Source organism: Nocardia pseudovaccinii NBRC 100343 (assembly GCF_001613225.1).
In the GTDB taxonomy this organism is placed as follows: domain Bacteria; phylum Actinomycetota; class Actinomycetes; order Mycobacteriales; family Mycobacteriaceae; genus Nocardia; species Nocardia pseudovaccinii.
Genome location: NZ_BDBY01000293.1, coordinates 1 through 56,066, shown reverse-complemented (window position 1 = coordinate 56,066; position 56,066 = coordinate 1). Strand labels below are relative to the sequence as shown.

Here is a 56,066-nt window from a genome sequence, read left to right as displayed (position 1 = left end):
ACCGGCTACGCGACCGGGCCCCATCAGAGCGGGTTCGCATCCTCGCGATCGAGCAGCACAAGCAGCGAGTGCGGGTCGACATCGAGTTCCTCGACGGAGAGAAGAGCGGAACCCGGGAGAACATCCCAGGCAATCGACTTCGGGGGCCATGGTGCGGCGTCGAGCAATTCGACTGGACGATGTCCAACTGGGAACGCCTGCAAGACGAGTACGACCTCACCCAGGCAGAAGAGTATGCGATCGACCAGGTCTTCGACCTTCTCGTCCCCGAAGAAGTCGCGACCTGCGATCTCCGCCCAGCTAAGTACGCGGTAGAAATCTACAGCCGTGAGAAGTTCGAGGAACTGCTGGGCACACCACTCGCCGAAATCACCTCCACTGCAGCATCATTCGACCTCGACGCTGCCACGATCTTCTCCGCAGTCGGCGCTCTCATGGCGGCCGAACTTATCTGCCATCACAACCCAATGCCAGTCCTGGACTGGGTGATGGAAGAAGAGAAACAGCAACGAGAAAGCTGCAAGCGCGGCCGAAGCTACCAGGCACACGACGGCTCCGGCGAGCGAACATCGGACCCTGAGTGGGAATACCAGTGGTACCTCCGACACGACCGCCCTGTGCACGAACTGCTCCGCCAATGGTGCGGCCATCGAGCGGTCACGCTCCAAGAACGGCTGGTCGCGGCCGAAGCAGAAGTACGCCGACTCGATGTCCTCGTTGCCCGTCTGATCGATATCGTCAAGGAGCACAACGGCATGCTGGCCGATGTCCTGGAACGACAACACGAAGAAGAACGCATCCGTCCCGAAACAGCCCGCCCCATCGTGGACCGGCCACTCAACCTGTCCGAGATCCCGGTCCGCTACATCAAGGTCCCCCGCCGACGCTGGTGGTAAGCGCGTCGCGCATCACGCAGCCGAATGTCGGGGGTAGCCCGAGGTTTTGACCCAGCCCCTCTTCGCCGACCGAGTCGATGATGTGCTGGGCGATTGGTCGTATTGACGCGATCGTGACATCGATTCGGAAACTCTCGGCGCCGAAAGCGCGTGATCGTGCCGTACTCAATACAAAGGATGCGGCTCGTCGCTATCGTTGAAGTGGGAAACCGAGGACGCCCTGTGCGTCGTCGCAGCTTGTGTGCAAGGGGGGCTGTGGTGTCAGCAGGAACGTCGTCGGGCTTGTTGGACAAGGTGCGAGCGCAATCGGTGTTCAAGCACCAGATCCTCGACAGTTACATCACGCCTTTCGTGAGGATGACGGGGAGTCGACCACAGGCCGGAATCCGTGTTGGGGAACAGAACCGAGTTGTCCTGCTTGACGGTTTTGCTGGCCGTGGTCGGTACCCAGACGGCAAGCCCGCCTCGGCTGAGTACATGCTCCTGGCTGCGCAGAAGGCGAAGAGCGCGCTGTCGGTTGAAGTCGTTCTCGTTGAGAAGTATCGGCCGTCGTACGAAAACCTCACGCAGGTAACTGCTGAGTACCGTGCCCGGGGAGTGCTCGCTGACGCCCACCATGGACAGGTCGAGCAACATCTCGACGATGTGGTGAATCGGGCGACCGGCGTGCCGTTGTTCCTATTCCTTGACCCCTGTGGCCGCAACGTCCCTTTTGAGGTGTTGGTTCAGGCGCTGAGAAAGCGTCGGTCCAAGTGGCCACCGACCGAGGTGCTTTTGAATATCAGCGCTGATCTGACCCGTCGAGCCGCAGGTGTTGCTGTGAAAGAAGAGCTGAGCAGTCATGCAGTGCTCGGACATGTCGACACGATGTGCGGCGGGGATTGGTGGCGTCAGCGGGCAATGGAAGCGCGTGTTGCCTCCGGGGAGGAGTCCTGGGAGGCGGCCGCTGAAGCAGTCGTTCAGGGATACGCCACACTGCTTGGTACGACAGCTCAAATGCATTCGGTTGTCGTTCCAGTTCGGCGACAACAGCATCATCAGCCGATCTACCACTTGGTGTTTCTGACCAGGAGTGATTACGGGCTGTGGGTCTTCGGCGATGCTGTGGCTACAGCACGGCAGAAATGGCTCGAAGTCCTTGGGCCGTCTGACTCGGAGCGAGCCGAGATGCTCTTCGATGTCGGTGTCGACTACCAGATCAGAACCGAGCAGGAGGCCGGACTGCAGGCGATCAAGGCAAATCTTCTTAAGCTGGCCGATCATCACAACCGTGCGCAGTTGGTCCAACATACGACGGAAGTGTTCGGAGCCTATTACGGTGTGGCGCAGGAGAAGCTGGTTCGTAGAGCTGCACGCGAACTCGACAAGCAGGGGCTGATCACCCTTGACGCGACCGCGAACCAGTTGCGCAACTGGGTGATCGGACCTAGGCAACAACCGTAGACACGGCTGGCATACTGTCCCAGAGTCGGCCGTCGAGTTCTCGGCCCATCGCTTTCGGTGTCCGCCCGCCCCACTGCTTGAAGAAGAACGGCACGTCGGCCTCGTCGCAGGCGTCGCGAATGCCGCGCACCCACTCCGGATCCATCGAGCGGTGACCCACGCCGGATTCGCCGCCGGCGATCACCCACCCGATGCCGTCGAGCACCAAACCATCAAGTGAGCCGAGCAGAGGCTCGCACGACAGGAACCGCACGGCCGCGGGCACACTCCGTAGATGATCGACTCGGTCCAGATAGTCGGCGCTCTCGACCGAGACTCCCATCCAGAGGTTGCCGGGCCACTCCAATTGCTCGGCAAGGCGTTTCAACCGCAGCGATCGTTTGGTGAGTACCTGGTAGGTGTGCTGAGGCGTCTCCCTCATTACGTCGAATACGTCCCGGATGAAGCCGATCGGTACCTTCGCGTGGAACAGGTCGGACATACTGTTGACGAAAACCACGCGCGGGCTACGCCAGCGCAGCGGAATATCAAGCGCTGCTGGGTGGATCGTGACTCCGAACCCTGGTCCGGAAGTGCGAGGATCGCCATCGTTCTGATATTTCTCCGCGCCCATCGACTTCAGTCGCTTCGCCAGAGTCATCGCGTAGCAGTGGTCACACCCGAGTGAGACGCGATCGCACCCGGTGACTGGGTTCCATGTCGCCTCGGTCCATTCGATACTCGACTTGTCCGCCATGACACCTCCCCTCTCGATTGGTCTTGACAGTACCTTCGTAACGACGCTGTGTAGTGGTTGCCCGCGATCTCGAAGCGCGACAACGACACCTGACGCCTGTGACCCCCAACGAGGTCCAGACAAATTACCCACCAGTCCGCATCATTCGAAATTACGTTCGATTGCCGACAGTAGTCCACCATGGCCCATTTACACTGATGGATAGCGGTTTTCCGATTGCGGTTGACAGAATCTCATCCCGTCGAGAAGTCGCGATCGGCCGAAGTAAACTCGCCAGGGCCCTGACGGTCCGCGCCAGGACTGCTACCGGAACACCGTTGAGCAGCTGAAGTTGATCAGCCTTCGCGCCATAGAGATTCCTCCGTGCAAGTGGCGGAATGACGAGACGCCATCATAGACCGATCGACACTGGCTACACCGCCGGTGACCGATGCGCTTGGCCTGGCAGCGAGACCCAAGACTGTAGCCCGCCCAGCCCTGCAGGACTTTTTGGGTGATATCAATCGACCCCGGGTGATTCGATCTTGAACTCGTCCGGGTAGAGCCGCAGAGGGCTCGGCGGGTGTTCTTCCGATATCGGCAGCAGCGGGTAGTCCGATGGGCGAAATTGTCGGGGGCGGTAACTCCCGCCGAAGACGATCATGACTGATCCGCCTACACCGTTCTGTCCTCGTGTCGGGTTGGCGCGTCGACCTGCATTGAGCAGTTCGTGGATGTCCCGTCCGTCGTTCCCCACAGTGATCGTGCCATCATGAAAGAACTGCACGAAGGTGCCATTGTCAGCGCAGACGGTTGCAGCTAGCTCATGCGCGAGTGCGGGATTGGTCACGATCTCGAAGTCAGGGCGTTGCTGGCCCCGGGTTGCCCCTGGCACATCGAGCTGTTCACCAATTCTGATTCGAACCATTTCGCCGAGCGCGGTAGATCGTTCCCGGTGCCCGACTGTCCATAGATGCGTTGTCGACCAGATCTTGACGCGGCCGTCGTGGAACAGAGACACCCGGTCCCCGTGAGCGTTGCCGATCAGATGCTTCTCGTTGTTACTGGACACCATTGCCGCCACGGAAGAGTTCGGCTGTTTCGGCGGGCCAAAAATGTTGTGGGCCTGGCCAAGCCTGGCAGATCATCTCGGTGAGGTGCGCAGACCGTTTGAAGATGTCGTCTTCGGTCCAAGCATCTCGATGGGCATCGAGCAGTTCCTTGTTCAGGACCAGAACACTGAACTTGCTCAGAAGCGAATGCTTACCCATGCCCGCCTCTTTGCCAGTTGGAGCCACTTGCATTGCCTGCTCGTCGGTCCATGGGCGGTGCGACAGCGACCCGTTGAGCTTCTGGGTGACCAAAGTGAGGTTGCCGAGAGTGTTGACCAACCGGTCGCGAGCACCTGCGGCCTTGTCATCTAGGGGTGGTCGGCCATCCCAGAACTTGCGCCAGGCTTTTGGCATCACGTGTTCGATCTGCAACGCATTGTCGACGCTGATTCTTTCGTGACGTTCTGTGCGGAGCAGATGTTCGACGCCTTCGAGGACGACCCGCAGCCTTGCTTGTCGGATATTGCCGTACATGCGAAGACCGGGCAGTACTTCCCGAAGCTCCTCGTCGGTTGGCCAGCGCCTAGTCTCCGCCGTCTGCGCTGAAAGGTAGCGCGACACTATGTTGCCAACTTCTTGGGGCGGAACTCCCTCGACGATGCCGAGCGTGGAGACCATCAGGCGGTTAACGTCGCTGCTGGTGTAGCGAAGAAGGGTCCGGCGAATCACCCAGCTCTCCAACGCAGTGAGCGCCAGCTCGACTTGGTCGTCGGGAATACGGTGATTGTCGGAGAGCAACCACATCAGAAGTGGCGTGGTGGCGGCGAGTTCGAACTCTTGGATGACCCGCCGATAGAACTGGCCGGCCGCGGTCGAGGTCGGCATCTCGGCCAACGATCGAAACTGCTCTGCATCACGCTGCAGCTGAGTGAGCAGTTCCTCGGCATACTCGACGGTGGCCATCTGGGTATCGACGTACTCGGTGAAGCGACGGAACGTCTCATCGACCAAGATCTCGTCGCGAGTCCGCATCGTCAACCAATATTGCAAGAACACGTCAATCCGCGAACGCAGGTGCCGCCCCTGCGCAATCTCTTCACGCCACCAGTCGTCATCGAACTCCAGCCAGAACCGGTCCGGCCACGTGTTGACATCGGCGTGCAACTGCTCGCCCCGTTGGAAGATCCAGTTCTTGATCAGGTCAGCTTTGAGCAGCGGGGTGCCACGATCGTTGAGCGTCTCGAAGATCAGCTGATCGTCATCATGGCCAGATAGGTTTATCGCTACCACGAGAAGACGAAATTGCAGGACATCCGTGAGTGCCTGTACCCGCTCGGACTGCGTCCCCACCAGGCCTCGGTCATGGTCATCGCGCACGCCCGTGATCCAGATGTGGATCTCGTTGCTGAAGAAGCGATGCGCTTCGACGACACGGTGATCGTCATATCCGCCGACGTCCGCACCGGACATGACCGCGGAGAAAGCATCACGATCCGAGCGGGACGGGCGCAGCTTGAATTGCTCGGGCTTGTTGCGAAACCTCTTGGCGGAGTTGACAGTCAACTCCGCCAGTGCCTCACCCTCGTCCTCGTACCCCAGATCCGCCAGCACCTTCTGCGCCGCATCAAGTAGCACCTGCAGCGTCGTCGTTCGCTGCTGGCCGTCGATCACCGAATGCCGTGTTACATCACCGGTGCTGGCGGGCTTCGACTTGAAGACGATCGCGCCGAGGAAGTGCCCGCTAATCGCGTCCAAGGCGTCCTGGTCATCACCTACGGCCAAGACCTTGTCGACTACGCGAATCACGTCCTGCCACAACGGTGCCCACTGATCATCCTCCGACCACACGTAAGGTCGCTGAAAGACTGGTATCTCGTAGTGAACCGCACTGTCGAACAACGCTTTCGGTGCCAGCGCATCCGCTTTCATTAGGCCGAACTCCTCATCCCAACCATGGCCACCGGGGTGCCGCCCAGCATAGGACGATGATCGGGCACCTTGGGGGACATCGTGTGGAGATGTACACGCGGTTATCGAACAAGTACTCTGACCGGCGACCGAACGCTATTGAACTGGTCGACTGGCTGAACCGCCACGGGCTAAGGGCTAAGTCGTGCTGTTCGGAAGTTCGCCCCGTTTGTCGCGCCCGCGGTAGGTGCTGATGCGGAGTTGCACTGTGACCGCGGTAACCCGGATCTGACTGTCCTACCCACCCATTACTGTATGCGTGACGGCTCACGGGGAGCCGTGACCTGACGCGAAGGATACGGATGGCGGCGAACCGGCTGACCCTGACCTGGATGAATCAGGCCAAGACGCTACTGTCGGACGGCAAAGGCGGTTACGAGTGGGTTGAGCGCGATGACCCCCGAGTCACCGAGGTCCGCTTGCTCGACTTGGCACACACCGCAGGCAACGCCAAAGGCACTCCAGCCGACAACCTGCTAATTCTTGGCGACGCCTATGATGCCCTCCGCGCACTGAACCGTATCCCTGAGTATTCGGCGCAGTACAGAGGCAAGGTCAAACTCGTCTACATCGATCCGCCCTTCAATACTGGCCAGGCGTTCGAGCAATATGACGACAACTTTGAGCACTCGGTCTGGTTGACCATGTTCCGCGACCGAATCCGAGAGCTTGCCCGATTGATGGCCGATGATGGGATCATTTGGGTACACCTGGACGACACCGAGGTACACCGTGCCCGACAAGTACTCGATGGCGAGTTTGGGATCAATTCATACCTTGGCACGGTGATCTGGCAAAAGGCAGACAGCCCACGCAGCGATCTTCCGAACTTCTCCAGCGATCACGATACGCTCTTGGTCTACGGCAAAACGCCCAGAGCAAGACTCAACCGGTCGGAGCGCGACGAAGCGCTGAACTCGATCTACAAGTCGCCGGACGGGGATCCCAAGCCTTGGTTCGACGGCGACCCGACCGCTCCTTCGGCACATCGCAACCAAACCTGGGTCTACGCCGTTCAGTCCCCGATCACCGGCGATCTGATGTATCCCGCCAAAGGCCGGTGCTGGGCGACGAAGCAAGAGTCCGTACTTGCCGCGATGTCGGAATGGGCACCTTACGAGTTGCGGGTCCTCGACGATGACGCCAAGCGTGCAGAGATCTGTGGAGTGCCTGTTGAGGATCTCCGCAAGGGGATTCCGGCACTGATGCTCGCTGTTCCTCTCGATGAAGCCCGGCAATACGCCGAAGAGCGAAAGCAAGCCGGCATCTGGCCGGAGTACATCCTGCGGTCTCGGGGAACTCTGGGCAGAAAGCGCCCGCAACCGGACACCGGCTCGAATACCCGAACTATGTGGTTCAACACCGAGGTCGGGCACAACCGAGAAGCTAAGGCGGAGATCAAGGCTCTGTTTCCCGGCACTACTGCGTTCGCGACGCCGAAGCCTGAACGGTTTCTGAAGAAGATTATCGAAGTCTCGACTCAACCCAACGACATCGTGGTCGACTGTTTCGCTGGGTCCGGTACAACGGCGGCAGTTGCGCATAAGCTTGGACGCCGATGGGTCACAATCGAGGCTGTCGACGCAACGGTCAAAGATTTCACTAACCCCAGACTCACACAGGTTGTCGAAGGGGAGCAAGGCGGTGTCTCGATAGTCAAGTCGCGACAGGCGCCTTTCGACCTACCCGCTGGTGTGACCTTGTCCGCCCTTGATGATGCGCGGAAAGTGGTTCAGAAGCTTCTCGACTCCGACGGCTTGGACGTCGACCGAGACCTCGTGACTGAGCTCCTTACACAGATGCGCACCACGCCTGTCAAGCAACAAATTTGGTCCGGCGGTGGAGGCTTCAGCGCTCTGTCCGTTGCACCGCCCTGCCTACAGGTCGAGAGTGGATTCGCATTTCTGAGGGACGTGGACTCCGTGACGTTCAGCCGGTACGTCGCTGCACAACTCGGTTATACACTGACAGGCCGTCGAGGATTGACCGCAGTAAAGGGGCGTGACGCGCTTGTCGTAATCGCAGGCATGGTTGACGACGAGATCATCCACCACAGCATCACATTGCTCGACGAGAGCGAGACAGTGACACTCGCGGGCACTGCTGTGCATCCGGCGTCAGTAACCACTCTGGCTTCTCTACGACCCGGATCCAGGGTAATGAAGGTTCCCGACGCCCTCATCAAGCGATCGAAGGTGGTCCGATGACTTGGATCGACTATGACCGACAGCTCGTCGAGGCGATCGCTGCCCGTCTGGATCTGCGGGATCCGAACCGCCGCGCCCTGCACGCGGTGGCGGACAAGATCGCTTCAGGTGACGGGGCGGAATGGATTTGTGACCTCGCAACCGGCGTCGGCAAGACGTATCTCGCAGCTGGGTTTCTGGAGTACCTGGCCGATAGGGGGGTCCGCGACGTCGCCATCGTAGTTCCCCTGGACGCGATCTATGAGAAGACTATTGCCAACTTCACTCCCGGCGCTCAGAAGTACATCCCCGGAGCCGACTGGGAACCCACGATAATCACCGTCGAGAACTATCGGACCTCGGGCGAAGCTCGCGATGACCCTAACCGTCTGAAGCTCTACATTTTCAAGATCCAGACCTTGCTGAAGCCCAACGACGAAATTCGACGTCGAGTACACGGCGTCAACGAGGACACCGGCGACAGCCTGTACGAGTACCTCCAGAACGTTGATGACCTTGTCGTGATCGCTGACGAGCACCACGTCTACTCCGGCGATGCCGAAAAGTACGGCGCGGCCATTCGTAATCTCGGCGCCCGCGCAGTCATCGGCCTGACCGCCACCCCGAACCAGCGTGATGTGACCGCTGACAAGGTCATCTTCCAGTACTCGCTCGCCGAGGCAATCGCCGACGAACTCGTCAAAATTCCCGTTGTTGTCTACCGCGGCGACGGTATCAAGGACGAACGGTCTCAACTCGCCGATGCCTGTCACCTGCGCGATGTGAAGGAGACCGCCTGGCGCGCCTACGCCCATGCCGCGGGAAGCTCGACCGTGGTGCCGGTGCTATTCATCGTCTGCCAAACCGTCGCCGATGCGGAACGCACCGCGGACACCCTCGCCACTCACTTCCTTCCGGGAGAAGGCCAAGTGCTCCTGGTCACAGGCGGATCCAGCGACAAAGCGTTGCGTGCCTTGCAGGCTGTCGAAGCCCCTGATTCACCCGTACGCGCGGTGGTCAGCGTGAATAAACTGAAAGAAGGGTGGGACGTCCGCAATATCGGTGTTATTATCGGTCTCCGCGCCCTCGCCTCCGAAACACTAACCGAGCAGGTTCTAGGGCGCGGTCTGCGGCTACCGTTCGGCAGACGCGTGGGAATCGAGGCCGTCGACACGGTCGATATCGTCGCCCACGATTCCTATCGTGATTTGCTCGCCAACAAGAAAGCCCTGCTCGAACAGGTTCTTCAGGAACGAACCGAGGCCGCCCTCGAACTGACCTCTACGCCGTCGGCCACATCGGGCGGTAGTCAGACGTCCACAGCCACCAACTCCGAGGGTGCGGGGATCCCTAGCCAACCCAGCCTCACCTTTGTCTTCGGTGGAGATGATCAGAGTGGGGATCACCTTACAGACCCGTCGTTACTCCTGAAGGTGCAGGAGTACGACGAGGTCATCGATGAGCACCGATCCGCTGCCGCGGCCACGATCAAGTACGTTGCGCCTGTCCCTGATGCACCGCGAATTCGATTCCCTCGCCTAGAACGTCAGGCAGTACCGAGCCGGTTCAGTCTGAAACTCATTACCGAGCAGCAGGCAAAGACATTGGGGAGCAAATACCTCACGGACGAGTCTGTATACATGACACGGGTTGCCCTCGACGCCCAGCGAGGTATTGACGGCGATGTCGTAGTAGGCACACGGTTCCTTGAGGAGGAGAAGGCGTACCTGGAGACAGTCCCGGTTTCCTCCGTGAAGTCTCAGCTTGAGAGCCGGGTTCTTGCGCTGAGTGTTGTGGAGTCGACCGTCACGGAATACGCAGCGGCTGGTGAGGTTATCAGCTGGTTCCTGGAGGGAGCCGGTGTCGCCGACAACGGTGAGGCGACCTGGAGCACTAAACGGTCCACGCTCGCCACTCGTGCCCTAGAAGCAGCGATTATCAAGTCGTACGAGCTCCGCGCCACATCTCCGACATGGGAGTTCAACGTAATCGAGGTGCCTGTTCTGCCGCCCACCCGCATCATGCCTTCACCGATCCACTCCCGCTGGGAGAGTTTCGTCAAGGGCCTCTGGTACGGGGATTGGGTCCACTCAATCGAGCCAGTCGCATCGTTCGATGCGAAATCCACTGAATGGGCCCTCGCCAACATCTTGGAGTCGTCGTCTCAGATCAAGTGGTGGCTCCGCATCTATACCAACGGGCCGATCTGGATCGAATATGACGGCGGGAAATACTTCGCCGACTTCATCGCTGTCGACTCGAATGGCGATCATTGGCTCATCGAGGGTAAGGCCGACGATGACGCAAGTGACCCCGACGTTGTCATGAAGCGGAGGGCCGCAGAAGCCTGGGTTGAGAAGGTGAACTCGGCAGGAGTCTACGGGGACTGGCACTATCTGTTCGCAACTGAGACCGTCATCGCCAACGCTAAAGGCCGCTGGCTTGATCTCACGAAGGAGGCGCGAGCACAACCGGCTCTTCCGACGTAGCAAGGCTTTAATCCTCGATCCACCGACGGGTTTCGACTCCTTGGCAATTCGGAACTGCACGATGCAGCTGCTGACTGATTCCGGTGCGGCTCAGTCATGGACGGATGACTTTCTACTGCTCGCGGACGATCGGGCCTCTGAACCAGCAGTATGGCAAGTGGGTCCCTGGATAGTTGAGGTAGAGGTAGTAGGTGGCGCGGGTATGGGTGTCGATGACATCGGTGTAGTCCGGCCCGATTAGGTACTCAACTGCGTCGGCGCTGATCGTGGTGGCGTGCCATGTGGTGAGTATTTCGTCGTCGGTGTCGTAGACGTCGATCCAAGAAGTCGTCCCATCGGGCAGCACGTTGTCGGTGTTCTCGAAGCGTTGAGTAAATGCGGCCGCTCGGGTGAGGACGAGGGTGTATCGGTTGGGTCGGTGTCCGAGGTAGTTGGGCACACGCGCTCCTATCCGAGGAGGAACCAGGGCCACCAGTGGTTGGTGCCGCAGTTGGCTGCGCTGACGAATAGTGGTGGTGCGGGATAGCCGCCGCCGTTGCCTGCTCCGTCGGTGCCGCGGCTCCAGTAGTAGGGGTGTCCGGGCTGTGTTCCCCAGGGCTGGTTGATGACCCAGCGGGCGACGGTGGCGAGTTTGTAGCCGCTGAGGCCGATGTAGTTGGCGAGGAATCCGACGCCGTAGATGTCGCCTTGGTGGGCGTTGATGGTGGGGATGTCGAAGCGGTATTGGGTGGAGGCGGCGTTGAGGACGGTTTTGATGTCGCCGCTGTCCCAGATCAGCGTCAGGTCACCGTTGTTCTGATCGAGGCTGTAGATGGCGACGAAGGCGGAGTTGACGAACGACCATCCGGCCGGGCCGATGATGAGTCCGACTTGCCGGTATTCGCGGTCGCGGATGGCGCGGATCATGCCGATTTCGATTGCGCCGGTGGCGGGTTGGTAGAACGGCGGTTCGGACAGGACGCCGTTGCCGTCGGGTTGTCGGGCGAGCAGGGCGAGGGGGAAGGTGGTGTCGTCGGTGGCGGTGAGATTGGCCCACAGTGGGATATCGGTCGGAATCTCGTCATAGGTGGGTCGCTGTTGGATGGGCTGGCGGACCTCGCGGCGATGAACATCCTGTGCGCCGGTGAACGCGCCGATGACGCCGGAGCGGATGGCGGCTTTGGCGTCTTCGGGTGATTGGTCTTGAAACCTGCGAAACGCCCCGAGGTTCCAGGAACCATCGGGGGTCGACTTGTCCGGAGTCGTCACCGGCCGCTACAGCTCGTCCTCGAGCCACGCCGGAATCGCCGGAGTATCCGGTGGTTCCACAGCGGGCACATGCTGACGTAGCTGTGAGGTGAGCTCGTCGCTGTGGCGCAGCAACTGCCGGATCAACCGCAGCGCGTCACGGAAACGCTCACCGTCGCTGCGGGATTGGCGTTCGAGCTCGGTGACGCGGGCGCGCAGTTTGCGGACCTCCCCGGCCTGGCGGGCAGTTACGGCGCCGATCACGGTGGCGACCGCGACGCCGAAAGCTTGGATGAGGTCTGCGTTGAGCCATCCCATCGGCTACTGCTTGCGGTGACGCCCGGTGGACGGGTCGGTGTCGAGGTGTTCGAGGACGGTCTGGATCTTGTCCTGGATTTGCCCGAGCACGGTGGTGACGGTGTCGATCTTGTCGTGTGCGGCCGCGACCGAGTCGACGATCGACTTGCCGTCGAGCTGGGGCCATCCGGTGGGGTCCAGGTCGGGGCCGGGTTGGCGGCGGGAGTCGGGTCCGGCAAGTTGGTCGACGACCCAGGATGCGTGTAGGTCGATGCTGGCCAATAGTTCGGCGACGGTGACTTCGTTGCCGTCCTTGTTGGTGATCATGTCGGTGAGCTGCATATCGAGTTCCTTCCAGAACAGGCGGGCGAGTTGGTCTCGCCCGCCGCGGATCGCGTTGACGTCGATGAGTTGGCCGCCGATAGAAGCGGTGGCCGAGAACTGGAGGATGGCGATGTCTTTGCCGCCCATCGGTTTCCATCCGGGGTGGTCGTGGCCGGGGTAGAGCTGGGCGGGGGTGCCGGTGCCGTTGACGTAGGAGGAGTTCCAGATCGGCACAGGCAATTCGATGAGGTCGGGTGAGCCCATGTGGTCGCGCCAGTACCAGCGCGGCAAATAGATCGGCAGCAGCTGGAAGCCTCGCGCGGTCAGGGCATCGACGCGGGCGAGGAGGTCTTCGATACTGGGTGCGCCTTTGAGGTCTTCGTAGTCGATCTGGATCGGCACGTCGGTATCGCCGAGGTAGGCAAGGGCCGCGTCGGCTTCGAGGGCGGGGGCAGTGTCGAGGCGGCAGTAGATGTAGCCGCCCCAGAACTGGAAGTGGGTGGCCATCTGTTCGCGGGCGCGGGGCCACAACGGATCCAGCCAGGTCCCTTCGCAGATTTTGTGGGTGGCGAAGCTCATGCCCTCGGCGGCCGCGACCGCGAAGTCGAATGTGTTCTGGTGGTTGCTGACATCGATGCCGAATTCCGTCATTGCCTCTCCTATTTCGCTGATGGATGTGCCGCGCCGGAGGGCGACGGCAGGATCGAGGGCCACAGGGCCAGATGAACGGCACGCGGCAGGCATCCGAATTCCGCTTGTCCGCAGGATTTTTCGATGCCTTGTCAGGTGTGCTGGTAGCGCGACAGGATCGCTGGGCGGGCTTTGCCGAAGTGGCGTTCGATGGCCAGCACCCGGTCGCGTTCGTCGGGGTCGGCGCGGCGCAGGTAGGCCATGACGGCTTTGACGCTGCGGCGGGTCGGATCGAACAGTGGCGGTGGATCGTTGGACGCCGATGCCTCGTCGGACACTGCCGTGGTGACCGGCAGCATCGGTGCGGGCGGCCCGTCGGGGACGGTGCCGGTCAAACCGAGTGCGGCCGCCAACTGCTGGCGTTGGCGCAGCGGGAGCTCAGCCACGAACTGGCGGACATCGAAGACATCTTCGGGCTCGGGGTCGTTGATGTCGGCCCAGGTGCCGGGCGAGGCCAGCCAGTGCGGGTCACCGGCACGTGGCGGCCGGTATTTGATGATCGGATCTTCGACCGGGCGAGCGCCGCAGTCCCATAACCGGCGTGAGACCTGCCGCAGGTGCTGGATCGGCAGTAGCAGCGGCGCGCCTTTCAATCCGGGGAGTCCGACGAGCATCCAGAGAAAGGCTTCTTCGGGGTCGGAGGGGTCGCAGTTGCCCCGGGTAGGGAACTGTCCGTCGGAAGACACCGGTACATCACCCGACCTCGGTTCGTGCGGTGCGTGGGCCCCTGCGATTCGATGGGGGCTATCGATCCCCGCGCCATTGCGCCGCGCTTGTTCGACACCGCGAGAGCCGGGCTCACCCCTGCTAGGAATTCTCTGTAGCCGATTACCGGCGTCGTCCTGATGCTTTTGGCATGCAAGCGGCGCGATCGTGCTGCCAGTCCGCCAGCCCCGCCGATCATCGCGAACTACTATCGGTGCCTTCGGATCAGGGAGGGAGTTTCGGTGATTGGTCGCGAAGCGTTGCGCGGAATCGTTCTCGAAGAGGTGCTGGCGCGGTTGCTACAGGACAACGGCTACAAGCTCCTTGTGTCCGAGCAGCAGGATCCCGATGCGCTCAAGCAGGCCAAGCACGGATTGCTCGTGCGTGGGCGCGGCGGCGAGCATCAAGCCGACGTCATCGGCGAGTTCGACCTACCTGTACCGTTCTGCCTTCCACTGCGTCTGTTCGTCGAAGCCAAGTTCACCAAACAGAAGGTCGGAATAGCGGTGGTGCGCAACGCCCACGGCACCATCCACGACGTCAACGAGCAGTACTCGCCCTTCTCCTCGGGCGTGCATTCGGTGCCGATCCGGCGGTACCAGTACCGCTACACCTTGTTCTCGGCCAGCGGATTCGCTCCGGAGGCGCAGCGATATGCGCTGGCCCAACAGATCTCGCTCGTCGATCTGTCGGGTTCTGGCTTCGCTGATCTTCTTAAGCTAGTCAGCGATATCGCGGACGCGACACGTGATCTCGCGCTTACGCGCGAGATCACCCGCTTGCCAGTTGGGCAGGTGCGCGCAGCCCTCCGGCGCGCATTGGGCACATGGACCGGAGGATTCGACACACCCGCTGAGAGCGACGAGACAGACGCACAGGACGAGTGGAGCCCAGACATGGGTGTCTCGTCCTACATGACTGTGGGTCGTATGCCTGGGAAACGAAGTTCGCAGGTGCTGCCGCACGACCAGCTCATGACGATCGCGAGTGACCTGCACAGCAACCGGCTCGGTAACTTGATCGTCGGGTTTCCCTCCGCGCCCTTCATCCTGGTTTTGCGGATCGAGTCCAGGGCAGAATTCTGGACCTATCTCGACCGGCACCCTGGCTCAGAGATTACCGTGGACATCAAGTTCGCCCATCGTGGAAAACACGACGGCGACTGGGTCATCGTCCCCCGTGATGGGCCGCCGCAGTTCCGCCTCGTTTTCGCGCTGCCGGAACTGCTCGCTGACTGGCTGCTCAACAGCGACGGCCCCGCAGCACCGCGGGTGCGCGACATCAAGCGAGGCATGCTGTCCTCGATCGTCGTCTTCCAAGGCAACCGACTCCTGCGCCTGCTGTACCAGCCGCAGGACCGCCGGTGAGTCCGACATGTTGGCGGACAAGGCGCAGCTTTGGTGTGCATCCCGCAACGTGGCCAACCGGTTGTGTCACCCGTCTGGACGACGGCGACGAGGTTCTCTGGCGGCCAGCAGGCCGGACGGCCATATCTGAACGCACAATGGATGATGCTGTCAGGCAAGCACTCCCAGTTCGTGTACGCCGGAGACGAGGTCGGAGACCATGTCGAGGGTGCGTTGGCCGCGGTCTTTGTTGCTGGTGGGGTCGCCGATGATGGGTCGCCATTCGGGGAATTGGTCGCGGTCCCAGGCGAGGGTGAGTTCGCGGACGCGGTCGATGCGGATGGTGTAGGTGTCGTCGCCGGGTGCGGTGGCGCCGATGCGGTCGCCGAGGAACCAGTGTCCGGTTTCGCCGATGACGTAGGGTGCGCCGTCGCGGACGGTGATCTCGTGGGTGAACCAGGATCGGGTGTCGTGGAAGCCCTTGCGTAGGGCCATCATCGCGGCGATCGTGTAGGCGCGACCGGGTGAGTCGGCCATGTACTCGAAGAATCGGGACCAGCCTGAGTTATGTTCTCGTGCCGCGGATTTGACTGCGTGCCAGGCGAGCAGTGTTCCTTGGTAGAGGGGGCGGAGCATGGCGTCGGTGGCTCCACCGACGGGTGGGACGCCGATCATGGCGGCGACGAGGTCGCCGGCCATTTGGACTCCGGCGGAGATGGTTTCGTCGACAGTGTTTGGGTTGTGGGTGCCCCACCCCAACCGTGGGGTGGGGCACCCACAACCCCCGGCATCGAGGACCCTCCGGTCACGACCTGCACTGCGGTGGAAGCAGTCTCGGTGAATTTGGAGGTTTCGATGCCGGTGTCGGGGCCGTCGAAGTAGACCGCGAACGGTGTGGTGACGTGGGTGCGGCGCTGTCCGGGGATCAGGTAGTCGGCGGGGGTAACCGGGTCGGTGATGGGTTCTTCGATGCTGTCGATGAAGTCTTCGCTGAACCGGGCGACGGTGCGCGCGAGGCCGTCGAAGGGGTTGCCGCCGTTGCTGGTGTCGCTGCAGTAGCCGGAGGTGTTCACGATGTCGATGACGAGCACCCCGTGGCGCAGCTGTGGTGCGCCGGGCCAGGGTGGTGGGTCGCCTTCGAGCCAGCGGCGGCACCGTACCGAGAGTTCGGCGTCTTCGAGGATGTCGCGGGCCATGTCGTGCCAGTACTTGAACCGTGAATGCGGTGTCGCCCACAGTGTTCCGGCGGCGAGGTCTTCGGCGAAGCTGGTCGGGGCGACGACCACCGACCACTGCGACATGTCCAGCCCGACCGCCCCCAGCCAGGAGGCTGGATCTAGGGGATCGTCGGGTAGCTGCCACCCGTGTTGCTGCACCTGCTCACGCAAGACGTTGAGGAACAGTGGGAGTTTCAATGCCCAGCGTGCTGGACCGGGGACTGGTCCGAAGGATCTGGGGATCTGTACTGAGGCGTCGAAGAAGGGGTTTGCCCAGATCAGGTAGTGCTTGAGGTGCTGGAAGTCGTGGACGAAACGTAGTGTCAGGACTTGGGTGCCGTCGGCGCGTCGTTCGATGGAGTGGTCGTGCAGGCGTCCGGACCAGCGGGCACCGGTCTTGTCGCAGGTGATGTGGATGTTGCGGCCTTCACCGGCTTCGACGCGGGCGCGGGTGCGCCATACCCATTTCGCTAGGGGGTCATCGAGTGGGAGTTCGAGCAGCGCGGTGCCGGTGTCGTTGTCGATCCAGGTGAACTCGGCGCGGTACTCCGAGCACACGACCCCGGCCAGGCGCCAGTGTCCGTCCCACAGCCGCACTAATGGCTGGGATTGGCGTTCGAGGTCGTCGGCGTGTTCGGCGGCGAGGGTGGCCTCCCAGATGGCCTCGCACTGCTCGGCCAACGACAGGGAGTCGAGGTCGACGCTCACCGCAGCCCCCATGCCCGGCTCCACAACCGGGGCTGACGTAACTCCGCTCGCGCGCCACCGGTTGGGGCGTCGTCGATGCTGATCGGTAGCAACGTTGGTGGGGTGCGGGGCGGGATGCGGTGCATGAAGTGCAGCCCGCCGAGGCGGCCGACGAGGTTGGTGCCGTTGAGGTCTCGCACATACAGCCGCGCCGGATCCAAATCGATGCGGGCACCGCCCTCCCGATCGCCGAGCATCGGCAGCGTGATCATGCGGTTGGCATAAGGCCCGGCGGGTGCCCGCCGATACTTCTTGCCGCGCCAGGACACATCCGGTATCCGCCAGCGTCCGCGGGTGAGCACCCACTTCTGCGCCATCTCGAGATCGGTGGGGTTGGAGACCTCGATGAAGCCCTCACTCGCCCCTTCACCGGTTTCCCAGAAGGTGACCTTTGTGGGTTCTTCCCACATCGGTTGCGCGGCCGTGACGGCCATCGGGACAACGGATTTGCGTAGTAGGTGTGGGTCGCGTTCGGATTCGAATTCGATACTTTTGTCGAGGGCGAGCCACAGCCAGCGGGTGGAGCGGTCGGTGCTGATCTGTAGTTTGGTGAGTGTGGCGTCGGGGTCCCAGGCGTCGAGTTCGTAGTCCCAGGCGTTGCGCCACGCCGAGTCGCGTTGTTCCCATTCCTCGGGGTCGGTGCCGTGGATGTTGACCGCGAAGGTGATGTCGCGTTTGAGATAGCGTTTGCCTTGGTAGGTTGCACCGCGCTGGTAGACCGAGGATTTGTAGGTGGTGGTGACCGGGGCGTCGTTGATGCCCTTGGGGCTGGTGGCCAGGGTGATGACATCGCGGTCGGCATCAGGGCCGTTGATGATCCAGTGCGAGTCATCGACCCCTAAGACCTCGACAGTGACTGAATCCGGATGCACCACAACCGATGTCACCTCCTAGCGGTGTGCTGCAGCGCACGCAGGTCCGCGATCTGCAAGGCACGCCGGTAGCCTTCGTCCACGTCGCGGGTTTGGACGGTGATGTGGGTGGAGTTGTCGATGTTCGATACCGGTGCCGCGGCTGGGGTGAGGGTTGGCGCTGGTGGCGGCGCGACCTGGTTCATCAACGCCTGGTAGTCCGCGGCCCCGGCCGTGCGGGCGGCCTTGGTGGCCTCGAACACCTCGTAGGCGCGGCGGTAGTCATCCACAGCCCGGACCCGATCCGAATTCAGCAGGTTCGGAGCACCGATCACCGACAACGCATCATCGACCTGATTGTCGAGGAAACTCTTGCCCGCGCTGGTGAATGCATCGGTTGCTTTCTGCCCCAGCGATTCCCACGTGTCCAGGCCGAGTCCCTTGCGGGCGGGATCGGCCAAACCGGGCTGGGTTTGGCCGGGTACGGGTTGGGTGAGGGAGTCGATGAGTTCGCGGAACCAGCGCCATTCCTCGTTGGTGAGGACGGCTTCGGGCTTGCCCGAGGTGTTCCAGCCGAGAGTGTCGGGTTCCCATATGCCGCCGGTGTCGTAGCCGTGGCCGTGTCCCCACATTTGCGACAGGTCCATGCCGTAGCGGGACTTGTAGTAGCGCAGGGCGGCGACCATGTTCGAGAACGGGTCACGGCGATCATCAGGCAGCGTTGGGTCACGGTGTGCGGCAAAGGTTCCCGGAATGATCTGCAACAACCCGACACCCGCGGATTCACCGGTGCCGTTGATGTCAACGATCTGCTGGGCGATATCAGGGTCGCCACCGGATTCGGACTGGATCTGCGACAGCATGATGTCGACCTGTCCAGGGTCGAAGCCCTCCCGCTTCAACGCATCGATCGCCATCGCCCGCCACCGCTGCACACCCTCACCCGGCGGAACTGCGGCGCTACGCGAACCGGTTCCGGAGGACACACTCGCGGTCCGACCTGCGATCACCTGCGTGGCGGAGTCGGTGACCTGCTGCAGGACCGCGCGGGGTAGTTGCCCGATCCCGCCTCCGAGGTCGGGGATCGAGTCGGCGAGGGTTTGGACGGGAGTGAGGAACAGCTCCGCGATCTTGCCCCGCAGCCCCGCAGTGACCGAGGACAGGCGGTCACCGATCCAATCGGTGACCGACCCGAACACCCCGCCGCCGTCGCGGAAGCGGGGTAGCCGCCCGGCGCGTGCGGCGTGGCGCAGCCGCAGCATCGCGCTGTGACCGCCGACAGCGTCGACTTCGTCTGCGGTCCAGACATGTTCGTCGCGCGACAGCAACGCAGGCACCGAATCAGAAATCCGTGATCCCGGCCCAGTGACCCTGCCCTCCGTGGCGGGTCCGCCCGTGGCGCGTTTGGCGACTTCGACCAGTGGCACGTCCGCAGCCCACTCCGGCAGCAGCGGGATAGCGGTGCGGATGGCGTTCCAGGCGCCTTTGAATCCGCCGTTGACGATATTGGAGATGACCCAGTTGATCGGCGTGGCCATCTTCTCGCGCAGCCCGTCCCAGGCCTCGCCGATCCCGGAGACGATGCCCGCCACCCGAGTACGCAGCCCATCGAGGGAGTCACCGAAGCCGGTCAGGTTCAGCGAAGCACCTGAGAGCGAACCTGGCAGGTGGTCATCGAGCGATTCGCGGATGCGCTCGAACGCCTCTGGCACCTGTCCGAGCTTTTCGATGAGCGTGAATAGAGCGCCCTGGAAGATATTGATACCGGAGATATCTCGGATCAGATCCAAGAACTCGTAAAGCTTTTCGGCGGCGCGTCCGATCCAGACGGCGAGGCTGGCGAGGTTGGTGACGGTGGTGCGGACGTCTTCCCAAAAGTCCTTCATCGCCTGGCGGCCCTCGGGTGAGTTCAACCAGGCAGAGAATCGGTCGAGGTTGCGCACCAGGGAATCGATCATCGACTCCCCCGACGGCTCGGCGGTCGTGATGAGCCCGGCGAGGGCTTTGCCGATCGATTTCGCCAGCTCCCAGATCCGGCCCAGCGCATCGAGGGAGTCCTTGAGGAAGTCCCTGAATTTCTGCTGCCCATCGGTGCTTTCGGCCCAGGCCCGGAAGCTGGCCATCGACTCGGCGAAACTCGTGCTCGCGTCGGGCAGGAATTCCGAGCCGACTCCAGCTAGGGACAGCAGGCCCTGCACCAGGTCGTTGACGCCGTCGATCAGCGGGCCGATCGCGGCTTGGGCATTGACGAAGATCTTCTCGAGCTTGTCCCCCGTCGCCGGGGTCGACAGGTCATCCAGGACACGACGCAGGCCAGTGTTGATCGCGCCCGCGATCCCGGCCAGACCGTCGCGGACGCGGTCGAGTTGGGCATCGGCGAGGTGGATGACCGCGTCTCCAAGGCCGTCGAATAGCGGCTGCTGCACCGCCATCCGGAACCCGGTCCAGGCAGTGCCGAGTCCGCGGATCTTGGTGACGAAATCCTGGGCAGCCGGGGACAGTTTCGCCATCGCCCGCTCGAATACCTCTGCAGCAGACGACATTTGCGAGGTAGCGTCGGCAACCGCCGTTTGGGCGTCGGCGAGCTGGGTTTCGGCGTTGGTGAGATTTTCTCGGCCGGCCACGACTTCGTCGCTGCCCTCGATCCCTTTGGCCTGGGCGTCGGCGAGTTGTTCGTCGATGTCCGCGCGCCGCGCCCGTGTTTCGAGGAGGGTTTGTTCGGCGTCGGCGATGCGCTGGTTGGCGCGCACATACTCGAGCGGGTCGGTTGATTGCAGCTGCGCGAGATCGCGGCGGGCCTCGGCGATCGAGAGCAGGGCGTCGCCTTCGTTGAGGGCTGCGCCGCGCGCTTGCAGTTCCAAGTCCCGCAACCGTTTCGACGCCTCGGCGTAGGCGGTGTTGAGCGCCTTACGAGCGGTCTCGACTGCTTTAGTGGCCTGCTGCTCACTGCGCTGGGCAGCGGCGATCGCCTTCGTGCGGGTTTCGGCGTCTTGGCCCGCGGTCTCCGACATCTGCTTGGCGGCAGCGAAAGCATCCTTCACCCCGGTCACGCCGACAGCGATCGTCGCGATCCCCGCTGCCGCGGCCGCCGCAGCGGCGGGTAGCAACCCGAGGGTGCCCGCGGCTTGCGCGGCGACCGCGACCAACGGAAACAGCGACCCGAGAACCAGCCCGGCTACCGCCACCTTCAACGCACCCGCCGCCGCTGATGCGAGGGTCATCGCTGAGCCGAGCCGTCCCATCGACATCCCGGCCGGTCCTGTAGCGCCGCGCAGTTGCGCGAGTAGTTGCAGCAATAGCAGCAGCTGGGATTGGTCGATCTCGATGCGGATGCGGATGACCCGGTTGCGGAACGGCGCCAACGCGGTATTCAATCGGGCGGCGAACCCGGTCAGATCCGGTTCTACCTGCACCTTCACCGTCAGGTTGCGCATCCGTGACAGCCGGGTCCGCAGCTCGGTGGTGAATCCGCTCAGATCCGGGATGACCTGCACCCCGAAGGTGGCGCGGATGCGTTGCAGTTGGGTGCGCAGGCTGGTGAGGAAGTCCCGCGCCAGCTCCGGGACGACGCTCAGGCGGGCTGAGCCTGCGGAATAGGACTGCGCCACCAGCTCACCGCCCCTCCTACACCTGAACTCCCAACCGGGTAAGGACATCGAGGACCTGGTCCCGGTCGGCACGCGCACGAGCCTGCGCCTCGGCGGTCATCGGGCGCGGCTCCGGCGGTAACGGAGCGGCCGGGGTGTCGGCGAACACCGAGGCGACGACGCGGATGAGTTCCTTGGTGATATCGATATGCCGCAACGCCAACAGTGAGGGCAGGTCGTAATGCAGGGGCGACAGTGGTTGCGGCTCAGCCTCTTCAGCGGGCTCCTGCCGGGCGCGGAGTTCCCCGAGGTCGGGGTCCATCAGTAGGGCGGCTTGGTAGTGCGACCACATCGGTAGCCGCCGCAGCAGCCGGATCAGCTGTGACCATGGCCGCGTGCCTCGGAAGTAATCGAGCAGATCCCAGCCACGCTCGAATAGGTCGGCCTCGATCTCCTCACCACGCTCCTCGATGAGGCACACGAGGCCAATCAGCCCCCCGGCAGCTCACCCGCCTGTTGCGGGTCGGGCAGCGAATTGAAGTGGGTGTTGATGGCATCGAACAACGGCCACAGCACCTCGGCGGGTTCGTCTTTCACCACCGCCCACACCGCCTCGAAACCGTCCCCGCATAACGCCTCGAACAGCTCCCGGATCCGCCCGGTGGGCATGTCCTGCCCGTCCAGTAGTGCCGCCAGGGTCAGTACCTGCCACACGGTGTCGGGTTCGTGGATGGGTGTGGCGGGGGTGGTGCCGTCGAACATGTAGGGGTGTTTGCGTTTCCGCTGCCGTGTTGCTCTGGCTTCGTCGCGCATCTGCAACCAGGTCGACTTCCCTGGCGTGCTGGTGTCGGGGTTCTTGCGGCGCGGTTTGCGTCGCCTCGCCGAGTTCGCCATTTATGCCACCTTCTGTGGTGTGCCCGCGGTCCCACTGGTGCTGGCGGGCGGCGGAGTCGGGGGTGGGGTGGCGATGGTGAAGCCCATCGGGATGACCAAGTCACCGACGCCAGGGCCGCACAGGACATTGCGCATCGAATAGCCGAGCTTGTCATCAACGGTGGCCTTGACCGTGATCGGCCACGACGCGACCTGTTCGGCGTTCCACTGCTGCTGACCGACCTCGGTCACCGAGGCGCGCGGCATCACCCGCAACACCCACTTCTCCCGCGCACCGACACCATCGACGAACAAGAAGATCACCCGATAGTGGATGGTGTCCGGGGAGACCGGCTCGTTCCACGACAACTCCTTGGTCACCGCATCAGCCTTCACATCAGCCAGACTGCGACCCGAAACCAGCTCCAGCACAGCACGTTTGAACTCCTGGGCGGTGAACCCGACACTCATGTCGCGTTTGACGATGTCCGAACGCGTCGGCTCGAGCCAGCCCCAGCTCTCGGTCTCCGACAGCTGCTGCTCGGGCTTGAACTGCGGGCCACCGGATTTGTCGATCAACCCCAGCGACGAATACCCCTCCAGCGACTGGAACTTCGCCGACGCCCCCGCGGTGAACGCGATCGGCACCTCGACGGTCATCGGCGCGACAAGCACCGCCCCCTTGAGCGGTTTGAACAGCAGATCCTTGTTCGCGTTGACGATCTGCTCGAAGGTGGCTACGGACATCAGGAATCCCTCACTCCCGCGAACGCGCCGCTGCCTCCCACCTCAGCGGGTGGGAGGCAGCGGCGGCGATGGTCAGGCCGCTTCGGCCGGATCGGTGCCTGGGGCGGGGGCGGGCTCCTCCGAACCCGGCGCGGGAGTGGGCTGTTCGGTGCCCGGCTCCTGCGGGTTCTGTGGCTGTTCACCACCGGGTGCCGGGGTGTCGGCGACCACGTCGTCGAGGGCCTGCACGCGTTGCTTGAGGGCGGTGAAGTCCAGCTGCTCACCGCCACCAGCGGCGACCAGGTCTTCCAGGCGGCTGATCTCGGTGACGATCTCGCCGCGCGCCTTGTCCAGCTGGGCGGCCAGGGCGTCGATCGTGTCCTGCTGTGCCATAACGGTTCTCCTTATTTCTTCGAGGTGATCACCCTGGTTGGTGATCGTGATGTGCCATATCGACATGGCGGTCCCTCCTTTGCCGGTAGGGAGTACTGGGTGAGCAACCGGCTGGATCTCGTTGTGTCCGAGCTGATTCCAGAGTTCGGTCTCACCGGGTGCGGTGTGGCTGCGCGACTTCGTCGCCTAGCAGGTGGGCATTTGAGGTGCATCGATGACTGATCGGGAGCCGAGCCAAGTCGACGTCGCTGGGGGCTTTCCGGCGGGACAACCGGTCGAGTTGCGTCACCTTCTCGTGGCCACGCGATGTCGCATACGTCAATCCCGGCGCGAATATGGTGGTGCGGGCGCTACTGCTTGCGTTCGTCGACTACGAGGTGTCGAAACTTCCTGAGCGACAGCCAGATCCGGACTCGGAGACCGCGCAAAAGCCGTCGCAGATCATCGCCTGCTACGAGCTGTTGGACAAGACGCAGCGAGCACCAAGCGGCGACGGGCCGCCCACCGTTTGGTTCTGGCGTAAACAAGCGATTGACTCGGTCGCCGCAGGCCGTGGCGTTGGAGTCTCGGGATACTTTTGCTTCATCATCGAGCGTGGCATGATCGCACAGCACGCAGACCGGAGGGGGCGCGGTGCGACCAGGTGATCGGCGGGACGGTGTTGCCGCGGTGGCCCATGCGACTGGGTTGGCAGTCGATGCAGCCCTGGTGCTGCAAGCATTAACCCATCGTTCCTTCGCGTACGAGCACGCCGGACAGGTTCACAGTGAGCGTCTGGAGTTCCTCGGCAGTGCCATGGTGTCACTGGGAGTCTCCGATGTGCTGTATGACAGAAACAGTCATCTCCACGAGGGCCAGCTGGAGAAGCTGCGTACGGCGGTGGTCAACATGCATTCGGTCGCTGATGTCGCGCGCCGTTGCGTACCCGGCGGCTTGGGGCAATACATACGGCTAGGTCGTGGTGAAGCCGCTACCGGCGGGCGAGACAAGGACAGCATCCTCGCCGGTGCGTTGAAGGCGATCGTCGGTGCCGTCTATCTGCAGCACGGCATCGATACCTCATCACGGTTGGTCTCAGCATGGTTCGAGCAGGCGATAGCAGCGGCGACACAGGACCCCGGCGGTGGTCCGGACTGGAAGACGAACCTGCAGGAGCTGACGGCAAGCCGGCAACTGGGCATGCCGGAGTACACGGTGCGGGATCGAGGGCCGCAGCATGAGCGGCGGTTTACCGCCACGGTCTTGGTGGGCGGCGCAGTCGTAGGTGTAGGCGAGGGCGGTAGCAAGAAGCAGGCTCAGCAGTATGCCGCGCAACAGGCTTGTACCACGCTGGGCGCCGCGAATCTGGGCTAGCCGAACCGACGCCAGAATGCGATAATCGGCGTTGTCCTCGCCATCTGTCTCTTCTCTGTGGGGGTGGCCGCTACAACGGCCACTGTTGTAGAGCTCCGCGCAGCTGGCGTTGTTTCTTCGCATGCCAGGAGAACAACGCTGATGTCTGCGCCAATGGCCCTGTTGTCGATCACCTCGGTAGCCTTTGCCGTCTCGGTTGTCCTACGCGCGTCGACCGATGCCTTCGCGGTCCTTCTCGCGACGGTCGTCGCCTTGTTCACGCGTGAACTTCGCGCCCGCCGAGCGATAACCGTATTGCGGCTGCTGCTCAACGCTCGCGCGACCCGGCGATCACGCATCCACCGTGCGCTGAGCACGGCTGAAGGTCCTTCGACGCCGCCGCGACCATGATTAGGTCAGGGATGCCGAATCCCGCAGACGGCGGTCACAAACCGCTACTGCGTTGATAACGATGTATGCGCCAGAACACTTCATCGGTCTGGCTACAACGACCGAAGTGACAACTGGTAGACGGCTGTTTGTTTGCGGTCGCTGGGATCGGGCATGGAAGTGTCCTGGCCACCGGTGATCTCACGAGCGGTGTCGATCAGAACACCATCGACGAGGGTGCATCCGGATTCGGTGATGCGTTGGCGACAGGCTTCTTTCATGTGTTCGGCCTGTTCGTCGGTGCTGGCGTAGTTATCGACGCGCACGATAGGTCGGTCGGTGACGCCGTCTTCGGCTCCACCGATGCGGCGAACGAGGTTGTAGGGCAATGGTTGTCCTTGCCGCTTCGTCTTGACAGTCGGCGCGATCGGTGTCAGCAGGGTGATGAGCACTTCGTGCACGTTCGGGTAGGTAGGCATCACAGGCCCTCGATCAGGTGCAGCAAGTCGGCCATGATGTGTTCGGCGGTGTTGTGTCGGGTGCCTTCTTCGCGGTAGCGGGCGTAATGGCTGTAGGCAAAGACGACACCGAATTGGTGGCCTTCACCTGGGTCGACATAGCCGGTGACGGAGGTGGCGTTGTGTCCGGTGCGCCGGTGGGATCGGGTGCGCCAGTAGTCCGCGCCGACCTCGACGATTTGTTGCAGAATCTCGCGGGTGTCCTCGCCGACGTCGATGGCGAGGTCGAGGGTGTTGCCGGTGGGGTCGTAGTCCACGAAGCCTCCTGCGGTGGTTCAGAATCCGCAGGTGATGCGGAAGCATCTCCCCTGCGTCCAGCCGGTCTTGGGGTTGCGTGGAGTTAGGACCGCGCCGACGATCCGGAACGGCTCTCGATAGACCTTCACGCGGTCGATGGCGAGTACATCGGAACCGAGCGTGGCGGTCGACCGCTACGCTCACCCAGCCACATAATCGGCTCGTTGCCTGTGGCGGTCAGCTTGCCCGGGTGCGGCATTCACTACCCCATGAGCGTTATCGCCCTGCGGGTCCCGGCGCTGGATGGTTCCGTGTCGGAGATCGGTGCGGGCGTGGCGGAGTCGGGGCTCTCAGCTGCGCCGGAAACTCATTGATAGGCAATGCATCGCATACGGCGGCCTTCACGGCGTTCGTTACGCCGGTGGTCCGCAGACGACCTGACGCCGCAGGCCCGTAGGGAGCACGGAGGCCGTAGCTGGCATGGAGGTCTATTGGGCAGTGGTGGATGTCTGAGGACTGCTCGGCTGATCGGCCTTCGACGGCTCATGCGGAATGTGCAGAAGCAGCCCGATGGCCAATCCCACACTCACTAGAAACATGAACACCGCCATGAATATCTGCCGCGTGTGAAACTTCGCCGGATAGAAGCTGCCTTCAACTGACAACCAGCGAGTAATGGAGGTGTACAGCGCGGCGCCGGTCAAGAACACCGCAAGAAAACTCAACGCAGCTACAACACTGAACCGTACAGCATAGCTGTCTGTCGGCACGCCGATAAACGTCGCAAGGCTCAAACCATCCGCAGTTGTACCCAAGCCTGTAAGAAATATCTCAATGGGTCTTTTCGATTTTTCCGAAGATGCGCTATCCATCAGACACCCGGCGCCTTACGTCATCATACTGCGGAAACGCATTAAGCCTGAGTCTCGTCGATTGCCTACGGAGAAGGCTCCATTGTTCCCGCTCGGAGATCTCAATATAGACCTCGCCGATGAGGGAGGCGAGCTCAGCCGAGAGCTGCAAGGTGTAGTCATGCGCCATTCGTCGACGCTGCCTTTGCAAAGCGCGCACCAGGACGAACAGGACGATACTCGATATGAAAATTGGAATCCCGGCCAGATTGAGCGAGGAAAGCGATCTAATAGCAAACAACGAGGCTGCTAGCGAAAGGCCGACGGCAACGATTAACGATACGATCGTGAATGTTCGATTCTCCTCGTGGCGGTGGCGCTCATCCGCTTCGCCAAGCAGCCGCTCGGCCGCCTGTAAGGCGTTCTCCATATCATGGCCGTCCGCGAGTTGCCAGTCGCGCAGGCGACGCACTTCCTGAAGGTCTAGACCGTCATCTTCTGGTATATAGGGTCTAGGCATGGCACAATTCTCCGAGGTTGTCGACTAGTATTTTGAGAGACATATCCCGCTGGTTGGCATTGAGCAGACTCGGTGAAGTAATTGTTCCGAATGATGAACCGAACTTATATTCCTCCGTTTCGGCAGCGACCGGAAGAACGTAGTATTTTAATAGATCTCGCCCGACGTAGTTCAATAGTTGTTGAGCGTGTTGATCGAAGTCACTTCCGCGTCCCGGCAAATAATAGTTCGCTACCGAGCTTCTGTCCGACCAATACAGGTCGGCCTTGTTTACCAAGACCAGAAGCCACTTCGGACAGAGATATTTGTTGCCATCGGTCAAGGAGAACTTCGCACGAATATCCTTGCATATCTCTTCGAAGCCAGCCGCTTCCGTCTTCTTGTTGCGGGCGATGAGTCCGTTTATGTCGAATGCCCCTCGCCGCATCAGCATGTCCGCAACCACATCTGAGAAGGCTGGCCAAATATGGTCGAAACCCGCACTTGCGAGGTAGACAACGCCATCGACTCGTGCGGAGTCCCCGAACAGGAACCGCGTTGCGGCGTAGCGCGGACGACCCGGTTGGCCAGGGATGGTCGTCAGCGCCGTCGAGACCTTCGCATGGTTGACCATGGACAACATGTACCCATTGTCGCGCGCAACACTCATCACCGCGGGAGTGTTGCTATGTAGTGTCAACTTCGACCAAAGTTGGCTCTTGCCAGCGCCAGCGTTTCCTGCAATGACTACCGGGACACGATCCAAAGGTGCGAAGCGACTAGCCCTTAGCCCAAGATCGGGCGCAGTGGCACTGGTCCGGATTTGGTGCATGGCCTGCGACCACATGATCACAAATGAAAGCTACAGGAAGCAAACGGATTTCGCTCTGGGATCTGAAATTCACGCTCACTTCCCACAAACCAGACGGCATCGACCATCGGGTATTGCCGGATGCGGACGCTGGGATCGACAGCGTCGCTCAGCCGCTCTTGCTATCACACGCAGTAGTAGTGACGATACGCGGCGACAGGCCGCGAGGAGGAGAAACCGGACGCCATCAGAGTCAGCGAATCGGCATGTCCGCGTTCAGAATCCTCGTGCGATGCGGAATCGTCTGCCTGGTGACCATCCGGTGAGTGGGTTGCGTGGAGTGAGGATGCTGCCGACGATGCGGAAAGGCTGGCCATCGACCTTGGCTCGATCGGCGGGTAAGACGTCGGAATCGAGTGGGGCGGTGATTTGTGCTGCGACGGTGATGGTTTCGCCGTCGATGTATTCCTCGCTGGTCGTCCAGGAGATCGCACACGGGCCGATGGTGTGGCTGGGGTGGGCGTAGCGGTCGAGGAGTTGGCCGTGTTCGTCGCGCAGGTCGCCGTAGGCGTCGGGTTCGCCTTCGCGATATATCTCGAGCATCACCCCGTGCGGGTAGTCCGGTGTGGTCATCAGCAGATGAGTGGTCGCCCGCTGGCCAATCCTGCGTTGCGGAGCATGAGAACTGCTTCGTGGCAGAGGCGTTCGGCTGCCCGCCGGATGGTGTCGGGGTCTGGGCGGCTGTAGGTGACCGATCCGCCGTCGGCGCTCTGGCTGGCGATCACTGGCTGTAGCCCGGCGGCCGAGGGATCGATTCCGGCGTTTACCCATGCGATGACCTGCAGGCAGGTTGCTTCGCGCAGCGCTTCGCGCAGGTCGTCATCGGCAGGTAAGCCCGCGGGGGTGATGTCGTAGAGGTCGTTGCTGGTGATGTCGCGGATTCGGGTGGAGGCCGCCGTGATCAGCGCGACGGCATGGCTGGGGATAGGGTCGAGACGGCCGGTGAGGTCAGCGGGGGTGGCGTAGACGAGCATCACGCCGCCGCCGAGGTCTTGGCGGCATCTTTACCGGTTGGTGTATTCCGTTTCCCGGTCCCGGGATTCGAGTCTGCACCACTGTTGGCCGTCTGTGTCCCGGGTGCCGGTGCTGGAGTCGGGCCGGGTGCCGGAGCGGGGTTCGGTGCGGGTGCGGTGGTGGCGTTGGGGCCCTTGAGCAGCACGGCGCGGGCAGGGTCGAGGCATGTGACGCCGTAGAGGGTGTCGACGGAGATCACGGTGGTCTTGTGCCGGATGTCGTAATCCATCGCCACACGCATGGACAGGCCCTTGTATTCGACGGTGTACACGTCGGCGCCGGGCGGCAGTTCCATCGGCGCGGACGCGAAAGCGAAAGCGGTGGAATGGAAGGCGACACCGACCTCGGTGCTCGGTTCACCTGGTGCCGGGTTGGGTGCGGGCTGGCCGACGTTCTGGGTCCAGAAGGCGTCGAACCCGACGATCTGTTGCCCGATGGATCCTTGCCGCAGCGCCGCGGTGGAATTGGATTTGTCCGCGTGCAGCAGCAGCGGTTTGCCGAGCCAGCGGGCCTTGGTGGTCGGACCCACCACAGCGCGCCGTCCGGGTGCGGGGACGCTGTTGATGTCGAGCAGGCGTCCGGCTTCGATCAGGTTCTCGGGGTTCTCCCATTCGCGGCCGGTGCCAGCTTCCATGGGTTCGGCGCCGCAGTGCTGGGTGACCTGGCTGCGCAGCGAGAGGATGTCGCGGTCGACTTTCTGGGAGATCGCTTCCATGGCGGGGCGCAGAATCTGTTCGTCGAAGCTTTCGATATCGAGGGTCAGTTCCTCGCTGGTGACTTCGACCGAGACATCGGCGATGGTGTCCAGGACGACGGGGATCTTGGATTCGGCGGTGTCCTGGATGACGATGCCGCGGGCACGGTCGAAGGTGGTGGCTTCGAAGCGTGGGGGTCGTTTGACGTTGACAGTGTTGCCGACCTTTTGTGGCCCGAAGTCGCTGGAGACGTCGCGGTAGACCAGCGGCAGCATGACAGTGAGCTCATAGAGGTTGGCCAGGCCGCGACGCGCCAGGATGTCGGGGGTGAGGAAGATGTTGGGCACAGCGGGTCTCCTACTCAGGTGCGGGAGTCGGCGATCGAGTCACGGACCTTGCGGCGGATGGCCTCGATGTCGTCGTCCACCGCTGGGGCGGGTGGGGTGGCGTTGGCCGCGTTGAATTCCCCGCCCGAGCGTGGAATCGGTGGGGTGTTGGCGAGTTTCGGGTTGGTGGTGATGGCGTCGGCGACCAGCGCGTCGATTCGGGTGGTGAAATCTGTTGCATCTGTGTCGAGTTCGTCGAGGGAGCCGGTGCCGCGCAGGTATGGGATCAGTAGTTTGTGGTCGCCGTGGTGGGTGTCGGCGGCCGAGGCGATGGCGTCTTTGATGCGGTAGTCGCGCAGTTTGCGGTCCGAGGCGCTGGCGCGGTCGGTGAGTTCGGCGATGACCTGCTCGGGATCGGTGTTCTCATCGGCGACCAGGCCGAGCGCGCGGCCGATCTCCTGCACCATGGCGTCGCGGGCTTGCTGGGCCGCTTGATCGAGCGCGGCCGACGCACCGCTGCGAGCGTCCTCGAGGTCGCGGCGCAACTCGGCGATCACCGCTGACAGCGCAACAGGATCCAGATCCTCGGTCGGCTCCGGTGCAGGCTGCGCCGGGGTTGGTTCGGTCGGCGGCGATGGTTCCATGAGCGGAGGCGGGTCGGTCGGCTCAACTGGTGGGGTGGGTTCGTCGGACATACGTTGTTCCTCACAGAGGTTGTGCGTGTTTCGATTGCGGAAACCGGAGCGCAATGACCTCCGGCTTCCCTTCGGCGTGATTTATCGCGCGAAACGACCTGTGGCCGTTTGTGATCCGGTGAGATCCCGTTGTGCTGGCTGGCTGCGGAGGTGTTGTTCGACTTCGGTGCGGATGCGGTCGACTTCGTCGTTGACGTCGTCGCCGGACCAGTTCGGGTTGCGTTCGCGCACAGCCTGTTCGGTGGAGATCAGATCCGTGGTTTTGAGGGCAGCGAGCCGTTGTGCTGTCTCGAGCGGCGGCGCTTGCGCGCGGACGGGCCAGCGCACTTCGGGATTGGTTTTGAGTTCGATGCGGCTGCCGAAGTGGACGCGGTCGAGTTCGGTGATAGTGCGTGCGAGTGGGGCCAGTTCGGCTTTCCAGTAGTTGATTTTCTGGTCACGGGTGGCTTCGGAGAGTTTGTCGCGCGAGTTGACCTCGGTGGCGGTGATCAATCCGGCGGCGCGGGCGTCACCAAAGGTGGAGACGGATAGACCCGCGCCGCGCAGGATGAGTTCGGTGATCTCGGTGGCGGTTTCGCGGTGTTCTTGCCAGCGGATGGTGAACTGCTGCGGGATGATCGGCGGGCTACCGTCCTTCAGACTGCCCAGTGTCGTACCTGGTAGTGGGGTGAAGATCGCCTGCTCGGAGTCGAACACCGCGCCCGAGCCCGGTCCGCGGGATTGGGTGAGCGATTTGTCGACGAACAATCGGCTGCGGCCGAGGTCGATATCGCGCATCCACGCCGACCATGTTTCATCGAGCGCATCCAGAAGCGGTTCTTGCCCTTCGAGGTCGGAGCGGCCCAGCGACGCCAAACCTGGGGTGTGGCGCCAGATCCGGTTGAACCGCACGTTCGGTATGTAGCAGGCGGTGAGGGTATTAACCCCAGTGGCGATGGCGGAGTCCGCATCGACAAGTGGTGCAGCCCATGCGGTGTCGGGGTGCTCGATCAGCGGGCGGCGCTGACCGAGTCGGTCACGGCCGCCGAGGTAGAGGCCGTGATAGATGCGGCCGGGTGCGTGATGTTCCAGATGCCGCCACACCACACCATTGGAGCTGTCTTCGGCGACGACCTGCCAGAACGTCACACCGACCAACCGGTCGTAGCGCCAGCGCGGCACAGCGCAGTCAGCGGCCATCTTGCCGAGGTTGACGTGGTCGCTGACGGCTCGGTCCCACCATGCCCGCAGATACACCCCACCCAACACCGAGGCGAGCTCGCCGGCCTCCAGCAAGGTCGCGGCCGTATCGGCTCCCCCGAGCAGCAACTCCAGGCGGGATTGGGCAGTTTTGCGGTCCCCGCGAGCGTCGTCCTCGCCGATGACGAAGCGCGGTGGTTGGGAGAACAGCAGGCTCGATGAACCCCGCGCGAGGTCGGCGGCCAGTGGGACGTGCAGGCGTTTGGTGGCTTGGGGGTTGGGGCGGCCCCAGAAGAAGCGGGCGATGCGTCCGACGAGACCGCCGGAGAACTGCGCGGGCCGATACGCCGGGTAGCGGCGATAGATGTCGGTGAGCCGGTTGGTGTCGCCGGTGTACCAGGCATCCCACACCGCCATCGCTTTGTGTGCTTGGTCGAATGGTGGTGGCGGCCAGGCGATATTCGCGTCAGGCAGCATCGGGGACCTCGTCGAATCCGATCAACGGACGCCACAAGCGTTCAGTAGTGATCACCGCATAGCGCAGGGCATCAATGCCGTGATCGTTGACTTTGATCGGAGCGTCCTGGCCTTCTTCGGTCGCGGTGGTCGACCAGGAGTAGCCGGGGATCTCCAACAACAGGGCTGGGCAGCGGGTGGAGATCCGAAGCAGGTTGCGGGCGAACAGCATCGCCAACACGCGTAGCCCGTAGAGGACGTCGTTGTCTGCGGCCGCGGTCTCGATGCCATCGGCGTCGAGTTGCACCCGCAGTGACGCGGCCGATGGGTCGGCGATGACGTGCTCGGCGCGCATGCGAGACTGGCGCGGATCCGGTAGGTGAGCTTCTGTCAGCCAGGCGCGTAGGTCGGCTGATAGTTCGGAGTCGGTTTTGCGTCGGCTCATTGTCGATGGCTCGTAGCGGTATTCGTCGACCGCGTAGAGGACACCGTCGACACCGAGGCCCACCAGTACGGCGTGGGTGGGGTTGGTGGTGCCGTAGTCGATGCCGATCGCGATCAGCTGCCGCATCAACGGCAGTGCCGCCCAGTCGATGACGTGCTGGTCGGTCCAGGAGTCGAACACCGACCCGTCGGCGGCAACCCAATGCCCCAGAATGAAGCGGCGATACCACAACCCGCTGTATTCGCGTTTGTACTGAAGCTTGCGCTTGTCCGACAGGGCGGGGTTGTCATCGAGCTCGAAATGCCATGTCCGCCAATCCGGCAACAACGGTTCGCCGTCGGCGTCGAGTCTGCCGATGCGATCGAGGAACTCCCGTTTGAGCCAGTGCACCGGGTTGTCGGGGTTCGTACTGCCGAACAGGCGGGCGTCATCGAGACTCATGCGCCCAAGTAGCTGGCGGAAGAAGTCCGGGCGGATGACGGTGATCTCATCGACGTAGGCCCCGGCCACGGTCAGACCACGTAACGACATTTCAGCTTTGGCGTCGCTGGCTCCGAGCATGTAGACGCGGCGCCCGAGGATGGTCGCCGTCGGTGCGCCCAGGGTGTAGGACACCCGCCCGGCGAGGTGCCCGAACAGGGCGGGGTCGCGCATAGGTTCGATGACATTGCGAGCCAGGCTCTCTCGGGTGCGCCCGACCATGACGAACTGCCCGCCTGCGGGCGGGTTCGACAGAAAGATCAGCCAGCACAGAATCGAAGCGATCGTCTTGCCGCTGCGGATCGCGCCCTCCCAGATATTGCAGCGGGCGCTGGCCGCCACGATCGACACTGCTTGTTTGCGGGAGATCGGCAGTTCATCGAGCACACTCACTGCGGCGACCTCAGCTCGTCCTCGCCGCCCAACCCGTCGACCAGGTCCTCATCGGCAGGTTTGTCCCCAGGCGAACCGGTGACTTGATCCTGCTCGACAGCCGCCTTGAGCTTGCCGAACAGGTCCGAAAGCATCGAACGGTCGGCTGCGACGGTGTCGTTGCTGTGGCTGGTCAGCAGCTCGGTCAGGCTGCGCAGAGCCAGCGACAGCGCGGTGTAGCCGTCGCGGACATCACGCAACGGTGGCAGCGGCAGCGTCACCGGGATCAGGGAGTCCACGCCGCGCTCGTAGGTGGTGACCGGACTCCACAACCGTTCATGCAAAGCGGGGATCTGTTGCTCGATCATCTCCGCCAGATCCAGGCGGCGGCGCTTGAGCTGCTCGAGACGCGCGGCACTCGCCTCGGCGGTCTGGGATTCATCGAAGCGCAACTCGAGCTTGCGAGCCCAGTAGGTGATAGCGCTGCGAGTGACCCCAAGGATATCGGCGATCTCGTTGCGGCCCTTGCCTTGTGCATGCAACTCGACAATGCGTTGCTGGTCGGCGTCGGTGATCTTGCCCGGCCGCGATCCTCCGCCCCGGGCGGCGGCACGCGGGCGGGGTGCGTCGGAGTTTTTCGGTCGGGCCATCAGGAACGAAACCGGGCCGCCCACGCAGCGATCTTGCGGTCGGCGCGATCGCGTACCGCGCTGATCGGATTCGGCACCGGAGCACCAGAGGCGGCATCGATCACCAGCAACCCGGTTTCACCGAGGATGACCGTCGCTTCCTGGAACTCCGCCAATGCTTCGCAGTAGCAGGCGAACTCGACCACGTTGGCCGGATTCAGCTCCGTGTGTGGCGCGAGCTGCTCCCACAGGCTGCGGGCCTGCTCGGTCAGCCACGGTGGCGGGTCGGTCTTCCACGCCGACACCGACAGCGGTTGCGTCGGGCGACGCAACGCGATCACCGGGAACTCCGATGCGGACATAACGGAGTCACCTCCTCGATGGAGTTGTGGCGCCGGTGGCCCCGCGCTGGCGGGGCCACCGGTCACGGGTGTTACGAGCCCGACGTGGAAGCCCCGGCGCGCGATCCGGCGATCCGGCTGCGGGCACGCTGTCCGGCTGCACGTATGACCGTGCCGAGACGACGGCCTGCGGCTGCGAAGCGATTCATTTCCTACCTCCTTCCCAACGGGCGCTGACGGCACAAGAAAACCCCGACAGAAGTTATGCCGGGGCTCCCGAGCGCTCCAGTAGTAGTTACTGGCCGTTGAGTTCGATACCGAGAATGCGGGCGACCTTCTCTCCGTCTAGGTATTTATCGCCCAGTTCGACCAGTTCAGCCTTCCGGAGAAACTCGTCCTTCTGCTCGCGCGAGCGGAAGCAGATCGCGACCCAGAATTCGGAGTCGTTCATCGCAGCGAATTTCTCGGCCCACTGCTTACTCGCACCGGACAAGCCCTTACCGAGAGCGTCGAGTTCGGCCTTCACATCGGCCTCGAGGTTGCCGGTTGAGGAATCTCGGACCTCGGCCAGTGGATCAGGGTGAGGTTGGCGGCGCAGTGCGTCGGCGATATCTTCGCGGGACGCCTTGACTTTCGATTTTCCGGCTTTCAGAATGGCGAGGACTTCATCAGGGAGCGGCATTCATGACCTCCGCGCGGAAGATTTCGAGATCGGCGAGGGGAAACCATTTCAGGATCGTCTGGTAATCGTCGGGATAGTAGGTGCGGATCGGGCCCAGATAGTCATAGCGGATACCGTCAAGGGACCGTTTGAACATCCGGTAATCCGGGCCGAGCTCAAGCCCCGCTTGTTTGATCCGCGCCCACACTTCCTTGGTTTCCCAGTCCCAGATCGGGGACTGGCGGCGGGTGCGATGCTTGACCGCTCCCCACCGCTTGATCGCCAACATCCGGGTCGCGGAGTCAGCGGCGCGGACCCCGTCGAGGATCCAGGTGTCCGGCGCGGCGAACGCCTCACGCATCAACTCATCCCATTCCTCGCGCGTGGGTACCCACAGGTCGGCGGCCTCGATGATCGCGCACCGCTGCGGTGGTTGAAACACCAAGTTGGACAACATCCTCCAGAACGCGTCCGCGGGCAGGTCGATGATCCTGGTCCCGAAATACTGCTCGTAACGGTCGAGGTCGTCACGGATGAAACCCAGGCCCGGGACGATGGACTTGTGGATCGGGATCACCTGGATGTCGCGATCTGCCAGCTCAAGCCATACCGCGACGGAGTCCTTGCCGCGGCTGAAGTTGAGGATCACCGGCTTACCGGCTACGGCAAGCCCATCCAGGAGCTGAGTGGAGGTGGGATATCCGGGAAGGCTGATCACCGGTGTTCCCCTCTCCTGAAGAGATCAGGCGGGCGGCCGGCACTGTGCCAGGGTGAACCTGATGTCATATGAAATCCTCACTCTGCATGATTTCCCTTGCAGCCCCAGAGTTAGGGCTCAGTGGGCAGGCTAGAAACCACCCACTACAGACACAGCACACACCCATAGCCAGCCCTCTGGGCCATTCTGAAGCCCCCAGATTGCCCTGGGATACATTCACCTACCCTGATCAATTCCAGGCCACACAGATCATATTCAGCCTTTTTCAGCTGGTTTTAATTCACCTCTTGCATATCAGGAGTGAGTGTGATTTCTTGGTGGTGGAAGTGCTTTATCAGACTTCATTCACCACTGGGTACCTGCCTTCGACTTACGGCAGGGTTGCCCCAACAATCAGCCTATTGGTACGGCTTATCCATATCGTCTTCTGGGTGAATTCGGCATTCCGGTGACAGCGGAGCCATGCCAAATTACGGGGGAAGTCGCACGCAGTTTTACCCGCTCGCGTGGCCTCCGCATGCCGTTTTGATAATTCCACAGTGTGAACTCAAGCAGAGGCAGGATATTTCTGTCTTTTTCGTTTCTGCGGTCATTGATGTGGCCGCAGTAGTTCAACTGGGAGAATTCATGTCCACTCGCAAGAGCACCCGCACGCGCAGCACCGGACCGGCCAAGGCCGCGCCGAGCAAAGCTCAGCCCAGTCAGGGCAAGCCGAGCAAGGCCGACCCGACGCCGGAACCGGTGCAGGGCAAGCAGAATCCGTTCTGCGGCACGTGCGGTTCCCGGATCGCGCCGGAGGAGAACGACCCGTTCCTGGGATCGGCTCTGCTCTATGACGATTCGGGTTACGCGAATCTGATGGGCGCGCTGTTCCTGTGTGGCTGGCAGTCGCAGACCTTGCAGAAGGTCGCCGACGGTCGGCCGACGGTCACCGTCGTCGGTACCCCCGTCGACGCTGACGGGCAGGCGCTGCGCAACCGCAAGATCGTCACCGCGACATGGCATCACCGCACCGACATCGGATGGGTGCAGGTGGCTGAGCTGTGCGGCTATAGCCGCCCGGACGGCACCGGATTCCAGAACCGCACCGCTGAGCAGCTGACCGAGTATGTCGGTCGCAACCTCGCCGAATGGGTGCTCGCACCCATCGACGAAGAAGCCGAAGCTGCGCCCAAGCATGCTAGCAAGGGCAAGCGGAGCACCGGCAAGACCAGCGCGAAAGCGCAGGACAAGCCGACACCGAAGGAGGGCACCGAGAACAAGCCGGAAACGGCTGCCCCGGAACCCACCATCGACCCGGAATCCAAAGGGCTGCCTGCCGGTTCGACACCGGCACCACCGCAAGACCCTGCCCCGGCCCCCGACCAGGAGCCCGACGACGAGCAGGAATCGGTGGAACCCGATCCCGGCGACAGTGGCCTCGATTCCGAGGACGCCGCCGCAGGGGTGGAGGAAGAAGTGATCGACGAAGGCATGGCCGCCTAACTACCGGCCCTGCCGGTCGAAGTCCGGTTGAGGCGTTGCCTACACGCCTCAACCGGACTCACCTATACAACCATCTCCGGGAGAGGAAACTCATGGAATCCGAACAGGATTCGATATCCACCGAGAAGATCATGCGGCGGGTGCGGGGCCTTTTCGCCAAGGCGGACGGCACCGACAACCAGGCCGAGGCCGACACGTTCCGGGCGAAAGCCTACGAACTGCTGGCCAAACACAACCTCGATGAAATGCGAGTACGAGCCACCGGCCAGCAGACGGAGCAGTCGGCGCGCGACAACCAGATCATCGTCGTGCGATTCGACATCCCGCTCCGCTACCGGGAGCAGCGCATTCTGTTGCTCGCCGCGGTGAACAACGCGCTGCACAACCGGGGCGTCGACTGCGGTGCGGGTGTGCAGCGGATCATTGGTGTGCGCCGCAACGTCGAACGAGCACGGTTCCTCTACAGCTTGCTCACGCCGCAAATGCTGTCCGCGACAAGCAAGTACGTACCGGATGACCCGTTCGACCACGCCGCTGTCGTTCGTGAACGTCAGTCGTTCATGAACGGATTCGCGGCCATGGTCCATCAGCGTCTCGCCGAGGCCGAAGCCAACGCGATCCGCGATGCGGGCCAGTCCGCCGCCTTAGCGATACGCGAGGACGAGCAACGCACGCAGGCCGCGTTCACCAAGAAGTGGCCGAAGACGGTCAAACGCTCTGTCGCGCACCGCAACAGCGGTGCCGGGTTCGACGCCGGTATCCGCAGCGCCAACGCCGCCGATGTCGGCCACACCCGCGTCACAGGAGGCAGACGAGCCCTCGGCTCATAACCAACCAGTCCCCGGCCACCACCAGGTGGCCGGGGACTTCGCAGTCCGATGACAGGAAGGTGCTCATGAATCCCGACCAGATACTGGCCGATCTCCGCGCGGTCATCGCGCGAATTCACAGCGACGCCGAGGAAGACGAAATCTACGTAGCCGACCGGTCACACGATGTGCTGGCCGATATCGCCGAACACTTCGGCGACCTCGACCGGTGGCTATGCGCTGGCGGGCACCCTCCCGCCGCATGGCGCCTGACCGAGCTGTGATCGTCTCCGCCTCAAAGTCTGCGGCGCAAGATTGTCCGCCGCGAAATAGCCTGCCGCGCAACCTAGCAGGCACACAGGAAGGAAACACGCATTGAGTAAGGAACACCCACCGTGCCGGGAGAGCATCGAGCTGCGGTGCGCGGGTTGTGGCGAGGTCGTCTCGTGTGATGGCAATGACAGTAGGTCGATCATCTCCGACCTATTGACCGAAACCGACTTGGGTTTCGCGGATCTGATCTCGGCACTGATGCTGTCGGGGTGGGAGGTCAACCTCAGCCAGCTCGTGGTCGACGGGAACCCGCGGATCACCGTGATGGGCACTCCGGTCAACGAGTACGGGCGACCACGCCTGGACAAACGCGATGTCACCGCGCTGTGGGAACACCGCCCCGAGGGGTGGGTCGCCGCAGCGCACAGCACCGGTTTTCAGGCGATCGGTGGCGGGCTGTTCCGGCCCGCGACCGCGCCTGAGCTGGCAATGCTAGTGATGGACAGCCCCGCAGTGTGGGTGTACCGCCCGCACTGAACAAGATGAGGGTGACGAGGAGAGCGCCGACCCCGCTAGCACGGGTCGGCGCTCTCTTCGGTTGTGTACCAGCCTATTCGCTGAACGCGCTTCCGGCGATCAGCAGCTCGATTCCCCACGACGCCAACCACGCCGTCCGCCCGCCCGGCACGGCCGCCGCCTCGGCGCGGATCGCGGCGATAGCGGCCTGTTTGAACCCCATCCGCGGATGCAGACCCAACAGTTCACGCACCCACACCGGGTCTATCTGCGACAGGCGGATACCGAGCATATCCAGTGAGGTCCCGGCCGCGACGAACCCGGCCGGGTCCGACAGATCCGTACTCACGCCGAAGGTCATATGCCCGGCCACCGCCGCGCCGAGTTCCTGTGCGCGCTGGGGTGTTTCACCGACCGCTACCGCGAGAGCGATGGCGCGGCGGGCGCCGGTGACGGCGAAACAGCAACCGGGCGTGGGATGTTCGAGCGCCACATCGTGCAGCAGACACGACACATACGCCAGTTCGTCGTCATAGTCGGCGCCATCGACGCCAGCCAGCACCCGAGCGAACCAATACGTGCGATAGGAGTGCTCGAGCAGCGTCGGTGACAACACCGCGCGGGCTTCGCGTTCGGCTTCGCGCACAAGTTTCGTGTCGGGCAGTCGTGCATCGGCCAGCTCAAGGCGCGCGGAGCCGCGGTATCCGGTCCGTGCTCGCAGCGCGTCGATCACCAGCCCCGGCATCATGGCGAGCATCACCCCGGTCAGCTGACGACGCTGCGCGCCGGTCAGGTTGCCGCCGGTGTTCTGCGCCCAAGCCCAGTCGATCCCAGCTGGAGCACCCATACGCGCCTCCTCGAGGTTGCAGGCCAGCTCGCACGCTCACCGAACCGGAAGACATCGAGCTAACCCAGTCGCCAGACACCACCCGCCTGGCCCGACTGATGAACGCCGCCCCCGCGAACGGGCGGCGACTCCGACTCCTGCTGCACCGCAGCAGGTTCCGCGAACAAGAAATTCGCGGGCCGGGTCCCGGCCAGCTAGCACCTGGCCGGGCCTCGGATTTCGTTTCACCACATCTACGGGAGACACAACAATGAGTGACCCCTGCATCGTGGGCAGACTCGGCGGCGACAAAGCCACCGGCGTCTACATCCACGTCGACGGCAACCCGGAAGCGATGCTGCCCCGCCTGGGACAGCTGGTTGCCCGCGACGGTATCGAAACCGTCCTGGCCACCCTCGCGCGGCGACGCTACGGATGGGCCTACCTCTGGCCCGAACTCGACGAGGGCGACGCCGAAACCAACCTCGGTGTTCCCCTACACAAAGGCGAGGTGATCGAGGGCTACGGGTTCTCCTACACCCTCGGACCGCGCATGCACGGCTACAACCTCCAAGATGCTCGCACGCATCCACTGATCGGATGGGCCTACTTCATCGACCCCGCAGGCGGAGACATCCACTGGTGGGACACCCGCCCCGCCGCACCCGACACCTGCCACGTCGCAACCGTTTGGGGACGCGCATGAACGCCTACGAATTACCCGAAGGCGTGTGGCGGCGAGACCGGATCGAACACGGGTGGCGGTACTGGGGAACCGGATACCGCCGTTACAGCGAACCGGATGCCTTCCGCGCCAACCTCAACACTGCGATCCGTGAAATGACTTGGTACCCGGCCGTGAGCACTGCTCTGCCGTTGTGGCCGGGCCTCGGTCTGCAGGAGATCCGGCGACGGGGCAAGTTCGACTTCGTCGCGGGTCTCGGAATCAGTCCGACACCACTGGAATACCCCGAAGACACCGACCTGACGGCCTATCTCGAGCAGGGCATCGACCCGCAATGGTCGACCTACTCGATGCTGGGAATCAAAGAGCTGACCCGCGAGGGATGGAAGCTGTCCTACTTCCTGGATCGGGGAATCGAGATCGGTGGTGTCGCTTTCGATCTCGTCCACGAAACCAGACCCGAGGACCTGAGCCTGTTGTGCGCGCTGGAGCGGCACGACGAATGTCCGGGATCGGTTCGGCCACGTCGGTGGATGCTGACCTCCAAGCCGACACCGTGCGTGTGCGAGTGCGGATGCCAGCAACGATCACGGCGGCGGAGCGCCGATGATCGAACCGATCAGGTTGCCGAGAAACTCGAGGACCTGAAGCCAGATGACAAGGCTGGGACCGTAACTCACGAGGAACCTCCAGAACCGGAGCAGTAAGGCGGGAGAACGACAGAACCCCCGACGATGCCAAGAGGAAGGCCATACCGTCGGGGTCCTGTTGTACGAAACGTCAGCGGCGGAAAGGGATTTCGGCACACCACTGGCGCGAAACCGACGCTAGCTGTCCACAATCAGCTTCTGCAAGAGCGGACTGTGACCCGCTCAGCTGTAGGCCGGTCGAAATCAGTCGGCGCCTCGGCGCGGGCTGGCGGGAGCCTGGCTTCGATGGTGTGTCGAAGCGGGCCGGTATCGATTGATTACTCGCGGTCGAATTGGCCATTCAACGAAGAATGCCCGGTACGACGCGCATTCGCGCTGTACCGGGCACTTCTCGTATGGTTCAGTGCAGTTCGAACTCGCCGTCGATGACGCCCTTGGCGAAGGCGTCCATCTCGGCGGGCGTGTAGAACAGGTTCGTGTCGCAGCCGCTGAATGTAGCCGAGCCGTCTGCATGCATGGTGATTGTCAACGCGCTACCGACCTGACCGGAGGACAGGCTGAGAGCGAGTTGGCATACCTCGGGCCACAGGATCGCCGGCACTTCAATCTGGGGTTGCGCCTTGCCGTCATTCTGGGGATCGCGGCGGAACTTGGTATCTCTGACCTGGACAGGGTCACCAGTGAGATTGGCTTCAACGCACGAGCCACCGTTGCTGCCGCTGTAGCTACTGATTGTCCACCGGTCCCGGTGGATATTGGTAGTCATTTTTGCTCCATGCTCTTGATCTTCGCGATGCGACTCCGAATGAGGCTGGCTGTGTCTTCCGACGAGAGCGCCTTGTCGATGAGTCGTTCCGCGATCAGTGTGTATAAGTCTACGTCGGTGCGCTCTTGCAGGTAGGAAGCGCCTGTGTGGTACTCGACGTAAGCGATCCCGCGAGCTTCGGCGAAGTTCAGCTGTATGAACGAGCTGCCCAGCCCATCATGGAAGCCCGCCGAAGTCGGGATCACGAACAGATCGACGTTGGGCAGGGGCATGAGTTCCAGCAAGTGCTCCAGCTGCTCGATCATCACCGCTGGGCTTCCGATAATCCGGTCGAGAATGGATTCTTCGATGACAGCCACCAGGTGGAGTGGTTTGTCGGTGCCGGTGAGGCGCTGGCGATCGATGCGTGCTCGTGCAGCCTGGCTTACATCTCGTGCCGGGATGTGGAGGCTGTCTTCCAGCACGGCGGTGGCGTACCCAAGCGTCTGTAGCTGGCCGGGCAGAAAGCTGTTGTTGTAGTCGAACAGCCGCTCGGCCAGCTTTTCGAGGCCAACGAACAGTTTGAACCAGTGCGGCCACACGTCGTCGTTTCGGGTGGACAGCACGCCGTGGTCAGCGCGAACTGCTAGCGATACGACCCATTCGACATCCTCAGCTGGGGCCTTGTAGTGGCGCATCAACTGGGCAACGTGGTCGGGGTTCTGAGCGGTTACGCCGCTCTCCATATAGCTCAACTTGCCCGAGGTGAAGCCGATCTGCTTCGCCGCGTCCAACTGCGTGACTCTCGCTGTGGTTCGTGCTGTCTTCAGGGCGCTTCCGACGAGGAAGCGTAAGGCCGACGCGTCGGGAAGTTCGTTGTCGCCCATCTGTCCCTTCCTTCACATCGTCGAGGCCATCGCCCAAAATACCGCATCGACTTCCGCTCGAAGTCTAGCGGCAAACTCGGTTTTAAGTTTAAATCGATGCCTGAATTCAACTTCGGTCGCATGTTTCACATGGCGGCCACTCGGAAAGCGGGGCGTCATGGCGGTGCAGGTAGTTGGGGGTTCGTTGATGACCAGCGACCAGACCGAGCATCAGGCGAAGAGTGTCGGTGACAGCAGGTGGGTTGTGTCCTATCTGCCTGGCCGCACTCTCTCGCTGAATCAGGCTGTGGCTGCTTTGCGCGCGGCCGATCATGTGGTCCAGCTACAGGCGTGCGCGGCGTCGTTGGGGTTGACGGCGTTGGAAGCCGCCAGGCTGGCGTCGACCGAGCGCCCGTGGCCACCCCCTCACCCGCCGCAGTTCAGCGCATGGGCGATGTCGTGGGCGGGAGTGTCTCGGTGATGGATCGGCGAGCTTTGGCGCGGGCGTCGATGATCCTTGCGTTTAGCGTCGGTGCAGCCAGAGGTCGTCGTGTGGCAGCGGAGGCACGGCAGAGGTCGCGATCCCACCTCTCGGTAGTGCCAGAGCCTGGTGGCCACAACCGGATGGAGCGGTGATGTTCGAGAGCTGCCACAGCGCCCATGAGGTCGCCCACGTGTATCGGGGGTTGGGGTTCTCGGTGTCGTGTTCGTTCGAGCGTGTGTCGCTGATCGCGACGACGGCGTTGGGCGCAGTGGCGATGCCCGCGGGTCTGGGCAAGCACGTGCGTGAGGTTCTTCTCGAGGAGACCCGGTGCGTGTCAATACCGATCATTAGCTACTCACGACCCAATCGCGACTGGGTCTTCGTCGTCGGCCCTGCGTGGGGCGGCAGGCTCGGCAAACACACCCTGGCCCAGTTGGACCTGCGCGGGGTGCGGATCCTCGAGTCCGGCGAACGGGTGTGGCTTCCGATGACCGACCATCCGACCGGGTGGTTCTGGGTGACGCATCCGGTAACTGCGCATTCATTGCCCTCGCGGACCAGCGTGATATCGGCTGCGCGTCGGTTTCTCGGCCCGGCTCGGTCTTCTGTGGTGTGGCGGTGAGCGATGCGCGCCATTGCAAGTCCGGATACGACCGCAGCGGTCTCGGACGGTTCCCAACCTGGCCCGGTAGCGCTCTTCCTATCGGGTGAGGCGCTGTTGTCGGCGATCCGGGGGCATCACGTAGGAGTCCATCCGCTGGCGAAGCTAGCGCACGATTTCGGTGTCATGTACCAGCGGCGTCTGACCTTCGGGAGTGAGTGTTGTTGCCGCAGAGATGAACTCGTACTCGCGGTGGATGTGTGGGTGGCCGATCATCTGCCGGTTCCGCATCCGGCCGCGACCATGCACACCGAGACGTTGGGAGCAGTGATAGCCCGGTTGGCCGAGGCGCAGGTCCACGCCTACCACCTTTTGATGACGATCGATCCTGCCGACCCGGTCGTACATACGGCCTGGTACCGGCTGGCTGAGCTTGTCGATGGATACACCGATCTGACCACCGACGTCGCGCGGCGAGCGCGGCGACTCCCAGTCCTGGGGGATCACTGGTGACCTCTGCCGGACTCCCCGACAAAGACGCCATGCTGGCCGCCTGCCGAGGGTTCCCGAACATGACCGACCATCCAATGCTGGATGCGGCCGGGGAACTCGCGATATTGCATCAGACCCGCGAACGCACGCCGCTGTGTGCACTTGACGAGATAGACCGGCAGCGCGCCCGCGTGATGTTGGCCATCGACCGATGGGTAGTAGCGGCCATCCCGATCCCGTTCCCCGCCGCGCAGACCTACACCCACACCATGGGCCAGGTAATCGACCAGCTTGCGCAGCTGTCCGTGCACACCCATATCGCGCTCGCCGCCGCCCCGGACGGTCTGGTCTACGACGCCGCGCTGCGGCTCACGGAGGCCGCGGATGCGTATCAGGACCTCACCGACGACCTCGCCTGCGGTATCCGGCGACTACCCCAGCACGCGGCACCGTAGTGAACGGCACTGTCCCCCACAGCATTTCCATCAACGACGAATCGTCCCGTAAAAGTAGGAGTGCAACGCCCATGTTCAACGACCGAAGCTGCGACAAAACGCGCGCCTGGAACAACATCCACACCGATACCGTGTCGGCGGGGCTCGCGCTTCGCGTGAACTGGCGCCGCCGCATCCAATCGCATCCACCACAGACGCCATCTATCTCGGGCGGCGCAACCTCTCGCTACCACCTGCCCACACCCAGGTACAGCGCAGCAAGCGATGGCCATGTTCGACTGTATGCCGATTGCGGCTGCGCGAAGTTCGACAGCGAGAACCGCTTGATCAGCGTGGCATGCCCCGCCGTGCTCTGCGGCTCAGTCTCTGTGTCCGACAACCGGATCGGCGAGCACCGCACTTGGGACGCCCAACCATGCCGGTGGATCGGAGCGTGCATCATCGACGACAGCGCTGCGACAGTACGGGTGGTGTCGTGAGTACCTCGACGTCATTCGATCCCGACGATGAGGCGCATCTGACCGACTGCGTCACAGACCCCGGTGCGCTCACCAATAACGACGCGATACGCGCCATGACCATCCACCACAGCTGCCCACCCCACGAACAGCGGCGGTCACCGCGAGCACAGGGTTCGGCGACCGCAGATTCCGGGCGGCTTACCGACACGGTGAGGCAGTCATGAGGACACCGCTGCCGTCCAGGGAGATGATCTTGCAAGCCTGTGCTGGAACAGTGGCCATCGGGCATCCGATCCTGCAAGGCGCCTACGAACTGGCCAGCTTGCACGAGGCCCGTCTGGACCGCGGCGCCGATATCGGCACGATCGACCGCGAGCGCGATCGACTGGTGTCCCGCATCGACAGCTGGGTGAGCGCCGATCAACTGCCAGCCTTCGATGCGGCGTACCACCACACCGAGACGGTCGGCATGGTGATCGACCGCCTCGCTCAGTTCTCGGTCGCTGCCCGCGTCGCCTCCCAGCAAAGCACGTCGACACTGGAGTTTCGCTACACCCAGCATCGCCTCACCGAGCTCGCCGTGGCCTACAGCGATCTGTGCTTCGAGATCGCAGCCGGAACGCGCCGACTGCCGGACTTCTCATTCCCTGTGCTGGAACGAGATTCGACCGAGCCCGATCACAGGCGCGGGCTGTAGTGGCAAGCCACTCCTACCCACAGAACAGGGATGCCGTCGAAAGTTGGTGGATCGAATCCGATGCCGCCTTATGTACTCTTCCTCGAAGATCAGCAGAGTGGGGGCAGCGGTGATCGCGGCGAACATCGACTCGAGTCGCGAGCCACGATCAAGGCGTTCAACGACGCGGGATTTGCAGACCTTACCGAGCTCGATCCGAACTCTATCCCGAGACGAGCCTGGCTGTGCGCTCCGATGATCCATGGACTGAGAGGTATCGGCAACAAGTTGGACGCCCCTTGTGGTCTCGACGAAGTTCGCTCGACTCGAACCGAGATCGGCGCACCGACCTCGTCGCGTTCGCCAGTACGGCCATGGACTGGTTCCGGCGGCAGGACACCACAACTCAACGACCGCACTGCGGGGCGTGCACACATTGGGGGACAGAATGAATTCCGACATCACGTCAACAACTAACGGCTCGTCCAGGTGGCTGGCCTGGCTGACGGCGGCGGCCGGTGCCGTCGGTTTCGGTCTTATCGCCGGCGGCACGATCCTTGGGATCTACAGCCGGTTCTTCGCCGCGGAAGTGCAACTGGACGACCGGATGGTCGACGGTGAGGACGTGTTCGGGTCGTTCCGGCTACCGATCAACGACGTGCCCGACCGATTCGCCACCAGTGCAACGGTACTCGGCGCGCTCATGCTGGTCGTAGCCGCTTGCGTTATCGTCCGTAGTCTGCGCGCACGGAAAGGCTCCGGCCGGGCGATCGTGTTAGTGCTCGCTGCGCTCGTCGCCGCGACGGTGACGGCGGTCGTGGCAGCCAAAGCTCACCTGCCAGGCATGTACGGACGCATCCGATTCGAGTACCCATTTTTCACCCAGTTGCCGACCGCAGTAGCCGCCAACGGGCTCGTGCTCGCCGGTACGGTACTTGTGATCGGCCTTGCCCGACGTCCCGCAGATGTGCACCGGTTGGGGCGGTGGACCCTAGTGGCGTTGGTGTCACTGGGTCTCGTTGCCACTGCAGGGGTGACCGCAGCCGCGATCAGCGCCGGTGACGACGACGCCAACATTGACCACAACACTGCTGCCGCAGTGGGGGTTCCAGCGTTTCCACAAAGGTTGGGTAGCGAGCGCTACCGGATCCCGATCCCGATGATCGCCGTCGATCGGTATCCCGACAACGGCTACGACCTTCGCGCCCCGGACATAGCGGTGACAGGCACCGGTTTCGTGCTCGCCTCGACCCAAGGCCTCACCGCCTACGACGGGGCCACCGGTACGCCACTGTGGCACTACCTGCGCACGAACGCGCAACGCGGCGAGGAACTCGGCGTCGAATACATTCCCGGATCGCTGCGGTCGGTCGACGGCGGCAAGGTCGTGCTCGCGCGCTGGGATAACAAGGGCTGGATCGCATTCGACGCGATCACCGGGCAGGTGCTGTGGACCGAGTCCGACTTCACCCGAACAGCCCCTGATCCGAACACCCATGTCATATCGGTGTCGGAAACCAATCCGTGGCATCTTCCACGAGCACACGACTTCCGACCCGGCCCGCAGTTTCTGATACTCGCCAATGGGACCCATATAGTGCGATACGACGGCCGGACAGGAACATCGATGTGGTCGGTAGAAGGGTGCAACGATCCCAACCACGACATCCTGATCACCGACACCGCGGTCTATCGGATCGCACGGTGCACGAACGGGAACGACACCAGCCTCACCACCACCGCACTGGACCCGAAAACCGGTGCGGTGATCAGCACCCGTGAACTTGCCCGGATACCGACCAAGGCCGACGTCACTGTGCTCACCCACACCCTCGCCAACACTATCGTCGTCAACTGGTCTTCCTATGATGCACACCAATCCGGAACGATCATCCTCGACCGACCCGATCGCCTCGCGACCGTCCCGATCCTTCCAGGCAACACCCCGACGCCGATCGCCGCCGATCCGAACGGCCCCGAAGTGCTGACCGAGGTCCCAATACACCCTTACGATTCGGACGCACTGCAAGTGATGGCAATTGACGAAAACATCGTCAAGTACAAGCTTTCCGGCCTCCACGGCCGCTACCCGCTCACCGGAGTGAACGACGTATTTCTCGCTACCGAACTCGTCGAAGCGACCCTCTATGAAGGAACCGACGGCCAGCACCATGCCGAGATCCACTCATGGAGCCGGACCGATGGCACCCCGATCCTCACCTACCCGCTCGACCGCGACAACAACCGATGCGGCGGCACTGCACCGCTGGCAGTACCAGGCGCCGTCGTAGCGATCTGCCACGGGAGCACTCAGATCGAGGTCATCGGCTTCGGAACGTCATGAACCGCAACAGACCTTGACCGAAGATCACCCGCAGGGCCACGCCTATCACTTCAGGTGAGGCGGACGTGAGTGCCACCATCGCCTCCGCTTCGCGGTAGGGGGACGGCATCAGGATCCGGCCGCGATGCGGCGATGCAGCTCACGGAGGGTGACTGCGGGGGAAGCGGGTGTGATGGTGGTGTCGTTGCCGTTGACGTCGATGAGGTAGCGACCGGCGGCTGGGTGGTCATTGCGGATGTCGATCCAGCTCAGGTATTCCGGTGGATGCGGTCGTTGACCGTGGGTGTGGCGTTGGATCCGGAAGTGGCCCTCGGCGGTGCGCGGTAGCCGCAGCAGAGCACGGATGCGTTCTTCGACAGCATGGTCGCCGTTGGCCGCTGGTTTCCATGAGGTCGGCGGCTGTTCGCCACGCACTCGTGGCGTATAGCCGATCATCGTTTCCGCGCCACCGGGCGAGGACGGCGGCATGGTCGCGGCGATGTGCTTGGCGAGGTGGTGCCGTTGGGTGACAACGAGTTTGATGTCGCCGCCGAAATCTGGGGTTGGACCAGATTTTTGGAACAGGATGACGCCGAGGTCCGCGGTCGCCGCGCCGAGCGAGCGAACCCGCTTGGGAGAGTTGAGGGAGCGGCCTTTGCAGACGATGCGTAGATCAGGATGTGCGAGAACCCGAAGGGGCCCGGTCAGATCAGGATCTGCTCCACGTGGGTAACGGGCACTGATCTCCTGGATCAGCCGCGTGTGTTCCTCTGCGGTCGTGGCTGATTCGAGGATGCTGATCGGGTCCGGATACACGTCGAGCCCGGTTTCGGTCCAAATCCACGCGAATTCGTCCGGCGTGAAGCTCCACACCGTCTGGGTCTTCACTACTCAGCGCCCGACCTTCGCTGCTCGGGCTCACCGGCTGGCTGCTCCATCGCCACACCCTCATCGGCATCGTCTGTGCTCCACCCGTATTCGGCGAAGAGGTCATCGAGTGAGGGACCCGTCCCGGAGAACCCAGCCGACTCGGCGGGCTCTGCTTCGGTGTCTGAGGATGCAGGGGGCTCCGACGCTGGCAGCGTACCCGCGGCCGGCGCAGGAGCGGCGTCGACCGCGGTCCGCGGCTCGACCGGTTCAGCCTCAACGAAAGTCGGTGTTATTGGTTGCCGAGTGCGGACCGGTGTCGGCGGAACCGCCTCAACGATGGCAAACGGATCCGCTTCAGGGAAACCAGCCTCACCGATCACCTCTACAGGCGTGTCCAACCCCTCGGTCCAGTCCGAGGCAACTCCCCGCAGATAGTCGGGAGCATGGTGCTCACCGTCGCCTTCACCGTCTTTACGTCGAGCACCGGCACCAGGCGCCATCGGCCCGAAAGTGCCCGTCCCAGTCCGAGTTGCCGCCGCCGCGCCCGCAGCAGAGCCGACCGCCCCAGGAGCGGCACCAGGTGCACCTGGAACCGACGAACCCGGGCCACCCACCCAAGGGCTCGTGCCGGGGCCGCGCACACCGTTTGCTCCCAGCCCGGTCAGCCCAGAGCCTCCGGGCGCGCCGGGACCGTCACCGATACCCGCAGGCGCCGTTGTCGTGCTGGGACCGGTGCCCGTCATCTCCGGCATCCGCACACCTGCCGGACTCGTACCGGATGGCTGGGTCGCGGTCGGTGACGATGTATCATCAGATCCGGCATTTTGCGGTGCCGTAGCACTATCACCGCCGGATGCATCTCCGGACGTGCCGGGGCCGGCTCCGGTGCGTTCGGTACCAGTGCCATTGTTCGCGCCGACGACGCCGGGGTCCCCGTTCGCGCCGATCTGCGGAACCGTCGCATACGTGGGCACCCCAGATCCCGCCGGAGGAAAGGTCTCCTTATACACACTGTTCAGCGTCCTGATGGCTGCTTGCCGGGCCTCTTCCCGCGCGTTATCGACCTGATCGGAATACTCAGGATTGATCAGGCCCGGCAGCACTGACTGCGCAGGATTGTCCGGATCGAGCCCATCTACTACTGACGACGGTGGAGCCGGAACAGCGATACGCACAGCTTCCGCAGCCCACCCGAGGGAATCCAAGCGCTGGCTCATCGTCTCGAACACCCGCCCCACCTGATTGGCAACCGCCGAATACTGCTGCGACGCACTCTGGGCAGCTGACCCACTCACACCTTGCCAACCCCCGTTGCCGAACACCCGATTCAGCCCCATCAGGTTGAACGTGGACAGGTTCGTCAGCTCCGAGAACGCCTCAAACCACGTCCGACGCAATGTTTGCAGGCCAGTAGCGTCCAAACCACCCCTGCCCGTGCCATCACCGTGGACCGCGGTGTACATCGCTTCCAACGTCATGCCCTCGAAGTGCTCTTCTGTGCTGACGTAATCCGGGTCAGAACCTGCACCCAGGTCGCTGAGCTCCGCGTCATCGCGTCGCGCTCGTGATCGTGAATCGGCGGACCTCTGCGAAGCGACCTGGACGTCGCGCTGGTCCAACAGATCCTGAAGACCGGGAATCGACGCTGTGGATGGCTTGTCCTGATCACCCATCGTGGTCATTCCCCCTAGGCATCACCGATCGGTTCGTTCGGAGCCTAACACGACCACTACCAGCAGATCTTCCCAGTTGACGCTCAATGCCGATCCCTCCCAAGACATTCGGAAGATGCGCTCGCCGACCATAGCCATGAGAGCGAACGTCAGGCGCCCGAACCCGATGTTGGCTCGTGTAATCTTCTTCGGAAGCCAGCAGATTGGGGGCACCGGTGAGCGCGGCGAATATCGACTACGGACAAGCCCAGATCAAGGCATTCAACGACGCCGCATCCGCGGGCGTCATCCAGCTCGATCCGCAGGCTGTTCACGAAGCAGTCCAGCTGTATGACCAGATGATCAACGGACTGGGGAAGATTCGCGACAAGCTGCGCGCCGCGAAGGAGGGCAAGGGGTTCGGCGGGTTTCCTTCTGGGCAGGAACTACAAGCAGGCTTCTCGAACAAGGCAGCGGAAGGGATCGAGGTGGTCAACCAGTTGATCGACGGTGCTATGCGCCTGCAGGAAGCTTATCTGCGCGCCGGGCGGCTGATCACGGAGGCGGATCAGCTCAATGCAAATCGAATCAGGATCCTGGGGGACACTCCGGAGATGGGTAACGAAGCACAATGAAACACGTCGCCATCGCCGTAGCCTTGGCCTCGACTTCCCTTGTGCTGGTTGGATGCTCAAGCCATAGCACCTCAGGCGAGCCGACGGACACGGCGACATCGACGGCAGCGAAACCGAGTGTTGCCGTTTCTGTCAAGCCCGCCCCGAATCAGCCCCGGAACTCCCGCAGTCCGGTGCAATTCGATCCGTGCGTCGAGATCGACGATGGCACCGTCACTAAAGCAGGGTTCGACCCGAAAACGCGTGAGCGCATCGATCAAGTTCATGACGATTATGCATTTATCGGTTGCATATTCGAGCGTAAGCAAGAAGTGCGTGGTCAGACGCTAGGGGTGGGCTCGTTGATAATCTCATCGACCAACTTGACTCTGGATGAGTTCCGGAAGCGGGAAGGCAACGCAGCCTCTGAAACAAAGGTGAACGGCCGTGAGGCGATTACGTACCGCAAGCAGGCCGAGGAGGCGTGTTACGTCGTCACAACCGGCCCAGACGGCACCTTCGATATGTCCGTCAGCAGCATGGGGGCCCTCACAGACTGGAACGCATGCGACCACTCCCAGGAGATCGCCGCAATCGTCGAGTCAGCCCTGCCCGCAAAATAGTTCGCGTCGGCTGCTTGCTAGGACGGGCCGATCCATTCCGGGTAGCTTGTCGCAAGTGGCGCGGTTGGCATCGTGGCACCAGGTACGACTTCGTAAAACCTTCTGGATCCTACCCTTGTCAAATAGGGGAATTTCTCGCCCCACCAGGTGAAGCAGCTGTCCGGGGTCTCATCTCCGCCTAGGAGCTTTATTTTCTTGATCTTCCAGGTGCCAAATACATTCCATGCAGGCACCCGACTTCCGTTAGGGGTGCCGGTTTCCGCCGCTTCGTCCCGCAATCCAGGCTTCCCAGCGTCGACCCCACCGTTTTCGAGCACCACTCCTTCGCAAAAGGTGTGAGCACTGTTTTCCTCGCCCGGGATCGATTCCGGGCGAGTATAGAACCGACACACGACGGCGGAAACCCTTTTACTGTCGGCGGCATAGCTCGTAATATGCAGGTATTCAGTCCGACGCTGCTGCGGCAAGGTCTTCGAATCGGAGTAAAATGTCGTTTCTATGTCATAGTTGCTGGCATCATGGGGAACGTCAAATGCGGAAGAATATCCTGGAAACGCTGCGGATATTCCACCGAATAGCGTGAGGTCACCGGATTCAACTGTCGCGCGCACCAACTCCGCACCCCGACTGAACAGATCGACTCCCGGGTCCGCCGACCATACGTCGGCGTTGATCAGCTCCAGGTTGGTGCGCGTTGGGGTGGGGGGTGTCGTGTTCGCATCCTGACTGGTTGCGCAACCCGCCGACAGCACCAGCACCGCAATCGCTGCGATGCCGAGTCTGCGATAGTCACCCATCTTTTCGGACCACGTCGGAGTATCCATTGCGGATCTGATGGCCGTCGCCTCCTCCCAGTTGGGTGACCAACCACTCGAACGCATCCTTGCGTTGCGGGTCATTTCCGAGCTTGTCTCGCATCTGCTCGTAGTCGAGCAATCTTCCGCTTCCGTCCAGCATCCACGACTGCTGGGCAGGGATCTGCGGCAAGGAAAGCCCAATGTCCTGACGCGCCTTGAGAATGGCGTAGTCGTCCCGATAGAAGTCGGTGCCTGACAGACCCGCAAGCGCCGCGGCACCCGGCCGACCTCCGGTGAATGCGTCTTTGAGCGAGTCGCCGCTGCCGTTGACGAGGGCGTATGCGAACTTCTCGGGTGTATCACCGAAACCGGATCCGAAGCTGAACGCCGCTTTGCCAGCATCGAACCATGCTGCTTTCCGCTTGTAGCTGGCTTCCTCTTGCGCATGGCGATCGTCGTATTGGTCTTGGACCTCGATCATGTTGCCCTTGTCGACAAGCCCATGCAGCCTACCGGCCGTCGACAACCAGCCACCGGCGTCGGGGTTGGTCGGGTCTACCCCAAATTTGGTTTCCTGCCGCAGCACTTCAGCGACTGCGGCCCCGTTGAAATCCTTGCCCGCGTTTTCGTCGGTGTTCATCAGAGCGAAAATGTTGGCCGATCCGCTGAAACTGTTGTTGCCGTTGGGATCAGCCCAGGACGTGTGGTCCGAGCGCAGCAGATTGAAGCCGGGCTTGTCAGGCTGGTCAGCGCCTGCCAGGTCCGACACATACGGTGACATGCTCTTCGATATCGATTGCAGCAGATCAGGATTCAGCTGCCCCGCCGACTGGCCGTCGGTATTGGGAACATTCGACAACAACTTCCACGCCTCGTCGGTACTGGTTGCCTCAGCCACCGACTGCATGATCCGGCCGGTACGCATCGCGGACTGCACATCGGCCGGGTTCCCCGGGTCCTCGACGGTGGCGTCTTTGTCCCCGAAGGTGAACAGCGAGGACACCGCTTTCCCATCGTCGGGCCATTGGTGGCTGAGGGCATCGGAAACGAAGTCCTTGCCGTTCGGGCCGGTGACAACCGACTCGACAGCTACCTTGTCCTGCCCCACGGCGTTGAAGATTCCCTCGGTAATCGCGGAGGTGTCGCTTGCACCGTTGCCGTCGAGGGTGAACGACGTCAGCGCGTTGTGCTGCAACTGTTCATGGTTGACCTGCGCGCCAAGATACTGTCGACCGACATCGAGCAGTTCGCTATCGATCGCGGACCCGTTCCTGAGTTGAGGATCGCTGACTCTGACCATGTTGGCGACTGCCTGGTTGTCGGCGACGCCGTTCAACTCGATGCTGCGGGTTGTTCCACCGGCCGTATTGTGGAACTGGTTTACCACCAAGTCTTTTCGTGTCAGAGACGTTTGGATCTGCTTGGGCAGTTGGTCCGCGCCGCCGTGCTTCGGTATTGCTGGATCGTTGGTGACACCGGCATTGATCTTCTCGTTCGACACGATCTGGAATGAATTCGCCAGTGCCCGTTGCCCGTCGGGTGGCAGCTTGGTCATGATCTGTTCGATCTCCTGCGGGCTCTTGCTATCCAGAGACCGACTGATCTGGGTCAAATACTCCATCTGCGACGCTGGGATCGTCGCTGCGTCACCCCCCTGCAACGCCGCAACCTGCTCCGGCGTCAACTGACCAGCCTCGATCAAGCGCTGCACGCCGTCCGGGCCCAAGCGCATCGGACTGTCCGTCAGGTTCGCCCCGTCCGCCTTGCCCTGCTCGACGCCGAGCGCAGCTGTGGCAACAAAGGCTGTGCGTAGCTCGGCGCGTGCGTTGTTCAGATCGTCGCGGACCTTACTATCGGCTTGCACAGTGCAACGGACAGCGTCGTTCAACTCGTCCTGCAGGACAAGAAGTGCCTGCTTGTCCTCGTCGGTGACCGACTTCCCAGGTGGAATGCTCAACGCGAGGGTGTCGGCAATGGAATAGCTACGATGAGCCGCTTCGATCAGCGCGCCCCGCGCACGCCGTAGCGGAGCATCGATCTCGTCATATCCTTGCTTAACTCTCTGCGCGACAGCATTGATCTTGTCGGCGAGGGTCTGCATGGTCTTCTGGTCGGCTTGCGCACGCTCTTGGGCCGCCGTCGCGCACTGACCGTTCCAGTAGGTGCCGTTCACCTTCGTGACGGCGTCGACGTATCTGTCGAACAGGTGCTCGAGGTCGGTGCCAAAAGTGATCCAGGAATCACCGAGCACAATCAGCTTTGATGGATCGATGTTCTCGATCCAGCTTTTCAGAGTCATCCCCGCCCCTACACCGTCCAGTCGCCGGTGGATTTGCGATACAGGTCCATGATGTTGCTGGCGTTGCTCTCGTCGGCGTCCTTGAACTGCTGGGCAACATTGGCCATCACATCACCGGTCTCGCTCAATCGCTCCTTGAGCGTTGGGATGAGAACCCCGAGAAGTTGTTCGCTCTCGAGCAGCAATCCGGCACCCACGGATAGCAACTGCTCAGGCGAGCTGACCTCCGCGGTCCGCTTCGGCTTGACACCCTCGGCCTCACGGGCCAGGTCGTGCAGCGTGGTTCCGAGCTTCCCCAACTGCTCCAGATCAGCTTTGAACGTACCCATACGCCCCCAGTCACTGGTCGAACTGTCCAGCTTGAACCTTCAGTACCCTACCGCACCTGATATTCGTGATCTCGAATTCCTGATGACCGCAGAC

At 62.6% G+C, this 56,066-nt stretch carries 60 protein-coding genes (1 of these 60 running past the window's edge); 22 read left to right on the top strand and 38 right to left on the bottom strand.

Features of this window, described 5'->3' with window-relative positions; translation table 11 throughout:
* Positions 1–896, top strand: partial view of a hypothetical protein gene (locus NP3_RS34975; RefSeq protein ID WP_063046011.1) — the 3' portion only. It extends 25 nt beyond the left edge of the window; 896 of the gene's 921 nt are visible here — the last part of the coding sequence; its start codon lies beyond the left edge, outside the window; its stop codon occupies positions 894–896.
* A 258-nt stretch (positions 897–1,154) separates the two neighbouring features.
* Complete coding sequence (gene tcmP, locus NP3_RS34970; RefSeq protein ID WP_157124758.1) at positions 1,155–2,339, top strand: three-Cys-motif partner protein TcmP; 1,185 nt, start codon at positions 1,155–1,157, stop codon at positions 2,337–2,339.
* Here tcmP and NP3_RS34965 read toward each other — a convergent pair.
* From NP3_RS34965 to NP3_RS34955, 3 genes are all read right to left on the bottom strand, one after another.
* Positions 2,323–3,075, bottom strand: a complete 753-nt coding sequence (locus tag NP3_RS34965; RefSeq protein WP_063046009.1) for a DUF5131 family protein — start codon at positions 3,073–3,075, stop codon at positions 2,323–2,325. The genes tcmP and NP3_RS34965 overlap by 17 nt on opposite strands.
* A gap of 499 nt (positions 3,076–3,574) precedes the next feature.
* The gene (locus NP3_RS34960; RefSeq protein WP_063046008.1) at positions 3,575–4,129 is read right to left on the bottom strand and encodes a hypothetical protein; all 555 of its coding nucleotides are present in this window, start codon (positions 4,127–4,129) and stop codon (positions 3,575–3,577) included.
* A complete protein-coding gene (locus NP3_RS34955) occupies positions 4,116–6,035 on the bottom strand; it encodes a DUF262 domain-containing protein (RefSeq protein ID WP_063046007.1) in 1,920 nt (639 codons plus the stop codon). Before NP3_RS34955 ends, NP3_RS34960 begins: the two co-directional genes overlap by 14 nt.
* A 341-nt stretch (positions 6,036–6,376) precedes the next feature.
* On the opposite strand from NP3_RS34955, the gene NP3_RS34950 reads away from it, so the two are divergent.
* Together NP3_RS34950 and NP3_RS34945 are read left to right on the top strand one after the other, a co-directional pair.
* Positions 6,377–8,281 carry a site-specific DNA-methyltransferase gene (locus NP3_RS34950; RefSeq protein ID WP_063046006.1) on the top strand — a complete coding sequence of 635 codons (1,905 nt, stop codon included), beginning with the start codon at positions 6,377–6,379 and terminating at the stop codon, positions 8,279–8,281.
* Entirely contained in the window at positions 8,278–10,749 is a 2,472-nt protein-coding gene (locus NP3_RS34945) for a DEAD/DEAH box helicase (RefSeq protein ID WP_063046005.1), read from the top strand. Before NP3_RS34950 ends, NP3_RS34945 begins: the two co-directional genes overlap by 4 nt.
* Before the next feature lie 112 nt (positions 10,750–10,861).
* Here NP3_RS34945 and NP3_RS34940 read toward each other — a convergent pair whose 3' ends face one another.
* The 5 genes from NP3_RS34940 to NP3_RS46275 all read right to left on the bottom strand — a co-directional run bounded on the left by NP3_RS34940 (position 10,862) and on the right by NP3_RS46275 (position 13,973).
* Positions 10,862–11,188, bottom strand: coding sequence for an LtfC-like domain-containing protein (locus tag NP3_RS34940; RefSeq protein ID WP_063046004.1), 327 nt, complete (start codon positions 11,186–11,188; stop codon positions 10,862–10,864).
* Between the two features lie 8 nt (positions 11,189–11,196).
* Entirely contained in the window at positions 11,197–11,997 is an 801-nt protein-coding gene (locus NP3_RS34935) for a hypothetical protein (protein WP_063046003.1), read from the bottom strand.
* A 6-nt stretch (positions 11,998–12,003) separates the two neighbouring features.
* Positions 12,004–12,294, bottom strand: coding sequence for a hypothetical protein (locus NP3_RS34930; protein ID WP_063046002.1), 291 nt, complete (start codon positions 12,292–12,294; stop codon positions 12,004–12,006).
* Between the two features lie 3 nt (positions 12,295–12,297).
* Complete coding sequence (locus tag NP3_RS46280) at positions 12,298–13,248, bottom strand: glycoside hydrolase family 25 protein (protein WP_084509409.1); 951 nt, start codon at positions 13,246–13,248, stop codon at positions 12,298–12,300.
* 131 nt (positions 13,249–13,379) lie between these two features.
* Positions 13,380–13,973, bottom strand: a complete 594-nt coding sequence (locus NP3_RS46275) for a phage gene 29 protein family protein (RefSeq protein WP_084509407.1) — start codon at positions 13,971–13,973, stop codon at positions 13,380–13,382.
* A gap of 261 nt (positions 13,974–14,234) precedes the next feature.
* Between NP3_RS46275 and NP3_RS34915 the strand changes: the two genes are divergently transcribed.
* Positions 14,235–15,359 (top strand): PDDEXK family nuclease, encoded by a 1,125-nt coding sequence (locus NP3_RS34915; protein WP_063046001.1) that lies wholly within the window; start codon positions 14,235–14,237, stop codon positions 15,357–15,359.
* A 150-nt stretch (positions 15,360–15,509) separates the two neighbouring features.
* Here NP3_RS34915 and NP3_RS47235 read toward each other — a convergent pair whose 3' ends face one another.
* The 8 genes from NP3_RS47235 to NP3_RS34875 all read right to left on the bottom strand — a co-directional run bounded on the left by NP3_RS47235 (position 15,510) and on the right by NP3_RS34875 (position 23,732).
* A complete protein-coding gene (locus NP3_RS47235) occupies positions 15,510–16,037 on the bottom strand; it encodes a Gp37-like protein (protein WP_063046000.1) in 528 nt (175 codons plus the stop codon).
* Positions 16,010–17,275: a Gp37-like protein gene (locus NP3_RS34905; RefSeq protein WP_157124757.1), complete on the bottom strand. Its 1,266-nt coding sequence runs from the start codon at positions 17,273–17,275 to the stop codon at positions 16,010–16,012. Before NP3_RS34905 ends, NP3_RS47235 begins: the two co-directional genes overlap by 28 nt.
* A complete protein-coding gene (locus tag NP3_RS34900; RefSeq protein WP_063045998.1) occupies positions 17,260–18,189 on the bottom strand; it encodes a hypothetical protein in 930 nt (309 codons plus the stop codon). The genes NP3_RS34905 and NP3_RS34900 overlap by 16 nt, the downstream gene beginning before the upstream one ends.
* Positions 18,186–21,761, bottom strand: coding sequence for a transglycosylase SLT domain-containing protein (locus NP3_RS34895; RefSeq protein ID WP_063045997.1), 3,576 nt, complete (start codon positions 21,759–21,761; stop codon positions 18,186–18,188). The genes NP3_RS34900 and NP3_RS34895 overlap by 4 nt, the downstream gene beginning before the upstream one ends.
* A 16-nt stretch (positions 21,762–21,777) precedes the next feature.
* Positions 21,778–22,221, bottom strand: coding sequence for a hypothetical protein (locus tag NP3_RS34890; protein WP_063045996.1), 444 nt, complete (start codon positions 22,219–22,221; stop codon positions 21,778–21,780).
* Positions 22,222–22,229: 8 nt separating this feature from the next.
* Positions 22,230–22,634 carry a hypothetical protein gene (locus NP3_RS34885; RefSeq protein WP_063045995.1) on the bottom strand — a complete coding sequence of 135 codons (405 nt, stop codon included), beginning with the start codon at positions 22,632–22,634 and terminating at the stop codon, positions 22,230–22,232.
* Positions 22,635–23,360, bottom strand: a complete 726-nt coding sequence (locus tag NP3_RS34880; protein ID WP_063045994.1) for a phage tail tube protein — start codon at positions 23,358–23,360, stop codon at positions 22,635–22,637.
* A gap of 72 nt (positions 23,361–23,432) precedes the next feature.
* The gene (locus NP3_RS34875; protein ID WP_063045993.1) at positions 23,433–23,732 is read right to left on the bottom strand and encodes a hypothetical protein; all 300 of its coding nucleotides are present in this window, start codon (positions 23,730–23,732) and stop codon (positions 23,433–23,435) included.
* A gap of 669 nt (positions 23,733–24,401) precedes the next feature.
* Here NP3_RS34875 and rnc point away from each other — a divergent pair.
* Both rnc and NP3_RS34860 read left to right on the top strand, forming a co-directional pair.
* A complete protein-coding gene (gene rnc, locus NP3_RS34865) occupies positions 24,402–25,085 on the top strand; it encodes a ribonuclease III (protein ID WP_157124756.1) in 684 nt (227 codons plus the stop codon).
* A 141-nt stretch (positions 25,086–25,226) separates the two neighbouring features.
* Positions 25,227–25,475, top strand: a complete 249-nt coding sequence (locus tag NP3_RS34860; RefSeq protein ID WP_157124755.1) for a hypothetical protein — start codon at positions 25,227–25,229, stop codon at positions 25,473–25,475.
* 92 nt (positions 25,476–25,567) lie between these two features.
* Here NP3_RS34860 and NP3_RS34855 read toward each other — a convergent pair whose 3' ends face one another.
* The 15 genes from NP3_RS34855 to NP3_RS34785 all read right to left on the bottom strand — a co-directional run bounded on the left by NP3_RS34855 (position 25,568) and on the right by NP3_RS34785 (position 36,372).
* Positions 25,568–25,933 (bottom strand): phage tail termination protein, encoded by a 366-nt coding sequence (locus NP3_RS34855; protein WP_063045989.1) that lies wholly within the window; start codon positions 25,931–25,933, stop codon positions 25,568–25,570.
* Positions 25,933–26,229 (bottom strand): hypothetical protein, encoded by a 297-nt coding sequence (locus NP3_RS34850; RefSeq protein WP_063045988.1) that lies wholly within the window; start codon positions 26,227–26,229, stop codon positions 25,933–25,935. The genes NP3_RS34855 and NP3_RS34850 overlap by 1 nt, the downstream gene beginning before the upstream one ends.
* Positions 26,230–26,697: 468 nt before the next feature.
* Positions 26,698–27,081, bottom strand: coding sequence for a hypothetical protein (locus NP3_RS34845; RefSeq protein WP_157124754.1), 384 nt, complete (start codon positions 27,079–27,081; stop codon positions 26,698–26,700).
* A complete protein-coding gene (locus NP3_RS34840) occupies positions 27,074–27,580 on the bottom strand; it encodes a hypothetical protein (protein ID WP_063045986.1) in 507 nt (168 codons plus the stop codon). The genes NP3_RS34845 and NP3_RS34840 overlap by 8 nt, the downstream gene beginning before the upstream one ends.
* Positions 27,573–28,232, bottom strand: coding sequence for a hypothetical protein (locus NP3_RS34835; protein WP_157124753.1), 660 nt, complete (start codon positions 28,230–28,232; stop codon positions 27,573–27,575). The genes NP3_RS34840 and NP3_RS34835 overlap by 8 nt, the downstream gene beginning before the upstream one ends.
* 414 nt (positions 28,233–28,646) lie before the next feature.
* Positions 28,647–29,003: a hypothetical protein gene (locus NP3_RS34830; RefSeq protein ID WP_063045984.1), complete on the bottom strand. Its 357-nt coding sequence runs from the start codon at positions 29,001–29,003 to the stop codon at positions 28,647–28,649.
* Positions 29,003–29,407: a hypothetical protein gene (locus tag NP3_RS34825; protein WP_157124752.1), complete on the bottom strand. Its 405-nt coding sequence runs from the start codon at positions 29,405–29,407 to the stop codon at positions 29,003–29,005. Before NP3_RS34825 ends, NP3_RS34830 begins: the two co-directional genes overlap by 1 nt.
* The gene (locus NP3_RS34820; RefSeq protein ID WP_063824991.1) at positions 29,404–30,486 is read right to left on the bottom strand and encodes a major capsid protein; all 1,083 of its coding nucleotides are present in this window, start codon (positions 30,484–30,486) and stop codon (positions 29,404–29,406) included. Before NP3_RS34820 ends, NP3_RS34825 begins: the two co-directional genes overlap by 4 nt.
* 14 nt (positions 30,487–30,500) lie before the next feature.
* Positions 30,501–31,160, bottom strand: a complete 660-nt coding sequence (locus NP3_RS34815; protein WP_063045982.1) for a hypothetical protein — start codon at positions 31,158–31,160, stop codon at positions 30,501–30,503.
* An 81-nt stretch (positions 31,161–31,241) separates the two neighbouring features.
* Positions 31,242–32,816 carry a phage portal protein gene (locus tag NP3_RS34810; RefSeq protein ID WP_063045981.1) on the bottom strand — a complete coding sequence of 525 codons (1,575 nt, stop codon included), beginning with the start codon at positions 32,814–32,816 and terminating at the stop codon, positions 31,242–31,244.
* On the bottom strand, positions 32,806–34,113 hold the full coding sequence (locus tag NP3_RS34805) for a PBSX family phage terminase large subunit (protein ID WP_063045980.1): 1,308 nt from the start codon (positions 34,111–34,113) through the stop codon (positions 32,806–32,808). The genes NP3_RS34810 and NP3_RS34805 overlap by 11 nt, the downstream gene beginning before the upstream one ends.
* The gene (locus NP3_RS34800; RefSeq protein ID WP_063045979.1) at positions 34,110–34,766 is read right to left on the bottom strand and encodes a helix-turn-helix domain-containing protein; all 657 of its coding nucleotides are present in this window, start codon (positions 34,764–34,766) and stop codon (positions 34,110–34,112) included. Before NP3_RS34800 ends, NP3_RS34805 begins: the two co-directional genes overlap by 4 nt.
* A complete protein-coding gene (locus NP3_RS34795; RefSeq protein WP_063045978.1) occupies positions 34,742–35,083 on the bottom strand; it encodes a P27 family phage terminase small subunit in 342 nt (113 codons plus the stop codon). Before NP3_RS34795 ends, NP3_RS34800 begins: the two co-directional genes overlap by 25 nt.
* Before the next feature lie 274 nt (positions 35,084–35,357).
* Positions 35,358–35,744, bottom strand: coding sequence for a hypothetical protein (locus NP3_RS34790; RefSeq protein ID WP_063045977.1), 387 nt, complete (start codon positions 35,742–35,744; stop codon positions 35,358–35,360).
* Positions 35,731–36,372: an adenine nucleotide alpha hydrolase family protein gene (locus NP3_RS34785; RefSeq protein ID WP_063045976.1), complete on the bottom strand. Its 642-nt coding sequence runs from the start codon at positions 36,370–36,372 to the stop codon at positions 35,731–35,733. The genes NP3_RS34790 and NP3_RS34785 overlap by 14 nt, the downstream gene beginning before the upstream one ends.
* 696 nt (positions 36,373–37,068) lie before the next feature.
* Between NP3_RS34785 and NP3_RS34780 the strand changes: the two genes are divergently transcribed.
* The 4 genes from NP3_RS34780 (at position 37,069) to NP3_RS34765 (ending at position 39,545) form a co-directional block, all read left to right on the top strand.
* Positions 37,069–37,926 carry a hypothetical protein gene (locus NP3_RS34780; protein WP_063045975.1) on the top strand — a complete coding sequence of 286 codons (858 nt, stop codon included), beginning with the start codon at positions 37,069–37,071 and terminating at the stop codon, positions 37,924–37,926.
* A gap of 92 nt (positions 37,927–38,018) precedes the next feature.
* Positions 38,019–38,756 (top strand): DUF2786 domain-containing protein, encoded by a 738-nt coding sequence (locus NP3_RS34775; protein ID WP_063045974.1) that lies wholly within the window; start codon positions 38,019–38,021, stop codon positions 38,754–38,756.
* Positions 38,757–38,821: 65 nt separating this feature from the next.
* Positions 38,822–39,019, top strand: coding sequence for a hypothetical protein (locus tag NP3_RS34770; protein WP_063045973.1), 198 nt, complete (start codon positions 38,822–38,824; stop codon positions 39,017–39,019).
* 91 nt (positions 39,020–39,110) lie between these two features.
* Positions 39,111–39,545, top strand: a complete 435-nt coding sequence (locus NP3_RS34765) for a hypothetical protein (RefSeq protein ID WP_157124750.1) — start codon at positions 39,111–39,113, stop codon at positions 39,543–39,545.
* 73 nt (positions 39,546–39,618) lie between these two features.
* Here NP3_RS34765 and NP3_RS34760 read toward each other — a convergent pair whose 3' ends face one another.
* On the bottom strand, positions 39,619–40,371 hold the full coding sequence (locus NP3_RS34760; protein WP_063045971.1) for an HD domain-containing protein: 753 nt from the start codon (positions 40,369–40,371) through the stop codon (positions 39,619–39,621).
* 250 nt (positions 40,372–40,621) lie between these two features.
* On the opposite strand from NP3_RS34760, the gene NP3_RS34755 reads away from it, so the two are divergent.
* Together NP3_RS34755 and NP3_RS34750 are read left to right on the top strand one after the other, a co-directional pair.
* Positions 40,622–41,056: a hypothetical protein gene (locus tag NP3_RS34755; protein WP_063045970.1), complete on the top strand. Its 435-nt coding sequence runs from the start codon at positions 40,622–40,624 to the stop codon at positions 41,054–41,056.
* Entirely contained in the window at positions 41,053–41,742 is a 690-nt protein-coding gene (locus tag NP3_RS34750; protein WP_063045969.1) for a hypothetical protein, read from the top strand. Before NP3_RS34755 ends, NP3_RS34750 begins: the two co-directional genes overlap by 4 nt.
* A 343-nt stretch (positions 41,743–42,085) precedes the next feature.
* Here the strand turns inward: NP3_RS34750 and NP3_RS34745 are convergent, their stop codons facing one another.
* Both NP3_RS34745 and NP3_RS34740 read right to left on the bottom strand, forming a co-directional pair.
* Entirely contained in the window at positions 42,086–42,451 is a 366-nt protein-coding gene (locus NP3_RS34745; RefSeq protein ID WP_063045968.1) for a DUF397 domain-containing protein, read from the bottom strand.
* On the bottom strand, positions 42,448–43,317 hold the full coding sequence (locus tag NP3_RS34740) for a helix-turn-helix domain-containing protein (RefSeq protein ID WP_063045967.1): 870 nt from the start codon (positions 43,315–43,317) through the stop codon (positions 42,448–42,450). The genes NP3_RS34745 and NP3_RS34740 overlap by 4 nt, the downstream gene beginning before the upstream one ends.
* Positions 43,318–43,931: 614 nt before the next feature.
* On the opposite strand from NP3_RS34740, the gene NP3_RS34730 reads away from it, so the two are divergent.
* The 7 genes from NP3_RS34730 (at position 43,932) to NP3_RS34700 (ending at position 48,809) form a co-directional block, all read left to right on the top strand.
* Positions 43,932–44,402, top strand: a complete 471-nt coding sequence (locus NP3_RS34730; RefSeq protein ID WP_063045965.1) for a hypothetical protein — start codon at positions 43,932–43,934, stop codon at positions 44,400–44,402.
* Between the two features lie 3 nt (positions 44,403–44,405).
* A complete protein-coding gene (locus tag NP3_RS34725; RefSeq protein ID WP_063045964.1) occupies positions 44,406–44,894 on the top strand; it encodes a DUF4254 domain-containing protein in 489 nt (162 codons plus the stop codon).
* Positions 44,891–45,328 carry a hypothetical protein gene (locus tag NP3_RS34720; protein WP_245721231.1) on the top strand — a complete coding sequence of 146 codons (438 nt, stop codon included), beginning with the start codon at positions 44,891–44,893 and terminating at the stop codon, positions 45,326–45,328. The genes NP3_RS34725 and NP3_RS34720 overlap by 4 nt, the downstream gene beginning before the upstream one ends.
* Before the next feature lie 71 nt (positions 45,329–45,399).
* On the top strand, positions 45,400–45,807 hold the full coding sequence (locus NP3_RS34715; RefSeq protein ID WP_063045963.1) for a hypothetical protein: 408 nt from the start codon (positions 45,400–45,402) through the stop codon (positions 45,805–45,807).
* Complete coding sequence (locus tag NP3_RS34710) at positions 45,804–46,013, top strand: hypothetical protein (RefSeq protein ID WP_063045962.1); 210 nt, start codon at positions 45,804–45,806, stop codon at positions 46,011–46,013. The genes NP3_RS34715 and NP3_RS34710 overlap by 4 nt, the downstream gene beginning before the upstream one ends.
* Positions 46,010–46,486 carry a DUF4254 domain-containing protein gene (locus NP3_RS34705; RefSeq protein WP_063045961.1) on the top strand — a complete coding sequence of 159 codons (477 nt, stop codon included), beginning with the start codon at positions 46,010–46,012 and terminating at the stop codon, positions 46,484–46,486. Before NP3_RS34710 ends, NP3_RS34705 begins: the two co-directional genes overlap by 4 nt.
* A 427-nt stretch (positions 46,487–46,913) precedes the next feature.
* Entirely contained in the window at positions 46,914–48,809 is a 1,896-nt protein-coding gene (locus NP3_RS34700) for an outer membrane protein assembly factor BamB family protein (protein WP_063045960.1), read from the top strand.
* Between the two features lie 108 nt (positions 48,810–48,917).
* On the opposite strand, the gene NP3_RS34695 is transcribed toward NP3_RS34700, so the two are convergent.
* The gene (locus tag NP3_RS34695) at positions 48,918–49,676 is read right to left on the bottom strand and encodes an ESX secretion-associated protein EspG (protein WP_063045959.1); all 759 of its coding nucleotides are present in this window, start codon (positions 49,674–49,676) and stop codon (positions 48,918–48,920) included.
* Between the two features lie 1,870 nt (positions 49,677–51,546).
* Between NP3_RS34695 and NP3_RS34680 the strand changes: the two genes are divergently transcribed.
* Together NP3_RS34680 and NP3_RS34675 are read left to right on the top strand one after the other, a co-directional pair.
* Positions 51,547–51,945 (top strand): hypothetical protein, encoded by a 399-nt coding sequence (locus NP3_RS34680; RefSeq protein ID WP_063045956.1) that lies wholly within the window; start codon positions 51,547–51,549, stop codon positions 51,943–51,945.
* Positions 51,942–52,547: a DUF3558 domain-containing protein gene (locus NP3_RS34675; RefSeq protein ID WP_084509402.1), complete on the top strand. Its 606-nt coding sequence runs from the start codon at positions 51,942–51,944 to the stop codon at positions 52,545–52,547. Before NP3_RS34680 ends, NP3_RS34675 begins: the two co-directional genes overlap by 4 nt.
* Before the next feature lie 17 nt (positions 52,548–52,564).
* On the opposite strand, the gene NP3_RS48425 is transcribed toward NP3_RS34675, so the two are convergent.
* The 3 genes from NP3_RS48425 to NP3_RS34665 are packed head-to-tail and all read right to left on the bottom strand — an operon-like array spanning position 52,565 to position 55,972.
* The gene (locus NP3_RS48425) at positions 52,565–53,344 is read right to left on the bottom strand and encodes a hypothetical protein (protein ID WP_157124749.1); all 780 of its coding nucleotides are present in this window, start codon (positions 53,342–53,344) and stop codon (positions 52,565–52,567) included.
* Entirely contained in the window at positions 53,337–55,643 is a 2,307-nt protein-coding gene (locus NP3_RS34670; protein WP_063045954.1) for a TPR repeat domain-containing protein, read from the bottom strand. The genes NP3_RS48425 and NP3_RS34670 overlap by 8 nt, the downstream gene beginning before the upstream one ends.
* 8 nt (positions 55,644–55,651) lie before the next feature.
* The gene (locus NP3_RS34665) at positions 55,652–55,972 is read right to left on the bottom strand and encodes a hypothetical protein (RefSeq protein WP_063045953.1); all 321 of its coding nucleotides are present in this window, start codon (positions 55,970–55,972) and stop codon (positions 55,652–55,654) included.
* Positions 55,973–56,066 lie beyond the last annotated feature (94 nt).

What these genes read in the sequence shown, in the direction of transcription:
- NP3_RS34965 (WP_063046009.1), bottom strand. Translation starts at nt 3,075, where the DNA reads ATGGCGGACAAGTCGAGTATCGAATGGACCGAGGCGACATGGAACCCA.
- NP3_RS46280 (WP_084509409.1), bottom strand. Translation starts at nt 13,248, where the DNA reads ATGACGGAATTCGGCATCGATGTCAGCAACCACCAGAACACATTCGAC.
- NP3_RS34760 (WP_063045971.1), bottom strand. Translation starts at nt 40,371, where the DNA reads ATGGGTGCTCCAGCTGGGATCGACTGGGCTTGGGCGCAGAACACCGGC.
- NP3_RS34840 (WP_063045986.1), bottom strand. Translation starts at nt 27,580, where the DNA reads ATGCCTAGACCCTATATACCAGAAGATGACGGTCTAGACCTTCAGGAA.
- NP3_RS34795 (WP_063045978.1), bottom strand. Translation starts at nt 35,083, where the DNA reads ATGTCCGCATCGGAGTTCCCGGTGATCGCGTTGCGTCGCCCGACGCAA.
- NP3_RS34790 (WP_063045977.1), bottom strand. Translation starts at nt 35,744, where the DNA reads ATGCCGCTCCCTGATGAAGTCCTCGCCATTCTGAAAGCCGGAAAATCG.
- NP3_RS34775 (WP_063045974.1), top strand. Translation starts at nt 38,019, where the DNA reads ATGGAATCCGAACAGGATTCGATATCCACCGAGAAGATCATGCGGCGG.
- NP3_RS34945 (WP_063046005.1), top strand. Translation starts at nt 8,278, where the DNA reads ATGACTTGGATCGACTATGACCGACAGCTCGTCGAGGCGATCGCTGCC.
- NP3_RS34810 (WP_063045981.1), bottom strand. Translation starts at nt 32,816, where the DNA reads ATGCTGCCTGACGCGAATATCGCCTGGCCGCCACCACCATTCGACCAA.
- NP3_RS34855 (WP_063045989.1), bottom strand. Translation starts at nt 25,933, where the DNA reads ATGCCTACCTACCCGAACGTGCACGAAGTGCTCATCACCCTGCTGACA.
- NP3_RS34670 (WP_063045954.1), bottom strand. Translation starts at nt 55,643, where the DNA reads ATGACTCTGAAAAGCTGGATCGAGAACATCGATCCATCAAAGCTGATT.
- NP3_RS34700 (WP_063045960.1), top strand. Translation starts at nt 46,914, where the DNA reads ATGAATTCCGACATCACGTCAACAACTAACGGCTCGTCCAGGTGGCTG.
- NP3_RS34875 (WP_063045993.1), bottom strand. Translation starts at nt 23,732, where the DNA reads ATGGCACAGCAGGACACGATCGACGCCCTGGCCGCCCAGCTGGACAAG.
- NP3_RS34815 (WP_063045982.1), bottom strand. Translation starts at nt 31,160, where the DNA reads ATGTCCGACGAACCCACCCCACCAGTTGAGCCGACCGACCCGCCTCCG.
- NP3_RS34960 (WP_063046008.1), bottom strand. Translation starts at nt 4,129, where the DNA reads ATGGTGTCCAGTAACAACGAGAAGCATCTGATCGGCAACGCTCACGGG.
- NP3_RS34675 (WP_084509402.1), top strand. Translation starts at nt 51,942, where the DNA reads ATGAAACACGTCGCCATCGCCGTAGCCTTGGCCTCGACTTCCCTTGTG.
- NP3_RS34930 (WP_063046002.1), bottom strand. Translation starts at nt 12,294, where the DNA reads ATGGGATGGCTCAACGCAGACCTCATCCAAGCTTTCGGCGTCGCGGTC.
- NP3_RS34715 (WP_063045963.1), top strand. Translation starts at nt 45,400, where the DNA reads ATGTTCAACGACCGAAGCTGCGACAAAACGCGCGCCTGGAACAACATC.
- NP3_RS34745 (WP_063045968.1), bottom strand. Translation starts at nt 42,451, where the DNA reads ATGACTACCAATATCCACCGGGACCGGTGGACAATCAGTAGCTACAGC.
- NP3_RS34770 (WP_063045973.1), top strand. Translation starts at nt 38,822, where the DNA reads ATGAATCCCGACCAGATACTGGCCGATCTCCGCGCGGTCATCGCGCGA.
- NP3_RS34755 (WP_063045970.1), top strand. Translation starts at nt 40,622, where the DNA reads ATGAGTGACCCCTGCATCGTGGGCAGACTCGGCGGCGACAAAGCCACC.
- NP3_RS34845 (WP_157124754.1), bottom strand. Translation starts at nt 27,081, where the DNA reads ATGGATAGCGCATCTTCGGAAAAATCGAAAAGACCCATTGAGATATTT.
- NP3_RS34830 (WP_063045984.1), bottom strand. Translation starts at nt 29,003, where the DNA reads ATGACCACACCGGACTACCCGCACGGGGTGATGCTCGAGATATATCGC.
- NP3_RS34885 (WP_063045995.1), bottom strand. Translation starts at nt 22,634, where the DNA reads ATGGCGAACTCGGCGAGGCGACGCAAACCGCGCCGCAAGAACCCCGAC.
- NP3_RS34880 (WP_063045994.1), bottom strand. Translation starts at nt 23,360, where the DNA reads ATGTCCGTAGCCACCTTCGAGCAGATCGTCAACGCGAACAAGGATCTG.
- NP3_RS34705 (WP_063045961.1), top strand. Translation starts at nt 46,010, where the DNA reads ATGAGGACACCGCTGCCGTCCAGGGAGATGATCTTGCAAGCCTGTGCT.
- NP3_RS34955 (WP_063046007.1), bottom strand. Translation starts at nt 6,035, where the DNA reads ATGAAAGCGGATGCGCTGGCACCGAAAGCGTTGTTCGACAGTGCGGTT.
- NP3_RS34905 (WP_157124757.1), bottom strand. Translation starts at nt 17,275, where the DNA reads ATGGGGGCTGCGGTGAGCGTCGACCTCGACTCCCTGTCGTTGGCCGAG.
- NP3_RS34725 (WP_063045964.1), top strand. Translation starts at nt 44,406, where the DNA reads ATGCGCGCCATTGCAAGTCCGGATACGACCGCAGCGGTCTCGGACGGT.
- NP3_RS34950 (WP_063046006.1), top strand. Translation starts at nt 6,377, where the DNA reads ATGGCGGCGAACCGGCTGACCCTGACCTGGATGAATCAGGCCAAGACG.
- NP3_RS34740 (WP_063045967.1), bottom strand. Translation starts at nt 43,317, where the DNA reads ATGGGCGACAACGAACTTCCCGACGCGTCGGCCTTACGCTTCCTCGTC.
- NP3_RS34730 (WP_063045965.1), top strand. Translation starts at nt 43,932, where the DNA reads ATGTTCGAGAGCTGCCACAGCGCCCATGAGGTCGCCCACGTGTATCGG.
- NP3_RS34665 (WP_063045953.1), bottom strand. Translation starts at nt 55,972, where the DNA reads ATGGGTACGTTCAAAGCTGATCTGGAGCAGTTGGGGAAGCTCGGAACC.
- NP3_RS48425 (WP_157124749.1), bottom strand. Translation starts at nt 53,344, where the DNA reads ATGGGTGACTATCGCAGACTCGGCATCGCAGCGATTGCGGTGCTGGTG.
- NP3_RS47235 (WP_063046000.1), bottom strand. Translation starts at nt 16,037, where the DNA reads ATGGCCGGCGACCTCGTCGCCGCCATGATCGGCGTCCCACCCGTCGGT.
- NP3_RS34860 (WP_157124755.1), top strand. Translation starts at nt 25,227, where the DNA reads ATGTCTGCGCCAATGGCCCTGTTGTCGATCACCTCGGTAGCCTTTGCC.
- NP3_RS34750 (WP_063045969.1), top strand. Translation starts at nt 41,053, where the DNA reads ATGAACGCCTACGAATTACCCGAAGGCGTGTGGCGGCGAGACCGGATC.
- NP3_RS34780 (WP_063045975.1), top strand. Translation starts at nt 37,069, where the DNA reads ATGTCCACTCGCAAGAGCACCCGCACGCGCAGCACCGGACCGGCCAAG.